Origin of the sequence: Amycolatopsis sp. NPDC051106 (assembly GCF_040682775.1) — a bacterium.
Classification (GTDB): Bacteria; Actinomycetota; Actinomycetes; order Mycobacteriales; family Pseudonocardiaceae; genus Amycolatopsis.
The window spans coordinates 1-54,651 of sequence record NZ_JBFBBQ010000036.1 but is presented as its reverse complement, the minus strand read 5'-3'; the positions used below and the strand labels follow the sequence as shown (position 1 = coordinate 54,651).

General features: G+C 72.2%; 55 protein-coding genes and 1 pseudogene (1 of these 56 only partly in view). 25 read left to right on the top strand and 31 right to left on the bottom strand.

Annotated features, from left to right (window positions below; genetic code table 11):
* The 3 genes from AB0M83_RS25590 to AB0M83_RS25580 form a co-directional block, all read left to right on the top strand.
* Nucleotides 1-1,038, top strand: the 3' portion of a protein-coding gene (locus AB0M83_RS25590; protein WP_364520925.1) for an aminotransferase class V-fold PLP-dependent enzyme. It extends 177 nt beyond the left edge of the window; 1,038 of the gene's 1,215 nt are visible here — the last part of the coding sequence; its start codon lies beyond the left edge, outside the window; its stop codon occupies nt 1,036-1,038.
* 63 nt (nt 1,039-1,101) lie between these two features.
* Entirely contained in the window at nt 1,102-1,539 is a 438-nt protein-coding gene (locus AB0M83_RS25585; RefSeq protein ID WP_364520859.1) for a MarR family transcriptional regulator, read from the top strand.
* 11 nt (nt 1,540-1,550) lie between these two features.
* The gene (locus tag AB0M83_RS25580; protein WP_364520858.1) at nt 1,551-2,375 is read left to right on the top strand and encodes a haloalkane dehalogenase; all 825 of its coding nucleotides are present in this window, start codon (nt 1,551-1,553) and stop codon (nt 2,373-2,375) included.
* Between the two features lies 1 nt (nt 2,376).
* Here AB0M83_RS25580 and AB0M83_RS25575 read toward each other — a convergent pair whose 3' ends face one another.
* From AB0M83_RS25575 to AB0M83_RS25560, 4 genes are read right to left on the bottom strand one after another with little or no spacing between them, the layout of a single operon-like run.
* Nucleotides 2,377-3,003 (bottom strand): TetR family transcriptional regulator, encoded by a 627-nt coding sequence (locus tag AB0M83_RS25575; RefSeq protein ID WP_364520857.1) that lies wholly within the window; start codon nt 3,001-3,003, stop codon nt 2,377-2,379.
* Nucleotides 3,000-4,214, bottom strand: coding sequence for an FAD-dependent oxidoreductase (locus AB0M83_RS25570; RefSeq protein ID WP_364520856.1), 1,215 nt, complete (start codon nt 4,212-4,214; stop codon nt 3,000-3,002). The genes AB0M83_RS25575 and AB0M83_RS25570 overlap by 4 nt, the downstream gene beginning before the upstream one ends.
* 1 nt (nt 4,215) lies before the next feature.
* Nucleotides 4,216-4,407, bottom strand: a complete 192-nt coding sequence (locus AB0M83_RS25565) for a ferredoxin (protein WP_364520855.1) — start codon at nt 4,405-4,407, stop codon at nt 4,216-4,218.
* A complete protein-coding gene (locus AB0M83_RS25560; protein WP_364520854.1) occupies nt 4,407-5,801 on the bottom strand; it encodes a fatty acid desaturase in 1,395 nt (464 codons plus the stop codon). Before AB0M83_RS25560 ends, AB0M83_RS25565 begins: the two co-directional genes overlap by 1 nt.
* Before the next feature lie 569 nt (nt 5,802-6,370).
* Here AB0M83_RS25560 and AB0M83_RS25555 point away from each other — a divergent pair.
* The 7 genes from AB0M83_RS25555 (at nt 6,371) to AB0M83_RS25525 (ending at nt 12,929) form a co-directional block, all read left to right on the top strand.
* Nucleotides 6,371-8,782: a nitrate- and nitrite sensing domain-containing protein gene (locus tag AB0M83_RS25555; protein ID WP_364520852.1), complete on the top strand. Its 2,412-nt coding sequence runs from the start codon at nt 6,371-6,373 to the stop codon at nt 8,780-8,782.
* 52 nt (nt 8,783-8,834) lie between these two features.
* Entirely contained in the window at nt 8,835-9,260 is a 426-nt protein-coding gene (locus AB0M83_RS25550) for a roadblock/LC7 domain-containing protein (RefSeq protein ID WP_155545909.1), read from the top strand.
* Nucleotides 9,257-9,628 carry a DUF742 domain-containing protein gene (locus AB0M83_RS25545; RefSeq protein WP_364520851.1) on the top strand — a complete coding sequence of 124 codons (372 nt, stop codon included), beginning with the start codon at nt 9,257-9,259 and terminating at the stop codon, nt 9,626-9,628. The genes AB0M83_RS25550 and AB0M83_RS25545 overlap by 4 nt, the downstream gene beginning before the upstream one ends.
* A gap of 16 nt (nt 9,629-9,644) precedes the next feature.
* The gene (locus AB0M83_RS25540; protein ID WP_364520850.1) at nt 9,645-10,199 is read left to right on the top strand and encodes an ATP/GTP-binding protein; all 555 of its coding nucleotides are present in this window, start codon (nt 9,645-9,647) and stop codon (nt 10,197-10,199) included.
* A gap of 286 nt (nt 10,200-10,485) precedes the next feature.
* Nucleotides 10,486-11,442 carry a hypothetical protein gene (locus tag AB0M83_RS25535; protein ID WP_364520849.1) on the top strand — a complete coding sequence of 319 codons (957 nt, stop codon included), beginning with the start codon at nt 10,486-10,488 and terminating at the stop codon, nt 11,440-11,442.
* Nucleotides 11,443-11,490: 48 nt separating this feature from the next.
* Nucleotides 11,491-12,120: a hypothetical protein gene (locus tag AB0M83_RS25530; protein WP_364520848.1), complete on the top strand. Its 630-nt coding sequence runs from the start codon at nt 11,491-11,493 to the stop codon at nt 12,118-12,120.
* Complete coding sequence (locus AB0M83_RS25525) at nt 12,117-12,929, top strand: hypothetical protein (protein WP_364520847.1); 813 nt, start codon at nt 12,117-12,119, stop codon at nt 12,927-12,929. The genes AB0M83_RS25530 and AB0M83_RS25525 overlap by 4 nt, the downstream gene beginning before the upstream one ends.
* A gap of 86 nt (nt 12,930-13,015) precedes the next feature.
* On the opposite strand, the gene AB0M83_RS25520 is transcribed toward AB0M83_RS25525, so the two are convergent.
* From AB0M83_RS25520 to AB0M83_RS25510, 3 genes are all read right to left on the bottom strand, one after another.
* A complete protein-coding gene (locus AB0M83_RS25520; RefSeq protein ID WP_364520846.1) occupies nt 13,016-14,470 on the bottom strand; it encodes an FAD-dependent oxidoreductase in 1,455 nt (484 codons plus the stop codon).
* A 1-nt stretch (nt 14,471) separates the two neighbouring features.
* Complete coding sequence (locus tag AB0M83_RS25515; RefSeq protein WP_364520845.1) at nt 14,472-15,389, bottom strand: diiron oxygenase; 918 nt, start codon at nt 15,387-15,389, stop codon at nt 14,472-14,474.
* 81 nt (nt 15,390-15,470) lie between these two features.
* A complete protein-coding gene (locus AB0M83_RS25510) occupies nt 15,471-16,235 on the bottom strand; it encodes a helix-turn-helix transcriptional regulator (protein ID WP_364520843.1) in 765 nt (254 codons plus the stop codon).
* An 86-nt stretch (nt 16,236-16,321) separates the two neighbouring features.
* Between AB0M83_RS25510 and AB0M83_RS25505 the strand changes: the two genes are divergently transcribed.
* Together AB0M83_RS25505 and AB0M83_RS25500 are read left to right on the top strand one after the other, a co-directional pair.
* Nucleotides 16,322-17,077 carry a sulfite exporter TauE/SafE family protein gene (locus AB0M83_RS25505; protein WP_364520842.1) on the top strand — a complete coding sequence of 252 codons (756 nt, stop codon included), beginning with the start codon at nt 16,322-16,324 and terminating at the stop codon, nt 17,075-17,077.
* An 86-nt stretch (nt 17,078-17,163) separates the two neighbouring features.
* Complete coding sequence (locus AB0M83_RS25500) at nt 17,164-18,723, top strand: adenylate/guanylate cyclase domain-containing protein (RefSeq protein ID WP_364520841.1); 1,560 nt, start codon at nt 17,164-17,166, stop codon at nt 18,721-18,723.
* Here the strand turns inward: AB0M83_RS25500 and AB0M83_RS25495 are convergent.
* Nucleotides 18,720-19,727 carry an alcohol dehydrogenase catalytic domain-containing protein gene (locus AB0M83_RS25495; RefSeq protein WP_364520840.1) on the bottom strand — a complete coding sequence of 336 codons (1,008 nt, stop codon included), beginning with the start codon at nt 19,725-19,727 and terminating at the stop codon, nt 18,720-18,722. The two genes, AB0M83_RS25500 and AB0M83_RS25495, sit on opposite strands and share 4 nt — an antisense overlap.
* Nucleotides 19,728-19,927: 200 nt before the next feature.
* Between AB0M83_RS25495 and AB0M83_RS25490 the strand changes: the two genes are divergently transcribed.
* On the top strand, nt 19,928-21,787 hold the full coding sequence (locus tag AB0M83_RS25490) for a DNA/RNA non-specific endonuclease (protein WP_364520839.1): 1,860 nt from the start codon (nt 19,928-19,930) through the stop codon (nt 21,785-21,787).
* Here AB0M83_RS25490 and AB0M83_RS25485 read toward each other — a convergent pair.
* The 3 genes from AB0M83_RS25485 to AB0M83_RS25475 all read right to left on the bottom strand — a co-directional run bounded on the left by AB0M83_RS25485 (nt 21,782) and on the right by AB0M83_RS25475 (nt 24,925).
* The gene (locus AB0M83_RS25485) at nt 21,782-22,600 is read right to left on the bottom strand and encodes a DUF427 domain-containing protein (protein WP_364520838.1); all 819 of its coding nucleotides are present in this window, start codon (nt 22,598-22,600) and stop codon (nt 21,782-21,784) included. The genes AB0M83_RS25490 and AB0M83_RS25485 overlap by 6 nt on opposite strands.
* A gap of 105 nt (nt 22,601-22,705) precedes the next feature.
* Nucleotides 22,706-24,220: an FAD-dependent monooxygenase gene (locus tag AB0M83_RS25480; RefSeq protein WP_364520837.1), complete on the bottom strand. Its 1,515-nt coding sequence runs from the start codon at nt 24,218-24,220 to the stop codon at nt 22,706-22,708.
* 57 nt (nt 24,221-24,277) lie between these two features.
* Nucleotides 24,278-24,925 (bottom strand): GntR family transcriptional regulator, encoded by a 648-nt coding sequence (locus AB0M83_RS25475; protein ID WP_364520836.1) that lies wholly within the window; start codon nt 24,923-24,925, stop codon nt 24,278-24,280.
* Between the two features lie 22 nt (nt 24,926-24,947).
* Between AB0M83_RS25475 and AB0M83_RS25470 the strand changes: the two genes are divergently transcribed.
* Nucleotides 24,948-25,364 carry a VOC family protein gene (locus tag AB0M83_RS25470; protein ID WP_364520835.1) on the top strand — a complete coding sequence of 139 codons (417 nt, stop codon included), beginning with the start codon at nt 24,948-24,950 and terminating at the stop codon, nt 25,362-25,364.
* On the opposite strand, the gene AB0M83_RS25465 is transcribed toward AB0M83_RS25470, so the two are convergent.
* Together AB0M83_RS25465 and AB0M83_RS25460 are read right to left on the bottom strand one after the other, a co-directional pair.
* A complete protein-coding gene (locus tag AB0M83_RS25465; RefSeq protein ID WP_364520834.1) occupies nt 25,344-26,342 on the bottom strand; it encodes a TerC/Alx family metal homeostasis membrane protein in 999 nt (332 codons plus the stop codon). The genes AB0M83_RS25470 and AB0M83_RS25465 overlap by 21 nt on opposite strands.
* A 78-nt stretch (nt 26,343-26,420) precedes the next feature.
* A complete protein-coding gene (locus AB0M83_RS25460; RefSeq protein ID WP_364520833.1) occupies nt 26,421-27,101 on the bottom strand; it encodes a TetR/AcrR family transcriptional regulator in 681 nt (226 codons plus the stop codon).
* Between the two features lie 85 nt (nt 27,102-27,186).
* Between AB0M83_RS25460 and AB0M83_RS25455 the strand changes: the two genes are divergently transcribed.
* The 3 genes from AB0M83_RS25455 (at nt 27,187) to AB0M83_RS25445 (ending at nt 31,229) form a co-directional block, all read left to right on the top strand.
* Nucleotides 27,187-27,930, top strand: coding sequence for a sigma-70 family RNA polymerase sigma factor (locus AB0M83_RS25455; RefSeq protein WP_364520832.1), 744 nt, complete (start codon nt 27,187-27,189; stop codon nt 27,928-27,930).
* Between the two features lie 220 nt (nt 27,931-28,150).
* Nucleotides 28,151-29,326 carry a GAF domain-containing protein gene (locus AB0M83_RS25450; protein ID WP_364520831.1) on the top strand — a complete coding sequence of 392 codons (1,176 nt, stop codon included), beginning with the start codon at nt 28,151-28,153 and terminating at the stop codon, nt 29,324-29,326.
* Between the two features lie 88 nt (nt 29,327-29,414).
* Nucleotides 29,415-31,229 carry an NAD(P)/FAD-dependent oxidoreductase gene (locus tag AB0M83_RS25445; RefSeq protein WP_364520830.1) on the top strand — a complete coding sequence of 605 codons (1,815 nt, stop codon included), beginning with the start codon at nt 29,415-29,417 and terminating at the stop codon, nt 31,227-31,229.
* Nucleotides 31,230-31,251: 22 nt separating this feature from the next.
* Here the strand turns inward: AB0M83_RS25445 and AB0M83_RS25440 are convergent, their stop codons facing one another.
* Entirely contained in the window at nt 31,252-31,977 is a 726-nt protein-coding gene (locus AB0M83_RS25440) for an SDR family oxidoreductase (RefSeq protein WP_364520829.1), read from the bottom strand.
* 78 nt (nt 31,978-32,055) lie between these two features.
* Here AB0M83_RS25440 and AB0M83_RS25435 point away from each other — a divergent pair, with 78 nt between their 5' ends.
* A complete protein-coding gene (locus tag AB0M83_RS25435; RefSeq protein WP_364520828.1) occupies nt 32,056-32,625 on the top strand; it encodes a helix-turn-helix domain-containing protein in 570 nt (189 codons plus the stop codon).
* A 20-nt stretch (nt 32,626-32,645) separates the two neighbouring features.
* Here the strand turns inward: AB0M83_RS25435 and AB0M83_RS25430 are convergent, their stop codons facing one another.
* Genes AB0M83_RS25430 through AB0M83_RS25410 form a run of 5 tightly spaced genes read right to left on the bottom strand, consistent with a single transcriptional unit; the run spans nt 32,646 to nt 38,113 of the window.
* Nucleotides 32,646-33,680: an acyl-CoA dehydrogenase family protein gene (locus tag AB0M83_RS25430; protein WP_364520827.1), complete on the bottom strand. Its 1,035-nt coding sequence runs from the start codon at nt 33,678-33,680 to the stop codon at nt 32,646-32,648.
* The gene (locus AB0M83_RS25425; RefSeq protein ID WP_364520826.1) at nt 33,677-34,612 is read right to left on the bottom strand and encodes an acyl-CoA dehydrogenase family protein; all 936 of its coding nucleotides are present in this window, start codon (nt 34,610-34,612) and stop codon (nt 33,677-33,679) included. Before AB0M83_RS25425 ends, AB0M83_RS25430 begins: the two co-directional genes overlap by 4 nt.
* The gene (locus AB0M83_RS25420; protein ID WP_364520825.1) at nt 34,609-35,739 is read right to left on the bottom strand and encodes an acyl-CoA dehydrogenase family protein; all 1,131 of its coding nucleotides are present in this window, start codon (nt 35,737-35,739) and stop codon (nt 34,609-34,611) included. The genes AB0M83_RS25425 and AB0M83_RS25420 overlap by 4 nt, the downstream gene beginning before the upstream one ends.
* Entirely contained in the window at nt 35,739-36,584 is an 846-nt protein-coding gene (locus tag AB0M83_RS25415) for an enoyl-CoA hydratase (protein ID WP_364520824.1), read from the bottom strand. Before AB0M83_RS25415 ends, AB0M83_RS25420 begins: the two co-directional genes overlap by 1 nt.
* The gene (locus AB0M83_RS25410; protein ID WP_364520823.1) at nt 36,581-38,113 is read right to left on the bottom strand and encodes a FadD3 family acyl-CoA ligase; all 1,533 of its coding nucleotides are present in this window, start codon (nt 38,111-38,113) and stop codon (nt 36,581-36,583) included. The genes AB0M83_RS25415 and AB0M83_RS25410 overlap by 4 nt, the downstream gene beginning before the upstream one ends.
* Nucleotides 38,114-38,195: 82 nt before the next feature.
* On the opposite strand from AB0M83_RS25410, the gene AB0M83_RS25405 reads away from it, so the two are divergent.
* From AB0M83_RS25405 to AB0M83_RS25395, 3 genes are read left to right on the top strand one after another with little or no spacing between them, the layout of a single operon-like run.
* Nucleotides 38,196-39,341, top strand: a complete 1,146-nt coding sequence (locus tag AB0M83_RS25405) for an acyl-CoA dehydrogenase family protein (protein WP_364520822.1) — start codon at nt 38,196-38,198, stop codon at nt 39,339-39,341.
* Nucleotides 39,338-40,108 carry an SDR family oxidoreductase gene (locus AB0M83_RS25400; protein WP_364520821.1) on the top strand — a complete coding sequence of 257 codons (771 nt, stop codon included), beginning with the start codon at nt 39,338-39,340 and terminating at the stop codon, nt 40,106-40,108. Before AB0M83_RS25405 ends, AB0M83_RS25400 begins: the two co-directional genes overlap by 4 nt.
* Nucleotides 40,109-40,116: 8 nt before the next feature.
* The gene (locus tag AB0M83_RS25395) at nt 40,117-41,268 is read left to right on the top strand and encodes an acetyl-CoA C-acetyltransferase (protein WP_364520820.1); all 1,152 of its coding nucleotides are present in this window, start codon (nt 40,117-40,119) and stop codon (nt 41,266-41,268) included.
* A gap of 1 nt (nt 41,269) precedes the next feature.
* Here AB0M83_RS25395 and fgd read toward each other — a convergent pair whose 3' ends face one another.
* From fgd to AB0M83_RS25355, 8 genes are all read right to left on the bottom strand, one after another.
* Nucleotides 41,270-42,274, bottom strand: a complete 1,005-nt coding sequence (gene fgd, locus AB0M83_RS25390) for a glucose-6-phosphate dehydrogenase (coenzyme-F420) (protein WP_364520923.1) — start codon at nt 42,272-42,274, stop codon at nt 41,270-41,272.
* Nucleotides 42,275-42,280: 6 nt separating this feature from the next.
* Nucleotides 42,281-43,336: a nitronate monooxygenase gene (locus AB0M83_RS25385; protein WP_364520819.1), complete on the bottom strand. Its 1,056-nt coding sequence runs from the start codon at nt 43,334-43,336 to the stop codon at nt 42,281-42,283.
* Nucleotides 43,333-44,064, bottom strand: a complete 732-nt coding sequence (locus AB0M83_RS25380; RefSeq protein WP_364520818.1) for a CoA-transferase — start codon at nt 44,062-44,064, stop codon at nt 43,333-43,335. The genes AB0M83_RS25385 and AB0M83_RS25380 overlap by 4 nt, the downstream gene beginning before the upstream one ends.
* Nucleotides 44,061-44,924, bottom strand: coding sequence for a CoA-transferase (locus tag AB0M83_RS25375; protein WP_364520817.1), 864 nt, complete (start codon nt 44,922-44,924; stop codon nt 44,061-44,063). Before AB0M83_RS25375 ends, AB0M83_RS25380 begins: the two co-directional genes overlap by 4 nt.
* Nucleotides 44,914-45,654: an enoyl-CoA hydratase family protein gene (locus AB0M83_RS25370; RefSeq protein WP_364520816.1), complete on the bottom strand. Its 741-nt coding sequence runs from the start codon at nt 45,652-45,654 to the stop codon at nt 44,914-44,916. Before AB0M83_RS25370 ends, AB0M83_RS25375 begins: the two co-directional genes overlap by 11 nt.
* The gene (locus tag AB0M83_RS25365) at nt 45,654-46,532 is read right to left on the bottom strand and encodes an SDR family oxidoreductase (protein WP_364520815.1); all 879 of its coding nucleotides are present in this window, start codon (nt 46,530-46,532) and stop codon (nt 45,654-45,656) included. Before AB0M83_RS25365 ends, AB0M83_RS25370 begins: the two co-directional genes overlap by 1 nt.
* Nucleotides 46,529-47,296: an SDR family oxidoreductase gene (locus tag AB0M83_RS25360; RefSeq protein WP_364520814.1), complete on the bottom strand. Its 768-nt coding sequence runs from the start codon at nt 47,294-47,296 to the stop codon at nt 46,529-46,531. The genes AB0M83_RS25365 and AB0M83_RS25360 overlap by 4 nt, the downstream gene beginning before the upstream one ends.
* 166 nt (nt 47,297-47,462) lie before the next feature.
* Nucleotides 47,463-47,867, bottom strand: a complete 405-nt coding sequence (locus tag AB0M83_RS25355; RefSeq protein WP_364520812.1) for a helix-turn-helix domain-containing protein — start codon at nt 47,865-47,867, stop codon at nt 47,463-47,465.
* A 122-nt stretch (nt 47,868-47,989) separates the two neighbouring features.
* Between AB0M83_RS25355 and AB0M83_RS25350 the strand changes: the two genes are divergently transcribed.
* Entirely contained in the window at nt 47,990-48,844 is an 855-nt protein-coding gene (locus tag AB0M83_RS25350) for an SDR family oxidoreductase (protein WP_364520921.1), read from the top strand.
* A gap of 48 nt (nt 48,845-48,892) precedes the next feature.
* On the opposite strand, the gene AB0M83_RS25345 is transcribed toward AB0M83_RS25350, so the two are convergent.
* Nucleotides 48,893-50,026: a helix-turn-helix domain-containing protein gene (locus AB0M83_RS25345; protein ID WP_364520811.1), complete on the bottom strand. Its 1,134-nt coding sequence runs from the start codon at nt 50,024-50,026 to the stop codon at nt 48,893-48,895.
* Nucleotides 50,027-50,128: 102 nt separating this feature from the next.
* On the opposite strand from AB0M83_RS25345, the gene AB0M83_RS25340 reads away from it, so the two are divergent.
* Nucleotides 50,129-50,794, top strand: coding sequence for a TetR/AcrR family transcriptional regulator (locus AB0M83_RS25340; protein ID WP_364520810.1), 666 nt, complete (start codon nt 50,129-50,131; stop codon nt 50,792-50,794).
* Between the two features lie 172 nt (nt 50,795-50,966).
* A complete protein-coding gene (locus AB0M83_RS25335) occupies nt 50,967-51,620 on the top strand; it encodes a cutinase family protein (protein WP_364520809.1) in 654 nt (217 codons plus the stop codon).
* A gap of 11 nt (nt 51,621-51,631) precedes the next feature.
* On the opposite strand, the gene AB0M83_RS25330 is transcribed toward AB0M83_RS25335, so the two are convergent.
* The 3 genes from AB0M83_RS25330 to AB0M83_RS25320 all read right to left on the bottom strand — a co-directional run bounded on the left by AB0M83_RS25330 (nt 51,632) and on the right by AB0M83_RS25320 (nt 54,556).
* Nucleotides 51,632-52,600, bottom strand: a complete 969-nt coding sequence (locus AB0M83_RS25330; RefSeq protein ID WP_364520808.1) for an alpha/beta hydrolase family protein — start codon at nt 52,598-52,600, stop codon at nt 51,632-51,634.
* Nucleotides 52,601-52,718: 118 nt separating this feature from the next.
* Complete coding sequence (locus AB0M83_RS25325; RefSeq protein ID WP_364520807.1) at nt 52,719-54,116, bottom strand: MFS transporter; 1,398 nt, start codon at nt 54,114-54,116, stop codon at nt 52,719-52,721.
* Nucleotides 54,113-54,556, bottom strand: a complete 444-nt coding sequence (locus AB0M83_RS25320; RefSeq protein ID WP_364520806.1) for an MMPL family transporter — start codon at nt 54,554-54,556, stop codon at nt 54,113-54,115. The genes AB0M83_RS25325 and AB0M83_RS25320 overlap by 4 nt, the downstream gene beginning before the upstream one ends.
* Before the next feature lie 2 nt (nt 54,557-54,558).
* Between AB0M83_RS25320 and AB0M83_RS25315 the strand changes: the two are divergent.
* A pseudogene (locus AB0M83_RS25315) lies at nt 54,559-54,651 on the top strand (LLM class F420-dependent oxidoreductase); the annotation flags it as partial.

The window sequence follows — 54,651 nt, the reverse complement described above, 5'->3', positions numbered from 1 at the left end:
GGCGCCCGGCTGATCCGGTCCTGGGACGAGCGCTGGCTCGCCCTGCCCGAGCGGATCGGCGACGAGCTGGGCCGCGTCGCGCTCGGCGCCGCGCCCGGCCAGACCATCGTCGCCGACTCGACGTCCGTGTGCCTGTACAAGACGCTCCGGGCGGCCGCGGCCCTCCGGCCCGGGCGCGACGAGATAGTCACCGACTCCGCCAACTTCCCCACCGACCGGTTCCTCGTCGAGAGCGTCGCCGCCGAACTCGGCCACACGGTGCGGTGGATCGAGTCCGGCGACGTCGGCCCCGTTGACGCCGCCGCCGTCGCGGCGGTCACCGGGCCGCGCACCGCGGCCGTCGTCCTGTCCCATGTGGACTACCGAACCGCCGCGATCGCCGACCTCGCGGGCATCACGCGGCTGGTGCACGAGCGGGGCGCGCTCACCGTCTGGGACCTCTGCCACAGCGTCGGCTCGATCCCGGTCGAGCTGGACGCCGGCGGCGCCGACTTCGCTGTCGGCTGCACGTACAAGTTCCTCAACGCCGGGCCCGGCGCGCCGGCCTTCCTCTACGTGAACTCGCGCCACCACGCGGAGTTCGGGCAGCCCATCACCGGCTGGATGGGCGCGGCCGACACGTTCGGCATGGCCGCGCGCTACGTGCCCGCGCCCGGCATCCGCCGCGCGTTGTCCGGCACCCCGCCGGTGCTCGGCATGGTGGGCGTCCAGGAAGGTGTCGCGCTGCTGGCCGAAGCCGGGATCGAGCGCGTGCGGGCCAAGGCCGTCGCGCTGGGGCGGTGGGTGCTCGCCCTCGCCGACGAGTGGCTCGTCCCGCTCGGCTTCACGGTGGCCTCGCCGCGCGAGGACGCCCGCCGCGGCGGGCACGTCACCCTGCGGCACCCGGACGCCGAGCGGCTTTCCCGGGTGCTGATCGAGAACGGCGTGCTGATCGACTTCCGCCGTCCCGACGGCATCCGGGTCGGCCTGAGCCCGCTCACCACCGGCTTCACCGAAGTCCGGGCGGCCATGGACCGCATCCGCGAACTCGCCGCCTGAGCACCCTGCCGCGCTCGGCCCAAACAGTAGCCAAGTACTTAGTAGCCATGTACCGTATTTGACATGAGCACTCCGGGGCACCTCGTCTGGCGACTCTCGATGAAGTGGCGCGTGGCCGTCGACCGCGCCCTAGCGCCGGTCGGGCTGACGCACGCCCAGTACGTCTTCCTCTCCTCGCTCTTCGACCTCGAGCGCGCCGGGACGACCCCGAGCCAGCGGGAACTCGCCGACCACACCGGACTCGAAGCGCTCTACGTCTCCAAGCTCGCCCGCGCCCTCGACACCGACGGGCTCGTCGAGCGCACCCGCGACTCCGCGGACACCCGGACGATCCGGCTGACCCTCACCGCCCGCGGCCGGGACGTCGTCGAGCCCGCGATCGCGACCGTGGCCGAGCTGCTCGACCGGCTCCTCGCGCCGCTCGGCGGCCGGGGCGGCGACCGCACCGCGGCCCTCGCCCACGAGCTCACCCTGCTCCTCGACACCCCACTGGATCCCTGAAGGGACACCCCATGCTGCACCACGAAGAGTCCGGCACCGGCAGCCCGATCGTCTTCCTGCACGGCAACCCCGGCTCGTCGCACGGCTGGCGCAACGTCCTCCCCCACGTCGGCGGCGGCCGGCTGCTCGCCCCCGACCTCATCGGCATGGGCCGGTCCCCGAAGCCCGGCATCGCGTATTCGTTCGACGACCACGCCCGCCACCTCGACGCCTGGTTCGACGCGCTCGGCCTGGACGACGTCGTCCTCGTCGGCCACGACTGGGGCGGCGCGCTCGCCTTCGACAACGCCGCCCGGCACCCGGACCGCGTCCGCGGGGTCGCGTTCTTCGAGACGATCGTCAAGCCGATGGCCTGGGACGACCTGTCGCCCCAGGCGGCCGAGCGGGCGCGCAAGATCCGCACGCCGGGTGTCGGCGAGGAAATGGTGCTGGAGCAGAACCTGTTCGTGCGGCAGGCGTTCACCGGCGGGGTGCGGACGCCGGTGGCGGACCTCGAGCCGTACCTCGCGCCGTTCCCCACGCCCGAGAGCCGCCGGCCGGTCCTCGCGTGGGCGCGGCAGCTGCCGCTCGGCGGCGAGCCGGCCGAGCTGATCCCCCGCATCGAGGCCTACGACGAGTGGCTGAAGACCAGCACCGGCACGCCGAAGCTGCTCATGACGTTCGAAGGCTCCCCCACGCTGCTCATCGGGGAGGAAATGACCCGGTGGTGCCGGGAGAACGTCGCCGCGCTCGACGTCGTCGCCTGCGGGGAAGCCGGGCACCACGCCCAGGAGGACCGGCCGAAGGAGATCGCCACGGAGATCGCCGCGTGGCTGGACCGGCACGGCCTCCGGTGAGTCAGCGGTGCCGCAGCGGCGGCGTCGCGTCCACGCCGAGGACGCGGGCCGCGACCCACGCCAGCGCGTCGGCGGTCCGGGCCGGGGTGTCCGACGGCTGCATGACGTGGCTGAGCACCGTGCGCACGACGATGTCGATCACGACGCCGACCTGCTCGCCGGTGAGCGGCGGGTGATAAGCGGCCACGCGCGCGGTGAGCATCGCCTTCGCCTGGGTCAGCAGCGTGCCCGCCTCGGTGGTCAGCAGCGGGAGCAGTTCGGGCGCGGTGCCGTGCGTGGCGGAGGCGATCGCGCGCAGCAGGGTGTTGTCGTCGGCCAGCTCGAGCACCGCGCGGACGGCGTCGTACATCGCCTCGACCAGGTCGCTTTCGTGCCGGTCGAAGGCGGCGGCGACGACCGAGAGGAACCGGTCGAGCTCGTGCGCGACCATCGCCTCGGCCAGCGCGGCCTTCGAGCCGATCTCGTTGTAGACGGTCTGACGGCTCACGCCGACGACCTCGGCCAGCCGGGCCATCGTGACCGCCGGCCAGCCGGACCGCGCGGTCAGTTCGATCGCCGCGGTGATGATCGGCCGCCGGTGCTGGCCCCCCTCGAGCGGGGCCGGGAGTGCGGCGCTCATGACCGTCATCCTAGGCCGCACCCGCGAAGGCCAGCGCCTCTTCCATCCATGCCCCCGCCGCCACCCTCAACGGAGGCACTTCGCGCCGCAGTGTCGTTCCAGGCCGCCCGCGCGGCGATGCGACGGCGGTACTTCATGATCTCGCGCGGCCGGTCGACGGTCAGCGCGCCGACGATCCGGTCGCCGCGCCGGTACAGCGTCACCCCGCCGGCGGACACCACCTCGTCGGCGCGCGGGGTGCCGACGAACTGGATCCGGTGGCCGTACCAGTCGGACCAGAAGTACGGCACGGCTTCGAGGGCGCGCGCCGACGCGGGGTCGAGCGCGTGGCGAGCGGCGGCCGCACCCTGCTCGGCCGCGTTCGTCCAGTGCTCCGGCCGCATCGGCTCGCCGTCGAAGAGCGGGTTCGCCGCGTGCGCGACGTCGCCCGCCGCGTAGACGCCCGGCGGTCCGGCGGACAGCGTCGCGTCGCACACCACGCCGCGGTCACGCTCGTGCAGCGTCAGCCCGCTGCCTTCGAGCCACCCGGTGGCCGGCGCCGCGCCGATGCCGGCGACCACGAGGTCCGCGGGCAGGACCTCGCCGGTGGAAAGCCGGACGCCGCCCTCTTCGACGGCGGTGACCTCGGTGGCGAGCCGCAGCCCGGTGCCGGCCGCGTGGTGCAGCCCGGCCAGCTCGGCCCCCGCCTCCTCACCGACCGCGCGGGCGAGCGGGACGGCCGAGGCTTCCACGATCGTCACCGGCAGGCCGCGCTTGCGCGCCGCCGACGCGACTTCCGAGCCGATGAACCCGGCACCGACCACGACGGTGCGGGCGCCGTCGTCCAGCGCGGCCCGCACCGCGAGGGCGTCCTCGGCCGTCCGCAGCGTGCGCGCCCCCGGCAGGCCGCGCGCGGTCGCGCCGGTGGCGATGACCACGGCGTCGTACCGCACGGCCGCGCCCGCGACGGTCACTTCGCGCGCGTCGGTGTCGAGGCTCTCGGCCGGCGCGCCCAGCATCAGTTCGACGCCGAGTTCGTCCCGCAGCACAGTTTCGGAGTGGAACGGCTGCACGCGACCCGGGCCGCCGGCGTCGAGGAACGCCTTCGACAGCGGCGGCCGGTCGTACGGCAGGTGCTCCTCGGCACCGATCAGCACGATCCGGCCGCGGTACCCGGTGCGGCGCGCGGACTCCACCGCGCGCAGCCCGGCCAGTGAGGCACCGACGACGACCAAGGTCATGTCAGTCCGTCAGCCGCAGGGCGAGCACGGGACAGGAGTCGACCGCCGCGGCGACGTCGGTCCGGTGTTCCTCGCCGGGGCGTTCGTCGAGCACCGCGACCGTGCCGTCGTCGCCCACCTCGAAGAAGTCCGGCGCCATCGCTTCGCACATGCCCAGGCCGTCGCACTTGCCGCGGTCCGCTTCGATCCGCATCACGCACCCACCCGGCCCGGCGCGACGAAGTCGACCTTCTCGCGCACGCCGCAGTCCGGGCAGCACCACGAGTCCGGGATCGCCGACCACGGCGTGCCGGCCGGGAAGCCTTCGCGCGGGTCGCCGAGCTTCTCGTCGTAGACGTACCCGCAGCCTGGGCACATGCCGCCCTCGCTGGCGTCGCCGCGCGTGTCGGCCGCCTCCCGGACGTCCATCGTGACGCGGGTCCCGTAGCGCGCGAGGAGCTTGTCCCGTTTGCCCGGCTGGAGGTTGGCCCGGGAGAGGTCGCCGTCGAAGTGGGCGAGCACGCGCGGATCCATCACCCGGCGCCACAGCGGCGGGATCAGCGCCAGCACGATCATCCCGGCGTACCCGGTGGGCAGCACCGGCGACTCGGCGAAGTCGCGCAGCGTCTGGTAGCGCCGCGTCGGGTTGGCGTGGTGGTCGCTGTGCCGCTGCAGGTGGTAGAGCAGGACGTTGGTGGCGATGTTGTTGGAGTTCCAGCTGTGGCTGGGATCCACGCGCTCGTAGCGGCGCTTCCCGGGCGCGCCGACCCGCTGCCGCAGCATGCCGTAGTGCTCCATGTAGTTGACGACCTCCAGCAGCGAGAACCCGACGACGGCCTGGATCACGAGGTAAGGCAGGACGCCCGCCCCGAGCCACGCGATCATCGCGACCCACAGCACGGCCGACATCAGCCAGGCGTTGAGGACGTCGTTGCCGAGGCGGAAGGGGTGCTTGTCCCGGCGGGCGTAGCGCTTGCGCTCCAGGCGCCACGCCGACTTCAGCGAGCCGAAGACCGTACGCGGCCAGAAGCGGTAGAAGCTTTCGCCGACGCGGCTGCTCGCCGGGTCCTCCGGCGTCGCCACGCGGACGTGGTGGCCGCGGTTGTGCTCGATGTAGAAGTGGCCGTAGAAACTCTGCGCCAGCGCGATCTTCGAGAGCCAGCGCTCGTGGCTCTCCTTCTTGTGGCCCAGTTCGTGCGCGGTGTTGATGCCGATCCCGCCGATGCAGCCGATCGACACGGCGAGCCCGATCTTGTCGGCGACGCCCAGGTCGCCGTGCGCGATCAGCCAGAAGGCGGCGGCGAAGCCGAGGTACTGCACGGGCAGGAACGCGAAGGTGATCCAGCGGTAGTAGCGGTCCCGCTCCAGCCGTTCGATGACGTCGTCCGGCGGGTTGCTGCGGTCCAGCCCGGCGACCAGGTCGATCAGCGGCACGATCACGAGGATCACGACGGGCCCGATCCAGAACCAGCCCGGCCAGCCGGTGGCCGCGTGCAGGCCGATGGCGAGGAACGCCAGGGACGGCACGACCAGGCCGATGAGCCACAGGTAGCGCTTGCGGTCGCGCCACCGCTCGGTGGACCCGGCGGGGATCGTCGCTCCGCTCATCACACCCTCCTCCGTTGGCTGGGTTTACAGAACGATAGAGGATGTCCATCGCGATTGACAACAGTTCGTTCGATGTAAAGCACGTAGCGCGTGACGCCGCGACTCGCGCCCGCCGTCCGTGACGAAGATCATCTTCCGCTCGGCCGGTACGCAGTGTCGTCACGCGGAGAACGCCGACGGGTCGCCGGGAGCACCGCCGCTGCCCGTTCTTTCCCGGCCCGCGAACCCGGGACGCGCCGAGTCGGCCGAATTCACTTTCACCCGTTCGGCCCAGCGTGCAAGCATCCGGAAATTCCGCCCGGGCCCGTTACCAGAGGAAATGGGAGTAGTCGGCCCACCGCACTCGGTAAACGCCGTTCGCCCCTCGCCGGACAACCGTCCGCGGACCGGGTCAGCCCGACCGCTCCTCAGTGGTTCGTGGTAAAAAACGGACCCTGATCGATTTCGCGGCAACACGGAGGGTGAGGCGAAGACGGGTGACGGCGGCAGCTGTGTCCACTCGTCGGGTCCGCCTCCTCGTCCGGGTCCCCGTTTATCGCCGACCGTCACTCAGGAGTTCGTGAACCGCCGTGCAGAACAAAGACGCTCAGGACGAGTCGGACAAGCCGTACGACAAGTCGATCCGCAAAAGGCTGACCAGGACCGTTCTCATTCCCAGCGTCACCCTGCTGGTGCTGTGGATCGCGGTCTCCTCCTACTTCCTCTTCAACGGCGTTTACGTCCGGCTGGTCGCGGCCTCCGTGCGCGAGGTGTCCATCCCCGCCGCCACCGCGCTGGCCGAGTTCCAGAAGGAACGCCAGACCGCGCTGCAGTACCTCGACGACCCGGCGCTCGGCCCGGGGCGCCTGCAGGTGCAGCAGAAGGCGACCGACGAAAAGCTCGGCGCCCTCCAGAACGCGTTCGCCGCGACGATCTCCAACGCGCCGGACGAGATCGCGGCCAAGGTCAACGCCCTGAAGTCCCAGTTCGACCAGCTGCCTGTGCTGCGCTCGCAGATCAGCTTCCGCAGCATCGACCGCGCGCAGGTCAACAGCTACTACAACGGCGTGATGGACGCGGCGTCGAACCTCTTCGACACCCAGGCACGCATCGTGCCCGACTCCGAAGCGGCGACCGGCGGCATCACGGCGACCTCGGTCTTCCGCGCCGGGGACGCCATGTCGCGTGAGACGTCGCTTGTGTCGACGGCCTTCTCGGCCGGCACCTTCGCCCCTGACGACTTCGCCCAGTTCGCCCAGCTGTCCGGGTCCTACCGGACGCAGCTGGCGCAGATCGAGCCGTTCCTCGACGCGAGCGTCCGCAGCAAGTACCAGGCGCTCACCAAGAGCACCGCGTGGCAGCAGCTGGGCACCGCCGAGGTGGCGATCGTCAAGCACGGCCCGTGGTCGCCCAGCGAACAGAACTCCGTGCCGGTGTCCGAAACGGACTGGCTGAACGCGACCAACCAGGTCGCGCAGTCCCTCAACGACCTCGCCATCACGCAGGCGGACAAGGTCTCCGCGGCCGCGATCGACTCCGGTGACGCCCAGCTGCGCAACGTGATCATCGGCAGCATCCTGGCGCTGCTCGCCTCGCTGGCGGCGATCATCGTCGCGGTGCGGGTGTCCCGCTCGCTCGTCGACCGCGCCCTGATGACCCGCCTCGCGCGGCTGCGCAACGACTCGCTCGACCTCGCCCGCAACCGGCTGCCGGACATCGTGGCGCGGCTGAAGAACGGCGAAGCCGTCGACCTGAAGGAAGAGCTCCCGCAGCTCGACCACGGCCGCGACGAGATCGGCCAGGTGGCCGAAGCGTTCAACACCGCCCAGCTGACCGCCGTCAACGCGGCGGCGAGCGAGGCGAAGGCCCGCAGCGGCGTGCACAACGTGTTCCTCGGCATCGCGCACCGCAACCAGGTCCTGGTCCACCAGCAGCTGCAGATCCTCGACGAGATGGAAGCCCGCGAGGACAACTCGACGCAGCTGGCCTCGCTGTTCCAGCTCGACCACCTCGCCGCCCGGGCCCGCCGCACCACCGAGAACCTGATCATCCTCGGCGGCAAGCAGCCGGGCCGCCGCTGGCGCAAGCCGGTGGCGCTGATGGAGGTCCTGCGCGCGGCCGTCTCGGAAACCGAGCAGTACGCGCGGGTCCAGGTCGAGCAGGTGCCCGACGTCGCGATCGTGGGCGCCGCGGTGGCCGACACGATCCACCTCGTCGCCGAGCTGGTCGACAACGCGACGTCGTTCTCGCCGCCCGGGTCGCCGGTCGAGGTCTCCTCCCGCGCGGTCGCGCGGGGGATCGTCGTCGACGTGTCGGACCAGGGGCTCGGCATGAAGGACGGCGTCCGCGAGTGGGCGAACGCGATGATGGCCGAGGCGCCCGAGTTCGACGCGATGGCGCTGCGGGCCGATTCCAGCCTCGGCCTGTTCGTGGTCGCGCGGCTGGCGGCGAAGCTCGGCATGACCGTCACCTTCGACCCGTCCCGCTACGGCGGCCTCCGGGCCACCGTGCTGATCCCGTCCCAGCACCTGGCCGGCCAGCAGGAGAACGTCCCGGCCGAGCCCGGTGCCTCCCCGGCGGAGACCACCGCGGTCCTCGCCCCGGTGGGCGCACCCGCGCCGCAGGCAGAAAGCTCACTCGGTTCCATGGACACGCCCAGCTCGTTCACCGGCCAGATCCCGATGAAGCGAGAGGCCAAGCCGAGGCCGTACCCGGCTCGCGCGCTCACCTCGCCCGACCCGCTGCCCTCCGTGCCGGCCGCGCCGCCGGCGGCCCCGGAGCCGGCGCCGGCCGCAGGCGGCGGACCGGCCGGGCCGACGTCGCCGACCGACGACCGGCCCCGGCTGCCCCGGCGCGAACCCCAGCAGAACCTCGTCGCCCAGCTCGAAACCGAACCCGACGAAAGCGACGAAGTCGTCGCGCCCGGAGAGGGGACCGCGCGCACGCTGGCGGCGTTCCACAAGGGCACGCGCCGGGGGCGGGGCGGGCCGGACGATGCGTAGTCCGCGACAGCACACACGAATGTCCACAGAGGAAAGTCAAGGTCTCTGACGCATGAACGAGTACGGGAACCCCAAACCCGATCTCAACTGGCTGCTCGACGACGTGGTCAGCCGCGTGGTCGGCGCGCAGAACGCCATCGTGCTGTCCGCCGACGGGCTGCTGATCGGCAAGTCGGCCGGCATGAGCAAGGACGACTCCGACCAGCTGTCGGCCATCGCCTCCAGCCTGCAGAGCCTGGCCAAGGGGGTGAGCAAGCAGTTCAACCGCGGCCCGGTGCTGCAGAACATGATCGAGATGGAGCGCGGCTACCTGTTCGTCTCGGCCGCCGGGCAGGGCGCTTGCCTCGCCGTGCTGGCGGCGGACAGCGTCGACGTCGAGATGATCGCCTACGAAATGAGCCGCCTGGTCAAACGGGTCGGGGACTACATGGCGTCCGCGCCGCGTGAAGCGGCGCACGTCCTACGGGAGGCCACATGAGCGGGGACGACGGCTGGTACGACGAGGCCGCCGGGCCGCTCGTGCGGCCCTACACGATCACCAGCGGGCGGACGCCGTCCGACGCGGCGCGGCTCGACCTATCGACGCAGGTGATGACCCTGCGCTCGGAGCAGGAGCCGGTCGGGCTGGGTCCGGAGCACGTGGCGATCGTGCAGCTGTGCCGTCACCCCGTTTCGGTCGCCGAGATCGCCGTCTACGTGAAGATCCCGCTGGGGGTCGTGCGCGTGCTCGTCGGCGACCTGATCGAACGCGGGCTCGTGATCACGCGCTCCCCCACCCACAACCCGGCGCAAGCGCCGGACCTCGAAACTCTCCAGGCGGTTCTCGATGGCCTCATCAAGTACTGACCGGACCGGGGCCGACATGGTTCCGACGCCGGTCAAGATCATCGTCGCGGGCGGCTTCGGCGCCGGCAAGACCACCATGGTCGGCTCGGTCAGCGAGATCCCGCCGCTGACCACCGAGGAGGTGCTCACCGAAGCGAGCGCCGGGGTGGACGACCTGTCCGGCGTGGAGCGGAAGACCACGACGACGGTCGCGCTCGACTTCGGGCGGATCACGATCTCGCCGCGGCACGTGCTGTACCTGTTCGGGACGCCGGGCCAGGCGCGGTTCTGGTTCATGTGGGACGACCTCGCGCGCGGGGCGATCGGGACGATCGTGCTCGTCGACACCCGGCGTCTCGAGACCAGCTTCGCCGCCATCGACTTCTTCGAACGCCGGAAGATCCCGTTCGTCGTCGCGGTGAACTGCTTCGACAACGCGCCGCGCTACACCGCCGACGAGATCCGCGAGGCGCTGGTCGTCCCGGATCGAGTGCCCATCGTCATGTGTGACGCGCGTGACAGGGACTCGAGCAAGCTCGCGCTGATCCGGTTGGTCAAGCACGCGATGACCGTGGTGCCGGTGCGGGTCTGAGACCTGCGCTTTGTCCGCTCCCTGTCCGGTCCGGACGACGCCGGTGTCCGATGTGTCCGAGCGTGTCCACCTCGGACACCGGCAAACCCACATGGCGCAATTGGTTGGACCACCCGGGTGCAGCTTTTTAGTTGAGCAAGCATCAAACTGATAGCATCCGCACGTGACGATTCACGTGCCAAGGTTTCCTGAATATACAAGGGAAAACTACCCGGCACAGGGTCGTCTCTTCGGCGACTTCCTGTGCGGGCTCTGGTCTACCGCGTGTGAAGCGCTCGAGGTCCCGGTGGAGCAGTCCGTCCGGACCACGCGGATGCTGCGCGCCCTGCTGCCGCCGTGGGCGCACGAGCGGATCGGGCCCGCGCCGGCCCACCCGTCCTATGTGGCGGACGACGGGTTCCCGGCCGAGATGTCGGTGAACTGGTCCGGGCGGGACCCGGAGCTGCGCGTGCTGTTCGACAGCCTCGGCCACGACGTGGCCGTCCCCACGGAAAGCGGTTCCCGCAGGCTGCGGGAGGTGCGGGAGGTGTTCACGCCGCGCGCCGGCCGCCCGTCTCCCGCGCCCCTGTGGTACTCCATCGCCTGGCGGCCGCCGTCGCGGATCGTCCACAAGACCTACTTCGGGCTCTACCCGTGGCCGCACGCCCAGCGCGAGGCGGCCGTGGCCGAAGCCATGGCCCGGCTCGGCATGGCGGCCGCCTGGGACACCACCCGGCGCCGGGCCGAGGCCGTCGAGGGCGCCCGGGAAATCGAATTCTTCGCGGTGGACCTGGCCGACGAGGCCGAGGCCCGGGTGAAGATCTACTACCGCAACCACGGCGCCGGCCTGGCCGAGGTGAACCGCGTCGCCTCGGTGGCGCTGCGTCACGACGCCGGCGACGCGAGCGCCGCCTACCGGATCCTGGCCGGTGACCGGGAAGACGCCGGTGAGGCGGCCCTGACCTGCCTCGCGTTCCGGTCCGGAGCGGACCGCGCGGCCGAGTCCACGACGTACCTGCGCCTGCCCGATCTCGCGTCGGGTGACGAAGAAGCCGTGGAGCGCACCGCCGCGTTGCTGCACCGCGAAGGCGTCGACCCGGGCCGGTTCCGCCTCCTCACCGCGGCACTGGCACCGGGACCACTGGCCACGACGAAGATCCTCGAGCTGGTGAGCTACCGCACAGCGGGCCGGCGCGGCGACGTCACCACGTACTTCCGGTTCCCGGTGTACGACCGCTCCCTCGCGCCTGTTGATCTTGCTTAGCCTTCCCGGAAAGATGATCTCCCGTCGCACCAAGGTAAGGAGCCGATCGTGACCCAGCAGGACGTCGAGCGCGTAGCCCGCCACAACGAGCAGCGGCAACGGGAGTACGCAACGTCGGAGCTGATCCGGCTGCTGACCGACGCGAGTACCACCGACGAGACCAAGAAAGCGGTGCTCACGTACCTGCAGCCGTGGTCGAACGCCTTCCAGCGGATGATCAGCGCCCGGGTCACCTTCGAGAGCGACCCGGAGCTGCGGGCGCTGGCCCTGGAGCACCAGGAGGAGGAGATCGGGCACGACAAGATCCTGGCCCGCAGCCGCGCGGACGACCGGCAGCTGGTCTGGGACCCGGTCATCGAAGCGGGCGCGTCGTGGTTCGTCGACCAGTTCGCGACCCTGCCCGGCGTGCAGCGCGCGGTGCTGGCGCACCTGGCCCTCGAGGCCGGCAGCCTGGTGTTCAGCCAGGCGGGGACGCGGGCGTTCCCCGAGGACGAATACTTCGACCTGCACGACGAAGCCGACGTCGAGCACCTCGAGATGGGCTACGAACTGTTGCGCCGCCGCGAAGACTGGGCGGTCGACGACGTCGTCGAGGTGCTCGACCGGGCGTGGCAGGTGATCGGCGTCGTCTCCGACCGCATCGCCGAGCGCGCCCGCCGCGATACGGTGGCGGCATGACCTCCACGGACCCGGCCTCGGCCGCTCGCGAAGTCGCCGCCGAAGCCGCCCGCGCGTACCAGGAAGCGTTGGGAGAGCGCCTGATCGGCGCGTACCTGCTGGGCAGCCTGTCCTACGGCGGGTACGCCCCGGCGGCGAGCGACATCGACCTGGCGCTCGTCCTGGCGGACGCGGACGGCTCCTCGATCGCGGACACGACGGCGTCGCTGCAGGAGCGGAGTCCGTTGCACCGCAAGCTGTCGGTGTTCTGGGCGTCGCTGCCGGCGTTGCGCGAAGGCCGCGACGACGGCCGTTTCCCGGCGCTGGACCGCCTGCAGCTGGCCGACCACGGCCGGGTCCTGCTCGGCTCGGACGTCCTCGCGGAGATCGCCCGCCCGGCGGCTTCGGAGCTGCTGCTGGAGAGCGCGCGGTTCGCGATCGCGGTCCTGGCGACGCCCGAGGTGACCGCGGAGTTCCGCGAGCCGCGCCGGCTGCTGGTGGACACGGTGTGGTTCACGAAGGCGGTGCTGTTCCCGGTCCGGTTCCTGTACTCGGGAACGCTGGCCTCCGGTCGCGCGGCGAACAACGACGAAGCGATCGAGTGGTACCTGTCCCGGCCGGACGCCCCCGCGGGTTCGCTGGTGCGGCTGGCTTTGCGGGTCCGGGAAGGACATCCGCTGGACGCCGATGAGCTGCGGCCGGAGCTGGCGGCGGGGCTGGTTCCGCTGTACCGGTACTACATCGCGGACCAGCTGCGGCAGCTGAAGGAGATCGACGCGCCCGCCGACCTGGTGGCGGCGTTCGCCGACTGGGACGAGCGGCTCGGCTGAGCCTTGGCCGGGCCGGCGATGCAGTGAATGACTCATTCCTGGCGTCCGGCGCCAGGAATGAGTCATTCACTGCGACACAGGAGAGCTCATGCCCGGCCGAAGACGCGTGCGCGCCGCCGGGTCCGCAGCCGGCCGGCGACCGCGTCCTCCAGCAGCGCTCCGACCGTCTCGCGGGCGCACGCCTTGTTGGCGCCGATCCCGCCCGAGGGCCCGCGCTTGATCCACCCCGCCACGTACGTTCCCGGCTCGACCCGCCCCGAGACGTTCGGCACGGTCCCGGTGGCGGGGTCGAACGGGAGCCCGGCCACGGGCGCACCGCGGAACCCGGCCGCCCGCACGACGCGGCCGGCGAGGATCTCGACGTCACCCGCGGGGCCCGACACGCGGACACCCCGGACTTCGCGGTCGCCCGTGAACGCGACCGGGGAAGAGTGGAACCGCAGCACGATCCGCCGTCCGTCCGACGGCGGGGACGACCAGTCCACCGTCTCGCGCGGCAACCCCCGCAACCAAGCGGCCTTCTCGTGGCCGCCGTCGATCGCCGCACCGACCCGCGGGTCGTGCGCGTCCACGACGAGGTCGCCGCGGGCCGCCAGCGCCAGCAGTTCCGATCGGGTGTACGCGGCGTCCTCGGGCCCGCGCCGGGCCAGCAGCACGACCTCGCGCACCTTGCTCGACCGCAGCCGGGCCAAGGCCGCGGGCGCGATCCCCGTCCCGGCCAGCGACTCCGGCGAAGCCGTCAGGATCCGGGCGATGTCGAGGGCGACGTTGCCCGTGCCCACCACGACCACCCGCTCGGCCGAGAGGTCCACGGCGGCCGGCGCGATGTCCGGGTGGCCGTTGTACCAGCCAACCACCGAGGCGGCCGGAAGGCTGCCGGGCAGGTCTTCTCCGGGGACATCCAGGCGGCGAGCCTCGGTGGCCCCGACCGCGTAGATGACCGCGTCGTGCCGTCCGGCCAGTTCGGGACCGGCCTCGACGCCGAGCCTCAGCCGCAGGCGGGGGTGGTCGTGGTACCGCGCGAACGTCTCGCCGATCTTCTTCGTCGACGGGTGGTCGGGCGCGACGCCGTAGCGGATCAGGCCGCCGGCCGTCGCGAGCCGGTCGATCAGCGTGACGCGGGAATTGGTGTGCAGCAACAGGTCCTCGACCGCGTACATGCCCGCCGGGCCGGTGCCGACGACCGCGACGTCCAGCGGCGCGAAGTCGCTGGGCAGGACGCGCCCGAAGACCGGCGGGGACCAGCGGTGGAAGTTCGGGGCGGTCGTGGCCTCGGCGAGGACGTCACGGCCCGCGTAGAACTCCGCGTTGAGCTCCTCGTAGACCTTCAGCGGCCCGGTCAGGTCGCCGGCCGGGAAAATCGCGTCGACCGGGCAGGCGTCGGCGCAGGCGCCGCAGTCGATGCAGGTCGCCGGGTCGACGTAGAGCATGTCGGTCGTCCCGAAGTCCGGTTCGTCCGGCGTCGGGTGGATGCAGTTGACCGGGCAGACCGACACGCAGGACGCGTCGGCGCAGCAGGTCTGGGTGATCGCGAACGCCATGTCAGATCAGGTTCGCCCGCTTGTAGAACCACAGCGACGGCTTCGTGAGCAGCCCGGCGGAGTGCAGGAACTCCATCAGCCCGGAGCAGCTCGAGCGCAGCATCGACTTGTGGTGCTCGTTGGCCTTCGCCTCGCGCCGCGCGCGCTTGCCGTCGAGCCCGGCGTTCTCGTACACCTTGGCGTTCCACATGCTGCCGACGATGACGTAGGACGCGATCGCGACGACCAGCGCGTTGACCTGCCGCCGCACCCAGCCGGCGCCCTCGAGCCGCTGCCGGGTCTCCTCGCGCGCGAACTTCATGTGGCGCGACTCTTCGACGACGTGGATGTTGTTGATGGTGCGCACGAACGGGACGACGCGCTCGTCGCGCATCCAGTCGCGCTGCATCACGTCGAGTACCTCTTCGGCGACCAGGATCGCCGCGTAGGCCGCTTCGCCGGTCGCGGTCGCCTTGAAGATCCGGCCGGCCTCGACGACGAACCGGCGTGGTCGGTAAGCGGGCGCGCGCAGCTTCGCCGCGCCGCGGGCGAACATGATCGAGTGCCGGCATTCGTCGGCGATCTCGGTCAGCGCCCACTGGAACGCGGGGTCGGTCGGGTCCTTCGCGTAGAAGTCCCGCAGGATCATCTGCTGCAGGATCATCTCGAACCAGATCCCGGTGCTGGCCACCGACGCCGCCTCCTGGCGGGTCAGCTCGCGCTGCTGCTCCGGCGTCATCTCCGCCCAGTAGGACGTGCCGTAGAGCGTGCTCCACTCCGGGCTCGCGCCGTGGTAATCCGTGTCCAGCGGCGTTTCCCAGTCGACCTCCTTGACGGGGTCGTACGAGAGCTGCTCCGACGAGTCCAGCAGCCGGCGCGCGGTCGTCTCGCGGTCCGAAGGCTCTACGGCCCCCGCTTCGCGTTCGCTGATGCTGGTCATCGCCGACCTCCTCGACAGGTGTTACCCGAGTTCACTGTTACCAACCGTAACACATACTCCATCGAGGGCACACCCGTCGGCTCAGTCGCCGCGGAACTCGCTGGGCGGGACGCCGAGCAGGCGGTGGAACATCGTCGTGAACGCGCCGGGGCCGGCGTACCCGAGAGCGGCCGCGACCTCGGCCACCGGAGTACCCGCCGCCAGCTGCGGCAACGCGTGCAGCACGCCGGCCCGGCGCCGCCACGGCGCGAGCGCGAGCCCGGTCTCGGCACGGAACCGCCGGTGCAGCGTCCGCTCGGCGACGTGCAGCCGCGCGGCCCACACGGACGGCCGGACGTCGATCCGCGGCCCGGCCAGGAACTCGGTGCACAGCCGGCGCAGCGCCGGATCGGCGGGCAGCGGCAGGTCGAGCGGCAGCGGCGCGGCCCGCCGGAGCTCGTGCAGGGCCAGGGTCAGCACGGCCGCGTCCCGGCCGCGCGGCGCGTACCGCGGTTCGACGTCGACCGCTTCGCGGAGCAGCTCGCGCAGCAGCGGCGGCACCTCGACCACCCGGCAGCGGGCCGGGAACCACGGTACCGCCCGGGGTTCGACGTAGAGGCTGCGCGTGCTCACGCCGTCCATCCGCACGGCGTGCGGCACCCCGGCCGGGATCAGCACGGCCCGGTGCGGCGGGACCGTCCACGCGCCGTCGGCCGTGTCGACCCGCATCGACCCGGTGACGCCGTAGAGCACCTGGGCCCGCCGGTGCCGGTGTTCGGCGAGGACGTGGCCGGGCGGGTAGTCGGTGCCGATGGCGACGACGTCGCGATCGAGGTCGTCGACGGTGTCGAGGGGGACGTTGCGCACGGCCTGAGCATAGGTGGCCGAAACTCGGAAGAAAGTGGCTGATCGGCGAATGCCCGCCACCGGTTCGCGCGGTAGCGTCGAGCCACGTGCCCACCCCCTTCACCGTCCTTTTCGGACTCGGGATCCTGTCCGGCGTGACGACCGCGTTGTTCGGCTTCGGCGGCGGATTCGTGACCGTGCCGGTGGTCTACGCCGTCGCCGCCCGCGGGCCGGACGCGATGCACGTCGCGGTCGGGACGTCCGCCGCGGTGATGCTGGTCAACTCGCTCGGCGCGACGGTCACCGTGGTGCGCGCCGGGCGGCTTCGCCGCGAGTACGTCTGGCCGCTGGGCGGGTTCATCGCGCTCGGTGCGGGCCTCGGCGCGCTGGCCGCGACCAGCGTCGCGGACGGGGTGCTGCACGCGCTGTTCGCGGGGTACCTCGCCCTGACCATCGTGGACAGCGTGCTGCGGCGGGGGTTTCTCACCGGCGGGGAGCCGCGGCCGCTGAGCCGCCGCACCGCGTCCGCCGGCGGCGTCGGGATCGGCGCGGTCGCGGCGTTCCTCGGCGTCGGGGGCAGCGTGCTGACCGTGCCGCTGCTGCGCCGCCGCGGCCTGCCGATGAGCGAAGCGACTGCGCTGGCCAACCTGCTGAGCCTGCCGGTCGCGGCGGTGGCGACGGCCGTCTACCTGGCCGCGCCGGGCCCCGCGGCCCTGGACCCGGCGGCGGCGGGCCTGCTGCTCGCGGGGTCGCTGCCCACCATCGCGGTCCTGCGGCGATGGCCGCCGGCCATCCCGGACCGGGCCCACGCGGTCGCTTACCTGGCCCTGCTCGGCGCGGCGCTCGTCACCGTCCTGGTCTGAGCCACTCGTCGGCGTGAACCGGCTCGCCGACCGCAGACGTTTCGGTGTACATTCGTTCACTCAATCGCGTCGATCGGCAGGAACCGGTGCACTCAAGCAGCGACACCCCCACCCGCTCCGGGCCGTTCGGCTCCGGGCTGCTCGGGCCCCTCGACCAGGACGTGACCGTACTGCGCCGCCGCGTCCAGCGCCTGTTGACCGCGACCCTGATCGCCACGAACGTCATCGGCGCGCTGGTGGTCGTCGGGCTCGCGGCGCTGCTCATCCCCGCGCCGGGCATGTCCGGCGACCTCGTGCGGGTCACCGCGGTCGCCGTACCGGTCTACGTCGTGTCCGCGGTCGTGGTCGGCACGCTCTGGGGCACCCGCGGTGCCCTGCGGACCCTGCGCTGGGCCGCCGAAGGACGATCGCCGACCGACGCCGAACGCGTCGCCAGCCTGCGCGTCCCCCTGCGGCTCACGCTCATGCAGGCCGTCCTGTGGGGCGTGGCGACGGTGGTGTTCGCCGCGCTGGCGGTGCTCCGGCAGCCCGCCGTTGCGCTGACCGTGTTCCTCGTCGTCGCGTTCGCGAGCGTCGTGGTGTGCGCGATCGCCTACCTCTTCGGCGAGTTCGCCCTGCGCCCGTACGCCGCGCGGGCCCTCGACGGGACCGCGCCGCCGCGCCCGCTCAGCGGCGGCGTCAACCTGCGGATGCTGCTGTTCTGGTGCCTGGGCACCGGGGTGCCGGTGGCCGGTCTGGTCGTCACGGCGGTGCTGGCCTGGGTGCGCGGCGACGTCTCGACGACGAAGCTCGCGGTGTCGGTGATCGCGCTCGGCCTGGTCGTGCTGTGCTTCGGCCTGCTGGTCACCGTGTTCACCGCCCGTGCGGTGGTCAACCCGATCACGTCGGTGCGGGACGCGCTGGGCCGCGTCCGGGCCGGCGAGTTCGACGTGGCCATCCCGGTCTACGACGGCACCGAGCTGGGCCTGCTGCAGGCCGGGTTCAACGACATGGCGGCCGGGCTGGCCGAGCGGGAGCGGATGCGCGACCTGTTCGGCAGGCACGTCGGGCACGAAGTCGCCGTCGAGGCCATGCGCACGTCCGAAAGCAGCACCGAGCTCGGTGGCTCGGTGCGCACGGTGTCGGTGCTGTTCGTCGACCTCGTCGGGTCGACGGCGCTCGCCGCGAGCCGCCCGCCCGAAGAGGTCGTCGGCCTGCTCAACCGGTTCTTCACGGTGGTGGTCGACGAGGTCGACCGCCACCACGGGCTGGTCAACAAGTTCGTCGGCGACGCGGCCCTCGCGGTCTTCGGGGCGCCGGCGCCGCTCGAGGACCACGCGACGTGCGCCCTGGCCGCCGGCCGCGCGATCGCCCGTCGGCTGGCGCTCGAGGTACCGGACGGCCCGGCAGGTATCGGCGTCGCGACCGGCGACGCGGTGGCGGGCAACGTCGGCGACCCGCGCCGGTTCGAGTACACCGTGATCGGCGACCCCGTCAACGAAGCCGCCCGGCTGACCGAGCTGGCGAAGAACGCGCCGGACCGCCTGCTGGCGTCGTGGACGGCGGTCGAGGCTGCGGCAGCGGAGGAAGCGGCGCGCTGGCGGGCCACCGAGGACGTCACCCTGCGCGGGCGCAGCCGCCCGACGACCCTGGCGTCGCCCCGCTAGCGCCGCGGGTCGACGTGGACCTTCGGGCCTGCGGGGTACTCCCCCGCGAGCACGGCACCGACCTCGCCGAGCCCGACGGTCGCGCCGACGAGCGGGCGGGGGTCGACGGCTCCGCCCGCGTAGGCCGCGATCGTGTCGGCCAGCCCCGGTGACGCGGACAGGACGCCGACGGCCGTGACGTCCTTCAGCACCAGCGCGCGGGTGTCGAGCGGGCTGGGCCGGCCGGACAGTCCGATGTAGACGACCCGGCCAGCCGGTTCGACGAGGTCCACGGCCAGCGCGGGCAGGTCCGCGGCGCCGGTGGCGTCCACGACCGCGTCGAAGGGCAGGTCCGGGAGCGTCGCGCGGGTCCAGACGTGCTCGAAGCCGAGGCCGCGCGCGAAGGCGCCGTCGTCCACGCCCAGGAGGTGCACCTCGGCACCCGCGGCGCGCAGGAACATCGCCGTCAGCAGCCCGATCGTCCCCGGGCCGAGCACGAGGACCCGGTCGCCGGCCCCGGCTCCCGTGGCCCGCGCCGCGCGCAACGCGTTGCCGCCCGGTTCGACGAGCGCGCCGAGCACCGCGTCGACCTCGCCGGGCAGCGCGTGCAGCGACCACGCGGGGACGGCGAGCCGTTCGGCCAGCGCGCCGGGCCGGGCGCCGCGGATCCCGACTTCCTGGCGGTTCTCGCAGGTGTGCTGGTGGCCCCGCCGGCAGCGGCGGCAGGTCCGGTCGCCGAGCATGGTGTCGCCCATGACGCGCCGCCCGAGCCACGCGGCGTCGACGCCCTCCCCCACGGCGGAGACCGTGCCGGCCCACTCGTGCCCCAGCCGCATCGGGTAGGCGGAGTGGCCTTGGTGGAGGTAGGCCATCTCACCGGTGAAGAACTCGACGTCGGTGCCGCAGACCCCGGCCCGTTCGACGTCGACGACGACCTCGCCGGGGCCGGCGAGCGGGACGGGAACCTCGTGGACGGCGCCTTGCCGCGGCCCGGTGAGCACGAAGGCCCGCATGGTCGAAGACATGGCAGCATGCTCGCATCCCCGGCCGCGCGACGATCACCGCGCCCCGCTCGCCGCGGCAGTTATTCGCCCACCCGCCGCGACAGCGGGAAATAACGCGAACCGGGGTGAAAAGAATTCCTTACGACACCACGCAATTCGTGTAACGAGCCCGGTTCCGGTCCGACTAACGGGTGTTTCGTCCGGAAAGCCGGGGAGGCGTCGTGGACGTGTTGACGGATCGCCAGTCCGAACAAGAACGAGCCGCGGCCGCGCGCGCCGCCGGGCGCACCGGGGAACGACGGGCGAAGATCGCCTTGCTGCGCACACCCGGCGGGATCGCCGAGGCCGACGAACCCGGCCGGGTCGCCACCCGGATCGACCGGCTCGGCCGGTACTACCCGGACGTGCGGCCGGTGGACCCGGCGGCGCTCGCGGCCGGCGATCCGAAGGCGATGGCGGACGCCGGCGTGATCCTCGAACGGATCGTGCTCACCGACGACCTGCTCGGCGTCGGCTACCTCGAGGGCGGCGTCACGGCGTCGGCCGCGATCGGCCGGGTCACCATCCGCGACGGCCGCGGCCGGCTCACCGGCTACGGCACCGGCTCGATGATCTCGCCGGAACTGCTGCTCACCAACCACCACGTGCTCCCGGACGCCGCCACGGCCGGGTCGAGCATCATCGAGTTCGACTACCAGGACGGCGTCGACGGCCTGCCCCGGCCAGTACGCGCGTTCAGGCTCGATCCCGAACGCTTCTTCGCCGCCGACGAGGCGCTGGACTTCGCGCTCGTGGCGGTCCACGGGACGGCCGACGAGCTGCGTCCCTTCGGGTTCAACCGGCTGATCGGCAGCGAGGGCAAGGCGATCGTCGGGGACTTCGTCACCATCATCCAGCACCCGCGCGGGGGCAAGAAGCAGGTGGCGCTGCGGGAAAACCGGATCGTCGACGTCCTGGACCGGTTCCTGCACTACGAAACCGACACCGAACCCGGGTCGTCGGGTTCGCCGGTGTTCAACGACCAGTGGGAGATCGTGGCGCTGCACCACGCCAGCGTCCCGGCCGAGGGACGCGCGGAGTACGGCGGTTTCCTGAACGAGGGAATCCGGGTCAGCCGGCTGCTGGAGTTCCTGCGCGGGCAGCGGTTCACCCCGGCGCACCAAGCGCTGCTCGACCGCCTTTCCGCCCGGCCCGGGCGGGGCACCGCGGCGCCGGAGAGCGTCCGGATCGACCCGGACTACTCGAACCGGCAGGGCTACGACCCGGACTTCCTCCCCGGGCACACGGTGCCGCTGCCGGCCCTGTCCGACGCGCTCGCCGAGCTGGCGGCGGTCAACCGGCAGGCGGCGGGCGAGCCGAGCTACGTCCTGCCGTACCACCACTTCAGCGTCGTCATGAACAAGGTGCGGCGCTTGGCGTTCTTCACGGCCGTCAACATCGACGGGCGCACCAGCCGGTCGCTGCGGCGGGACACCGACCGCTGGTCGCTCGACCCGCGCATCGACGCCGGCGAGCAGGCCGGCGAGGAGATCTACCGGGCCAACCCGCTCGACCGCGGGCACCTGGTCCGCCGCCTCGACCCGGCGTGGGGCGCGACGGCCGCGATCGCGCAGCTCGGCAACGACGACACGTTCCACTTCACGAACTGTTCGCCGCAGCACGAGGACTTCAACCAGAACAAGACCACGTGGGCCGGGCTCGAGGACTACGTGCTGAACAACGCGGACAACGCGGATCTGAAGGTAAGCGTGGTGACCGGGCCCGTGCTCGCGGAGGACGACGATCCCTACCGCGGTGTCCGGCTGCCGCGCCAGTTCTGGAAGGTCGTCGCGATGGTGAAGGCCGACGGCACGCTCTCGGCGACGGCGTACCTGCTCAGTCAGGAGGAGCTGATCCACGGCCTGGAGCTGGCGGGCGAGTTCAGCTACGGCGCCTACCGCACGTACCAGGTGCCGGTGCGCCGGATCGCCGGCTTGACCGGGTTGTCGTTCGGCGCCCTGCCCGACGCGGATCCGTTGGAGCGGCTGGAATCGACGGATCCGGTGCGGGAGATCGGGGTCCTGGCCGACCTGCTGCTATGACCACGGCGTGACCGGCCGCGGCAGCCGCTCGCCGTCCACGACGACGTCGGCGCGTTCGGTGAGGAAGGCGATGTACCCGGCGACGTCCCGCACGTCGGACAGCGGCTCGTCGTAGGTCCAGGCGAGATCGCGGTGGCCGCCCACCGACCAGTAGGTCGCGTGGCCCTTGTAGGCGCAGGTGGTGCGCGTGTCCGACGGCGTGAGCAGCTCCATCCGGACGTCCTCGCGCGGCAGGTAGTAGCGGGTGGTGATGCCGGTTTCGAACAGCAGGCGCGCCGCGGCCGACTCGGCCACGACGACGCCGTCCACCTCGATCCGCACCCGGCTGTCGCTGCGCCGGACGTCGATGCGCGAGAACGGGTCCCGCGGGTGGCCGACGATCGGCTCGGCCTCCTCGAGCCACTCGTCGAACGCGGCGAAGTCGAGGACGACGTGGTCCCCGAGATCGGCGTCGGCGGGCCGGAAGCCCGCACCCGGCAGGGTCACGCCGTCGCCGGCCAGGGTCAGCGGCTCGCCCGCGCAGGTGTGCACGGCGAACGCGGTCCGCGGGTCGAGGACCGGCGGACCGCCTTCGGCCAGCCGCACCGGGTGTTCGGGCGCCGGTGCGGCGTCCGCCGGGGCCAGGGTCGTGCGCAGGTCCGCCGCGGGGAACGCGTACGACGGCACCACCCGTTTCGGTTCCCAGACCAGCACGGCCCGCCGCGAGTCGGCGAAGGTCCGTCCACTCGCGACCGCGCGGACCCGCTTGGCCACCGGTTCGTACCGCAGCTCGGCCAGGTCGCCGGTGAACCGCGCGCCCATGCGTGTCGCCATGGGTCCACCATCCGCGCCGGGGGTGCCGCCGTCAACACCCGGACCGGCGGTTACCCCTTGGCACCATGGCAGAGCGGATGGCGGGTGTGTCACTGCTCCCTGTCCCTACCCGGCCGGGCCGAGCCAGGTCGTCATCGCTTCGCGCAGGCTCTTCTCGTCCAGCTCGCCGACCGAAGCCCACGCCAGATGACCGTCCGGGCGCACCAGCGCCGCCAGCTGCTGGTCCGGGAACGCCAACGGCCGTGCCGTCACCACGCGGACCCGGCTCCCCCACTCCGCTGCCACCGGCGCCGCTTCCGTTGCCGCCGCCAGCAGTACCGCGCCGCCGTCGCGGAACCGGGTGGCCAGCGTGGTCCCGTCGTCGAGGGCCAGGTCCGGGACCCGGTGGCCGATCAGCGGGAAGTCGCCCGGGATGGCGTAGTGCTGCCAGCCGCCGCCGATGCTCGAGACCACGTGGGTGGCGCCATCCGGGGTGTCGAGCAGATCGGCCACCACCCCGCGCAACGCCTCCGCCCGGGGCCCGCGCGGTGCGCTCAGCGCCGTCTGCGCCAGGCTCCACCGCTGCACCCACTCGCCGATCGGGTGCCGCTCCGGCGTGTAGGTGTCCACAAGGGACTCCGGTGCGAGCCCCCGCGCGGCGAGCGCGAGCTTCCACCCCAGGTTGACCGCGTCGCCGAGGCCCAGGTTGAGCCCCTGTCCACCCGCGGGCGAATGCACGTGCGCGGCGTCGCCGCACAGCAGCACCCGGCCGCGCCGGTAGGTGGTGGCCTGCCGGGTCGTGTCCGTGTACCGCGTGCCGACGTGCACGCGGGTGACCGCGACGTCGGTGCCGCTGACCCGCCGCAGGCTGGCCTGCATCTCCGCCGCCGTCACGGGTGCGTCCCGGTCCGCGGTCACCTCGTACTCCACGGTGTGCACGCGCGGTGGCCCGTCGCCGTCGGCCCAGCCGCCGAGCACGTACGAGCCGCTCTCCCCGTGCTGCCAGCCTCCCGCGACGAGCTTCTCCGGCGCGTCGAGGTCGACCACCGCCTGCCGGCCGGTGAAGACGGGGTCCACGCCCGGGAACTCGAACCCGGCCAGGCGGCGCACGGTGCTGCGCCCGCCGTCCGCGCCCACCAGCCACCCGGCGAGGACTTCGCTTTGTCCGGTGTGGACGGTCACGCCGCCGTCGTCCGCGTCGAACCCGGTCAGCGCGACGCCACGCCGTACCTCGACGTCCGCCCACGCCCGGAGGATGTCCTCCAGGTCGGCCTGGCTGACCACGCCCGCGCCGAGGAACTCGTCACCCGGGCCGGGTGGCCGCAGCCGGTCGGCCCGGATCCCGATCCCCGCGAAGTGCCCGACGAAGAAGTCTCCGGTCCGCGCGGCGCCGGGCGGCGGCAGCACGTTCGGCCCGGCCCACATCGCGGCGGCTCGTTCGACGGCGGGCAGCAGGCCCCGCAGGTGCAGCGCGTGCACCGAAGGCGTGTTGAGCGCCCGCGCCCCCATCGACCCGTGCCGCGCCCGCGGCGTCTCCGTCTCGCGTTCCAGGACCAGCACCCGGGCGCCGCCCAGCCGGAGCTCGCCCGCCAGCAGCAGGCCCACCGGGCCGCCGCCGGCCACCACCACGTCGAAGTCCATCTCCCCCACCCCCGGTAAGACGCGCAACGGTGAGGTCCACGGTAACCGCCGACGGGCTCACGGCCGCCCGGTGAGGATGTCGAACGCGTGCCGCCGGTGGGTCGCGAACAGCTCGAGGGCCGCCTTCTGATCGCCGGCTCGCAGCGCGTCGGCGAGCCGGCGGTGTTCGGCCGGGATGGCCGCCAGGTAGCCGTCCGTTTCGAGGCCGATGCGGGTCAGCAGGAACAGGTGGACCTGCGAACGGATCGCCTGCCAGGCCTCGCCCAGGCGCCGGTGCCCCGCAGCCGCGTAGACCGCGTCGTGGAAGCCGAGGTCGCACCGGACCATCTCGTGCGCGTCGGCCGCGCGTTCCATGCGGGCCACGGCGGCGTCGACCTCCTCCAGGCCGGGGGCGCGGTCGATCACCAGCTCGACGGCCAGCTGCTCGAGCGCGGCCCGCAGGCTGTCCAGCTCCGCGACGTCCACTTCGGACAGTGACGTCACCGTCGTGCCCCGGTGCCACTCGCCGCGGACGAGGCCCTCGCGCTCGAGCTTGAGCAGCGCCTCGCGGACCGGCCCGCGGCTGACCCCCAGCGCCTCCGCCAGCTCCACCTCGCGCAGCTGGCTTCCCGGCGCGTACGTCCCGTCGAAGATCGCGTCGCGGATGCGGTCGGCGACCTCGTCGGCGAGCCCGCGCCGGCGCGCGGGAGCCACTTGAGCCTTCATGTCCTGATGTTAACATTCAGACATGACGATTCCCCGCTTCCACCTCGCCATGCCGGTCGACGACCTGGCCGCCGCCCGCCGCTTCTACGGCGAAGTCCTCGGCCTCGCCCAGGGCCGCAGCGCCGACACGTGGGTCGACTGGAACCTGCACGGCCACCAGTTCGTGACGCACCTGGCGCCGGAGCGGCCGCAGCGCGTCCACAACCCCGTCGACGGCCACGACGTGCCGGTACCGCACTTCGGCCTGATCCTCGAGGTCGAGCAGTTCAAGGCGCTCGCCGAGCGGCTGCGCGCCGCCGGGACGCAGTTCGTGATCGAACCCTACGTCCGCTTCGAAGGCCAGGCCGGCGAGCAGTGGACGATGTTCCTGCTCGACCCCGCCGGGAACGCGCTGGAGTTCAAAGCCTTCGCGGACGACTCACAGGTCTTCGCGGTCTGATGCTTCTGGCGACGCCCGCAGGGAACCCGGGTGCGCCTTGGCGGCCGGGTCACGGCGCGTCTTGATCAAGCTGGCGACCGTCACGACGGCCAGGACGCCGATGATCACCGCCAGGCTCACCGGCGTCGCGATCTCCGGGACGCGCGGGTCCAGGTCGACGTGCGCCCAGTGCAGGATCAGCTTCGCCCCGATGAACGCGAGGATCACCGCGAGCCCGGCCGAGAGGTACACGAGCCGGTCGAGCAGGCCCTTCACCAGGAAGTACAGGGCTCGCAGGCCGAGCAGCGCGAACGCGTTCGCGGCGAACACGATGTACGGCTCCTCGGTGACACCGAAGACCGCGGGGATCGAGTCGAGGGCGAACAGGAGGTCGACGCCGCCGATCGCGACCAGCACCACCACGAGCGGCGTCACCATCCGGCGTCCACCGGCGCGGGTGAGCAGCCGGCCGCCGTCGTAGGCGTCGGAGACGGGCAGGAGCCGCCGGGCCGTCCGGACCACGACGTTGTGCTCGATGTCGGGGTCGGCGTCGCGGTGCCGGAACAGCTGCACGCCGGTGTAGATCAGCAGCAGCCCGAAGAGCAGGAACATGAAGGAGAACAGCGCGAGGAGCGTCGCGCCGAGGACGATGAAGATCCCGCGCATCACGAGCGCGAGGATGATCCCGAACGTGAGCACCTTGTGCTGGTGCTCCTCCGGGACGGCGAACGTCGTCATGATGATCACGAACACGAAGAGGTTGTCGACCGAGAGGCTCTTCTCGACGATGTAGCCGGCGAAGTACTCGGTGCCGAGCTCACCGCCGTGGGCCAGCGTCAGCCAGACGCCGAACACGACCGCGACCAGGATGTAGCCCACCGACCACGCGACGGCTTCGGCGAACCGGACCCGGTGCGGCCGGACCGCGGCGAGCACGAGGTCGACCGCGAGCAGCGCCAGCACGACGCCGATGGTGACCAGCCAGGTGCCGATGCCCATCCGCTCCCCCGCTCCCGTGTGTCCGGCGATCGTAAGGGCTTTGGCGCGAACACGCACCAGGAGTCCACAGTGGACACTTCAGGTGAGGTCGGCCGCCGCCAGCTCGGTGTGCGGGTCGAGCTCGAGGCCGCCGGCGCGCAGGGTGTCGTCGACGATCCGCCACACCCAGCGCGCCAGCAGCGCGGCCAGCTCGGCGCGCTCGACGCCGCGCGGGTTCTCCAGCCAGCGCGAAGTGCTCGATTCCACCAGCCCGACCAGCCCGAAGGCGACCGCTTCGCAGACGCGGGTGTCCACTCCGAACAGTCCGAGGTAGTGCTCGAACACCACGGTCAGCTGCCGCGCGATGGCGGTCTTGCCGTCGGCGAAGACGTCGGGCGCGCCGTCCATCGCGTGCCGGGTCAGGTAGCGGTAGAGCGAGCCGTGCTCGGCCAGCCAGCGGGTGTGCGCGCCGATCGCCGTGCGGATCAGCTCCATCGGCGTGCCGCTCGGGTTCCACAAGGGCGCGAACTCCGCGGTGATCAGCTCCGCGACCCGGACGGCGATCGCGTGCTGCAGGTCGGCGGCGCCGTCGAAGTGGCGGTAGAGGCGGGTGCGGGCGACGCCGGCTTCGTCGGCGATCTGCTCGGTGGACACCTCGGGCCCGTGCCGGGCGATCGCGCGCAGGCCCGCCTCGACGAACTCGCGCCGGCGGCGGTCGCGCTGGCCGGCCCACCGCGCGGCCCGGCCGTCGGGCGGGCGCGGCGTGTCCGTCGATGTCATCGGCCGGAGTGTACCGGCGGGTGGCACTATGGCGTACGATGCCGTACCTCTTACTTTGGGTGCCAGCGGGTCGCGGAGAGTGACGATGAGCAACGCCGACGAGGAGCCGCCGGACGCCGTGCTGCTCGCCGCCCTCCGCGCGGGCGACTTCGACGCCGCCGGCGCCCTGTTCCGCCGGCACGCCGAGCCGCTGCGCCGGACCGCGGCGGCGTGGGCGGTGCAGCCCGCGGAACGCGACGACCTGGTGGCCGAGACGTTCGTCCGCGTGCTGGCCGTCGTGCACGCGGGCGGCGGCCCCGAAGGTGACCTGCGGCCGTACTTGGTCGTGACGCTGCGGAACCTCGTGGCGCGGTGGGGCCGGCAGCGCAGCCGGGTCGAGCTGTGCGAGACGGTCCCCGAGACGCCGTCGAGCGGCGCCGACGAGCTGGCCCTGCACCGGTCGAACGAGAAGCTCGTGTGGTCGGCGTACTGCACGCTGCCGGGCCGGTGGCGGACGGTGCTCTGGCGAACCGAGGCCGAAGGCGACACGCCGACGGAGGCCGCGCCGCTGCTGGGCCTGACGCCGAACAGCGTGTCGGCGCTGGCGAAGCGGGCGCGCGAGGGGTTGCGCCAGGCGTACCTCCAGGTCCAGGTCCCCGACGCGGAGGAGCCGGTCTGCCGCGAACCGCGCCGGCGCATGGGCGCGTGGGTCCGGGGCGCGCTGTCCCCGCGTCGAGCGAGCGTCGTCACCGACCACATCGCGGGCTGCGATCCGTGCCGCACGGTGGCCACCGGCCTGGACGAGGCGAACCGCGAGCTCCCGGGCTCCCCCGCCCGCCTCACCGGCTGACACCCGGCCAACTCGCGTACCTGGAGGGTCGGCTCGCGTACCTGGACAGTCGGCTCACGTACCTGGAGGGTCGGCCAGCGCGAGTCGTGAGCCGACCCTCTGGGTACGCGAGCCGACTGCCTGGGTACGCGAGCCGACTGGCTGGGTACGGGAGCGTTGCGTGAAGGTTGCCTCTACCCCGCTCTGCCGGGTTACCGTGAAGCCGGCCCAGGAGGTGGCGGTGGACGACGAAGTCTGCGCGGTCCGGCCCGGCACCGACGTCGCCGGGCACGCCCGGCTGCTCGCCGGCATCCACGACGCCGTCCTCGCCGGGCGGGCGCCCCGGACCGCGCCGAGGCGGCTGGTCGAACGCTCGTGGCGTCGCGTCGCCGCACAGGGTGTCGATCCGGACCGGCCGCCCGCGCCCGATCCCGTCGGCGCCGCCGAGGTCGAACGGCGGCGGACCGGCAGCCGGCTCGGCGAAGTCCTCCCCGAGCTCCGCGGCGCGCTGACGTCGGTCGCCGAAGACGCGCACCACCTGATGGTCGTCACCGACGCCGACGGCGTCGTCCTCTGGCGCGAAGGCGCCCGCGGCGTGCGGCACCGGGCCGATTCGCTCGGCTTCACCGAAGGCGCCACCTGGTCCGAGCCCGCGATCGGCAGCAACGCGATCGGGACGGCGCTGGCCGAGGCCGCCCCGGTGCAGATGTTCGCCGCCGAGCACTTCGTGCGCTCCCACCACTCGTGGGCCTGCACGGCCTACCCCGTGCACGACCCGCGGACCGGCGAGCTGCTCGGGATCGTCGACGTCAGCGGGCCGGCCGAGACCGTCCACCCGATGACCGTCGCCCTGGTCGGGACGTCGGTGCGGCTGGCCGAAGCCGTCCTGCGGCAGCGGCACGAGGCCCGGCTCGAAGGCCTCCGGCAGCTGTCCGGGCACGTCCTCGCGGGCGGGACCGGGCTGGTCGTCGACGACCACGGCTGGGTCGCCGCCCGGAGCGGCGTCTTCGGGATCGACCGCGTCGCCGCGCCCCGCCACGGCGTCCCCGTCGCGGTCCGCGGCATCGGGGCGTGCGAGCCCGAGCCGGTACCCGGCGGCTGGCTGCTGCGGCCGAGCCGGCGCGAAACCCTGAAGCTCACCCTGGAATTCGACCCGCCGCGCGCGATCGTCGAAGGCTCGGCGCGGTGGACGCACCCGCTGGGCAAGCGGCAGGCGGACCTGCTGCGGCTGATCGCGACCGCGGGCCCGGCCGGGGTGTCGGCCGCGCAGCTGTCGGAGACGCTCTACGGCGACCGCACGCACCTGGTGACCGTCCGCGCGGAACTGTCGCGGCTGCGCAAGCTCATCGGCGGTCTGCTGCTCGCCCGCCCGTACCGCGTCGCGCCCGGTGTCGAAGTCGTGCTGATGCAACCCTAGGGCAACCCTTACGCGGACCCGGCCCGCCGAGGTTGGCTGCTCGGACGCGCCGTCGACGAGGACGGTGCCCGACAGGGGAGGTCCGCTCATGACCCAGACCCTCGAACCGGCCGCGGCCGTCGATGCCCGCCGGCGCGTCGAAAACTGGCTCGCCGACTTCGAGGCCGCGCTCGCGGCCCGGGACGCCGACCGGGCCGCCGCCCTCTTCGCCACGACGTCGTTCTGGCGCGACCTGATCGCGTTCACCTGGAACCTCAAGACGGTCGAAAACCGGGACGGCGTCAAGGATCTCCTCCTGGCGACCATGGACACCGCCGACGCCCGCGGCTTCCACGCCACCGAAGAGCCGACCGAGGCCGACGGTGTCGTCGACGCGTGGATCGGGTTCGAAACCGCCGTCGGCCGCGGCCGCGGGCACCTGCGGCTCACCGACGAAGGCGCGTTCACCTTCCTCACGACGCTCTACGAGCTCAAGGGCCACGAGGAGCCGCTCGGCACGGCCCGGCCCAAGGGCGCCGAGCACGGCGTCAACCGCGAGCGCGTGACGTGGTCCGAGGCACGGGAGGCGGAAGCGGCCGAACTGGGCACGACGCGGCAGCCGTACGTCGTCGTCATCGGCGGCGGGCAGGGCGGGATCGCACTGGGCGCCCGGCTGCGTCAGCTCGGCGTCCCGCACGTCGTCGTGGACCGCCACGCCCGCCCCGGCGACCAGTGGCGCGGCCGCTACAAGTCGCTGTGCCTGCACGACCCCGTCTGGTACGACCACCTGCCCTACCTCGACTTCCCGCGCACCTGGCCGGTCTTCGCGCCGAAGGACAAGATCGCCGACTGGCTCGAGATGTACACGAAGGTCATGGAGGTGAACTACTGGTCGTCGACGACCTGCAAGAGCGCCTCCTACGACGAAGAAACGAAAGAATGGACGGTCGTCCTCGACCGCGACGGCGACGAAGTCGTCCTCAAGCCGAAGCAGCTCGTGCTCGCGACCGGCATGTCGGGCAAGCCGAACGTCCCGGTGCTGCCCGGCCAGGACCGCTTCCGCGGCGAGCAGCACCACAGCTCCCAGCACCCGGGGCCGGACGCCTACCGCGGCAAGAAGGCCGTGATCATCGGGTCCAACAACTCCGCGTTCGACATCTGCGGCGCGCTGTGGGAAGCCGGCGCCGACGTGACGATGGTCCAGCGCAGCTCGACGCACATCGTGAAGTCCGACTCGCTGATGGACCTCGGGCTGGGCGACCTCTACTCGGAACGCGCGCTCGCCGCCGGGATGACGACGCAGAAGGCGGACCTGACCTTCGCCTCGCTCCCCTACCGGATCATGCACACGTTCCAGCAGCCGGTGTACGCGGCGATCAAGGAACGCGACCAGGAGTTCTACGACCGCCTCGAAGCCGCGGGCTTCCGGCACGACTGGGGCGACGACGACTCCGGCCTGTTCATGAAGTACCTGCGGCGCGGATCCGGCTACTACATCGACGTCGGCGCCGCGGACCTCGTGGCCGACGGCGACGTCAAGCTCGCGCACGGCCAGGTCGTCGAGCTGACGGAGAACTCGGTGAAGCTCGAAGACGGCACCGAACTGGAGGCCGACCTCGTCGTCTACGCGACCGGCTACGGCTCGATGAACGGCTGGGCGGCGGACCTGATCAGCCAGGAGGTCGCGGACAAGGTCGGCAAGGTGTGGGGCCTCGGGTCCGACACGACGAAGGACCCGGGCCCGTGGGAGGGCGAGCAGCGGAACATGTGGAAGCCCACCCGGCAGGACGGCCTGTGGTTCCACGGCGGGAACCTGCACCAGTCCCGCCACTACTCGCTCTACCTGGCCCTGCAGCTCAAAGCCCGGGCCGAAGTCATCCCGACACCGGTCTACGGACTGCAGGAGGTGCACCACCTGTCTTGACGGCGACGGGGCCGGCCGCGGATCAGGGCACGAAGGCGGCGAGCTGTTCGTCCAGCCAGGGGTACAGCTCCTCGGCCTTGGTGCCCAGCCGGGACTTCAGGAGCCGCGTGGGCTCGTCGGCCAGCACCTCGATCGAACCGTCGGCGACGGCGTCGTAGGCCTGGGCCACGACGCTGTCGGCGCTGACCTTGGGCACGTCCCAACGCACCGACATCGGAGTGTCGACCATGCCGACGAGCAGGCCGACGACCTGCGTGCCGCGCGGGCCGAGTTCGGTTCGCAGCGCGTTGGTGGCCGACCACATCGCCGCCTTCGACGCCGCGTAGCCGGTCGGGATGTTGATCCAGGCCGCCGCGGACAGGATGTTCAGCAGTGTGCCGCCGCCGTTGGCCGCCAGCACCGGGGTGAAGGCGTTGGCGACGCGGAGGGTGCCGAAGAAGTTGGTCTCGAAGATCCGGCGGAGCTCGTCCTCCGGCCCGGAGATGGAGTCGCCGGCGGGCGCGACGGCCGCGTTGTTGACCAGCAGGTCGACGTCCGTCGCGGCCGCTGCGGCCCGCGCGACGCTTTCCGGATCGGTGAGGTCGAGGGCGAGCGACTGCACGCGGGCGTCGTCCCGGTGCTTCGGGGCGCGGGCGGTGGCGTAGACCTTCGCCGCGCCCCGCTCCAGCGCCTGCCGCACGAACTGTTCGCCGAGACCGCCGTTGGCGCCGGTCACGAGCACCGTGCGGCCGTCGAGTGAGTGACTCATCTAGACTCCTTGTCAAGTGGGGAGCATCCCCGGATTCAGTATGCGGGGATACTCCCCACTTAGCCAGGAGGAGTGTCGATGGCCACTGTCCGGAAGCTGCGCGCCGACGCTCAGCGCAACCGCGACGCGATCGTCGACGCGGCCCGCGAGATCTTCGAGGCCGAGGGCGCGCTGACCTCGCTCGACGGCATCGCCCTGCGCGCGGGGGTCGGCAACGCCACCCTCTACCGCCACTTCCCGACCCGCGACGACCTGCTCGCCGCCGTCGTCGCGACCAGCATCACCGAGGCGCTCGCCGAGGCCGACGAGCTGTCCCGCACCCTCTCCCCACGCGAGGCGCTCGCCGCGTGGCTGGTGCTGCTGACCTGGCGGTTGCGTATCTGGCACGACCTGCCCTACTGCTTGGCCACCGCGTTGCAGGACGCCGAGTCGCCGATGAAACCGGCCTACGATCCGCTGCTCGAGCGGACCGAACGGCTCCTCGACTCGGCGAAAGCCGCCGGCGAGCTGGCCGGCCCGGTCACCGCGACCGAGGTGTACGAGCTGGTGCTCGCGCTGTCGTGGGCCGTCGACCGGTTCGGCGACGACGAGGCGGCCGCGCGCAAACGAGTCACGCTGGCCACCGCGGGAATCCTCGCCCGGCCCTGAAAGCAGCCTGGCGAAACGGCTCAGGTCAGTGCACGCCCGGGATCGCCGAACAACGAGGCAGTCCCGTGGGCACGCTTGAAGTACAGGTGGGCGTCGTGCTCCCAGGTGATCGCGATGCCGCCGTGCAGCTGGATCATCTCCGCCGCCGCGTGCGAAAATGCTTCGCCGCACACGACTTTCGCGGTCGTCACGGCTTCGGCGTCGCCGTCCACCACGGCCGCGTACAGCGCCGAGCGGGCCGCTTCGACGTGGACGTGCACGTCGGCCATCCGGTGCTTCAGCGCCTGGAACGACCCGATCGGCCGGCCGAACTGACGGCGTTGCTTCGTGTACTCCACCGTCAGTTCCAGCGCGCGGGCGGCCGCGCCGACCTGTTCCGCGGCAACGGCGACGACCGCCGTGTCCAGCAGCCTCCGCAGGTCGAAGCCGTCGGTGTCGAGGCGCCGGGCCGGGGTCGACGCGAACTCGGCCACCGCCAGCCGACGGGTCGGGTCGAGCGTGGTGACGCGCTCCCGGCGCACGCCGTCGAGCGGGACTTCGAACATTCCCATGCCCTCGGGCGTCCGGGCCACGGCCAAGAGGACGTCGGCGAGGTCGCCGTCGAGGACGTAGTGGGCGCGGCCGTCGAGACCGGCTTCCGACGCGGTCAAGCCCGGCGACCAGTCTTCGCCGGACCAGGCCAGCGCGGCGAGGGTCGTGCCCGCGGCGATCCCCGGCAGCAGCCGTTCGCAGGCTTCGTCGTTTCCGGTGCGCAGCAACGCTTCGCCGCACACCACGGCGGAGCCGAGTATCGGCGCCGGCGTCAGCGTGCGGCCGAGCTCTTCCAGGACCACGCACGCCTCGGCCAGGCCGGCGCCCACGCCGCCGTAGTGCTCGGGGATCGCGAGGGCGGCGACGCCGATCTGCTCGCACAGCGTCGACCAGAGCTTGTCGTCGTACCCGAGCGGCGACTCCATCGCGGCCCGCACCGCCGCCGGTCCCGACCGGCGGGCCAGCAGCGACCGCACCGCGTCCCGCAGGGCGACGCACTCTTCCGACTTGAAAGGATCCGTCATCGCAGCGCCGCCAGCACGCGTGCGCGGTGGAACGAGCCGGTGCCCCAGGCCCCGGCCAGGGCCCGCACCTTGGTCAGCCGGAGGCCGAGGTCGTGTTCGGCGGTGTAGCCGATGGCGCCGTGCACCTGGAGGGCCGTGCGCGCGGCGAGGTACGCGGCGTCGGCCGCCATGACCTTCGCCGCCGAGACGTCCCGGGCGAACGTGTCCCCGGCGACGGCCGCGCCGTACAGCAGCGGCCGGGCGAGTTCGAGCTGCGTCACGACGTCGGCGAGCAGGTGCTTGACCGCCTGGTACTCGCCGATGGCCCGGCCGTACTGGCTGCGCTGTTTCGCGTAGGCGACGGAGGCGTCGAGGAGCCACTGGCCCGCGCCGAGCAGCTGGGCGGACACGGCCAGGACGCCCCGGTCGAAGGCGACCGGATCGGCGGCGGTGGTCCGGGTGGTCCCGGTGATCCGGAACAGCCGCCGGGCCGGGTCGATCGACGGGACGAGCTCGATCCCGACGCCCGCGACCTCGCCTTCGTTGAGGTCCAGGACTGCCCCGGCGACGTCGGCGTCCAGGGCGAGCGGCACCTCCGGTGGCGCGACGACCGTAGCCAGGAGGTCACCCCCGGCGAGCGCGGTGAGCCGGTCGCCGGTCAGCACCGCGGGGGCGACGGCGGCCGTTTCGACCAGCGGGCCGGGCACGGCGTGGTAGCCGAGCGCTTCGAAGGCGACCACCAGGTCGACCGCGGACCCGCCGAGCCCGCCGTGCTCCTCGTCGACCAGCAACGCGGGGACACCGAGATCGGCGAGCGCGCGCAGCAGTTTCAACCCGCGCTCGGGCGACCCGGCGGCCCAGGCCCGCGCCACCGCGGCGGTGTCCGCGCCGCCCAGCAGGTCGTGCAGAGACGCGGAGAACTGACGCTGCTCCGGCGACAGCTGGAACTTCATCGGCGCGCCTCCCTCGGCAGTTTCAGCAGCCGCTCGGCGATCGTATTGCGCTGGATCTGGTCCGTGCCGCCGTAAATGGGCCCGGCGAGGGAGAAGAGGTAGCCGTCCACCCAGTCCGGCTCGGTCTCGGCGGCCGGGCCGAGCACGTCCAGAGCCGTCTCGTGCAGTTCGACGTCCAGGTGCGACCAGAACAGCTTGTTCACGCTGGACTCCGGGCCCAGCTCGCCGCCGTCGGCGAGGCGGCTCACCGTGCCGAACGTGTAGAGCTGGTAGGCGCGGGCCCCGATCCAGGCGTCGGCGACGCGGTCCTGAGTGGACGGTGGGGAGCTCCGCGAACGCCACAGCTCCACGAGCCGGTCCGCGGCGGCGAGGAACCGGCCGGGGCTGCGCAGCGACAGCCCGCGTTCGTTGTTGGCGGTCGTCATCGCGACCCGCCAGCCCTGCCCCACCTCCCCGATCACGTCCTCGTCGGGCACGAACACGTCGTCGAAGAAGATCTCGGCGAACCCGGGCTCGCCGTCGAGCTGCGGGATCGGCCGGACCGTGACGCCCTCGGCGCGCAGGTCGGCCATGAAGTAGGTCAGGCCGTGATGGCGCCGCGCGTCGGGATCCGTGCGGAACAAGCCGAACGCGCGATCGGCGAAGGCCGCCCGCGAGCTCCAGGTCTTCTGCCCGGAGAGCCGCCAGCCGCCGTCTGTCCGCACCGCCGTGCTGCGCAACGCCGCGATGTCGCTGCCCGCTTCCGGTTCCGACCACGCCTGCGCCCAGACCTGCTCGCCCCGCGCCATCGGCGGCAGGATCCGGTCGCGCTGCTCCTGCGTGCCGTGGGCGAACAACGTCGGGCCCAGCATGAAGATGCCGTTCTGGCTGACCCTTCCCGGCGCGCCCGACGCGTAGTACTCCTCCTCGAACAGCAGCCACTGCAGCATCGACGCGTCCCGGCCGTGGTACTCGCGCGGCCACGAGACGACCGACCACCGCGCCTCGGCGAGTTGGGCCTCCCACTCGCGGTGCGCCGCGAAGCCTTCGGCGGTGTCCATCGACGGCAATGCCCGGACGTGCGTCTCGAGCCATTCCCTTGCCTCGGCGCGGAAGGCCGCGGACGCCTCGTCGATGTCGAGGTCCATCAAGCCCCCTTGTTCGCGTCGCGCATGGACCGCGCGGACTGCCCGCCGAGCGCGTCTTCCGACGTCTCCGCGTTGTGGGCGTGCGCCAGGTGATGGAGCCCGAACACCGAGTCCATTCCGGACCGCAGTCCCATCAGGTCTTCGGCCTGGTTGACGGCCTTCTTCGCCAGCGCGAGACCGAACGGTGGCATCGCGCCGATCTTCTCCGCGAGTTCGAGGGTGTGCTGTTCGAGCTCCGCGCGCGGGACGATCCGGGCGACCATCCCCCACTCCTTGGCCTGCTGGACCGTGAAGCGCTCGCCGGTGAACAGGACCTCCTTCGCCGCCCGCGGCCCGAGCACCCACGGGTGCGCGAAGTACTCGACACCGGGAATCCCCATGCGCACCACCGGGTCGGCGAAGAACGCGTCGTCGGCCGCCACGATCAGGTCGCAGACCCAGGCGAGCATCAGCCCGCCCGCGATGCAGGCACCCTGGACGCTCGCGATCATCGGCTTCGGGATCTCCCGCCAGCGCCGGCACATGCCCAGGTAGACCTCCGACTCGCGGGCGAACCGCTGGTCGCCGCCCACGCGGTCGGTGTGGTCCCACCACAGGACCGCGCGCCGGTCGAACGACTGGTCGGCGTCCCGGCCCGGGCTGCCGATGTCGTGGCCGGCGGAGAAGTGCTTTCCTTCGCCCGCCAGCACGATCACCTTCACCTCGGCGTCGTTCACCGCGCGGGCGAAGGCGTCGTCGAGGGCGTAGGTCATCGCCGAGTTCTGGGCGTTGCGGTAGTCGGGCCGGTTCATGGTGACCACGGCGACCGGCCCGCGGCGCTCGTAGCGGACGACGTCTTCACTCATTTCGTCTCCTCACTGAGCAGCCGCTTCAGCACCTTGCCGGAAGCGTTGCGGGGCAGCGCGTCCAGGAACGCGACGGACCGCGGGGTCTTGTAGTTGGCGAGCCGTTCGCGGCAGAACGCGAGCACGTCGGTCTCGGTGAGGCCGGTGCCGACGACGAAGGCCTTGCCGACCTCGCCGAGCCGCTCGTCCGGGACGCCGATCACGGCGACGTCGCGGACGCCGGCCAGCTCGGTGAGCGCGTGCTCGACCTCGGCCGGGTAGACGTTGAAGCCGCCGCAGATGTACATGTCCTTGAGCCGGCCGGTGAGCGTGAGGTTGCCATCGGCGTCGAGTTCGCCGACGTCGCCGGTGTGCAGCCAGCCGTCTTCGTCGATGGCCTTCGCGGTGGCCTCCGGGTCGTCGAGGTAGCCGAGCATCACGTTCGGCCCCCGCAGGACGACCTCGCCGGGTGAACCCTGGATCGCGACCTCGAACCCGGCCGTCGCGCGGCCGGACGTCTTCGCGACCAGTTCCGCGTCGTCGCCCGGGCGGCACATCGTCACCACCACGGCTTCGGTGAGGCCGTAGGCGGTGAGGACGATGTCGAAGCCCAGCTCGGAACGCATGCGCCGGACGAGCGACGCCGGCACGTCGGCGGCGCCGGTGACCGCGAGCCGCAGCGAGGACAGGTTCCCGCGGTCCGGCTCGTGCAGCAGGGACTGGAAGATCGTCGGCGCGCCCGGCAGCACCGAGATCCGTTCCCGGTCGATCACCGCCAGCGCGGCTTTCGCGTCGAACACCGCCTGCGGCACGATCGTCGCGCCGGTCAGCAGCCCGACGACGATCCCGGCCTTGTAGCCGAAGCTGTGGAAGAACGGGTTGATCACCAGGTACCGGTCGTCGGCGGTGACCCGGCCGCACTCCGCCCAGGCCGCGGCGACGCCGACGACCTGGCGGTGGGCCGACAGGACTCCTTTGGATCGGCCGGTCGTGCCCGAGGTGAACAGGATGTCGCTCACGTCGTCCGGCTGGACCGCGTCCGCGCGTGCCTCGGCTTCGGCCACCGGTACGCCGTCCGCCAGCGCGAGGAACTCGTCCCAGCCGAGCGCGTCCCCGAGCGGCCGGTGCGGCTGGTCCAGGGCGACCCGGACGACGGTGCCGAGGCCGGGCAGGTCCGCGCCGGTCGCCACGATCGCGGCGTGGCGGTCGGTGCCGAGGAAGTCGGCCGCCACGACCAGGGCCTTCGCCCGGCTGCGGACCAGCAGGTCCACGGTCTCGGCGGCCGTGAACCGGGTGTTGACCGGCACCAGCGACGCGCCCGCGTAGAGCGCGCCGAGCGCCGTCAGCACCCAGTGGTGGGTGTTGGGCAGGGTGATCGCGACGCGGTCGCCGGGCCGGACACCGCGGGCGAGGAAGGCCCGCGCGACCGATTGAACACGTTCCAGAAGGTCGTCGAAACCGAGGCGCAGGGTGCCGTCGACCAGCGCCTCCGCCGAGCCGAACTTCGCGGCGGCAGCGCGGACGACGGCCGGGATCGTGGTCTGCTCCACCACACCCTCCTCTGGACCGGTAAACTAGAACGTGTTCTCATTACCCTAGGTCCCGGACCGGCCCGGCAGCAAGGAGGCGAGCGTGGAACCGACGCGATTCCGCCGCGAAGTCGCGGGCTGGCTCGCGGACAACCTCACCGGCGAGTTCGCTCAGCTGCGCGGCCTCGGCGGGCCGGGACGCGAGCACGAGGCGTTCGACCTGCGCCTGGCCTGGGAACGCCACCTCGCCGCGGCGGGCTGGACGTGCGTCGGCTGGCCTCGCGAATTCGGCGGCCGTGGGCTGTCCCTCGACGAGCAGGTCGCCTTCCACGAGGAGTACGCGGCTTCGGGCGCGCCCGCGCGTGTCAACCACATCGGCGAGCAGCTGCTCGGCCCGACGCTCATCGCCTTCGGCACGCCCGAGCAGCAGAACCGGTTCCTGCCGAAGATCGTCGCCGTCGAAGAGCTGTGGTGCCAGGGCTATTCCGAGCCCGGCGCCGGTTCCGACCTGGCCGCCGTCTCGACGTCGGCAGTCCGGCGCGACGGCGAGTGGGTCGTCAACGGCCAGAAGATCTGGACGTCGCTGGCGCACGTGGCCGACTGGTGCTTCGTCGTGGCCCGCACCGAACCGGGGTCGCAGCGCCACCACGGCCTGTCGTACCTCCTGGTGCCCCTGAACCAGGACGGCGTCACCGTGCGGCCGATCCGGCAGCTGACCGGGACGTCGGAGTTCAACGAAGTCTTCTTCGACGACGCCCGCACCGCGGCCGAGCTGGTCGTCGGCGAGCCCGGCGACGGCTGGAAGATCGCCATGGCCACCCTCGGCTTCGAACGCGGCGTCTCCACGCTCGGCCAGCAGATCGGCTTCCGCCGCGAGCTCGACGACATCGTCGCCGAGGCGAAGCGGACCGGCACCTACGACGACCCGCTGCTGCGCACCGACCTCGCGCGCGCCCGGATCGGCCTGCGAGTCCTGCGCGCGCACGCGCTGCGGACCCTCGGGCGGGCGGCCGGGCCGGAGGTCGCCGTCGGGAAGCTGCTGTGGGCGCAGTGGCACCGCGGGCTCGGCGAGCTGGCGGTGCGCGCTCGCGGCGCGCGGTCGCTGGTGTCGGACGGCGACGAGCTGGACGACGCGCAGCTGCTCTACCTGTTCACCCGCGCGGACACGATCTACGGCGGCTCGGACGAGATCGAACGCAACATCATCGCCGAGCGGGTGCTCGGCCTGCCCAGGGAGGCGCGACCGTGATCCCTCGATACCCGCCCGGCCACGAGCTGCTGGCCGGCAAGGTCGTGGTGGTGACCGCCGCGGCCGGCACCGGGATCGGATCGGCGGTGGCTCGCCGGTGTCTCGAAGAAGGCGCGAGCGTCGTCATCAGCGACTGGCACGAACGGCGGCTCGGGGAGAAGGCGGCCGAGCTGGCTTCGCTCGGCAAGGTGCACGCCATTCCGTGCGACGTCACCGCCGAGGACCAGGTCCAGGCGCTCATCGACGGCGCGGCCGGCCACTTCGGCCGGCTCGACGTCCTGATCAACAACGCCGGGCTCGGCGGGACGAAGTCCGTGCTGGACATGGCCGACGACGAGTGGTCCCGCGTTCTCGACATCACGCTCACCGGGACGTTCCGGTGCACGCGCGCGGCGTTGCGGCGGTTCGTCGCCCAGGGTGGCGGCGGGGCGATCGTCAACAACGCGTCCGTGATCGGCTGGCGCGCCCAGGCCGGACAGGCGCACTACGCCGCCGCGAAAGCCGGCGTGATGGCCCTGACCCGCTGCTCGGCCCTCGACGCCGCCGAGCACGGCGTCCGCATCAACGCCGTCGCGCCGAGCCTGGCCATGCATCCGTTCCTCGCCAAGGTGACCAGCGACGAGCTGCTGGAGGACCTCACCAAGCGTGAGGCCTTCGGTCGTGCGGCCGAGCCGTGGGAGGTCGCCAACGTCATGGTCTTCCTCGCCAGCGACTACGCGAGCTACCTCACCGGCGAAGTCGTCTCCGTCAGCAGCCAGCACCCCTAGGAGCTCCCGTGCCCGAAGCCTTCCTCCTCGACGCGGTCCGCACGCCCGTGGGCCGGCGCGGCGGCGCGCTGTCCGGGTGGCACTCCGCCGACCTCGGCGCGCACATCATCAAGGCGGTCGTCGAGCGCGCGGGCGTCGACCCGGACCTCGTCGACGACGTCATCCTCGGCTGTACCGACACCCTGGGCCCGCAATCGGGCAACATCGCGCGCACGGCGTGGCTGGCGGCCGGGTTCCCGGACCACGTGCCCGGCGTGACGATCGACCGGCAGTGCGGGTCGAGCCAGCAGGCCGTGCACTTCGCCGCGCAGGCCGTCTTGTCGGGGACGCAGGACCTCGTGCTGGCCGGCGGTGTGCAGAACATGAGCCGCATCCCGATCAGCGCGGCGATGCTGGCCGGGCGCGAGTACGGCTTCGACGACCCGTTCTCCGGCTCGAAGGGCTGGCAGGAGCGCTACGGCAGTGCCGAGGTGTCGCAGTTCCGCAGCGCGGACATGATCGCTTCGCACTGGGACATCAGCCGGTCCGCCATGGAGGAGTACGCCTTCCGCAGCCACCAGCGGGCCCTCGACGCCATCGATTCCGGTCGCTTCGAAGCCGAAATCGCACCGGTCGACGACTTCCGGCAGGACGAAGGCCCGCGCCGGGACACGTCGCTGGAGCGGATGCGCGGGTTGAAGCCGTTGTCCCCGGACTCACGGCTGACGGCGGCGGTGGCCAGCCAGATCTCCGACGGCGCGAGCGCGGCGCTGGTCGCTTCCGAAGCGTTCGTGAAGGAGCACGGCCTGACGCCCCGGGCCCGCATCCACCACCTGTCGGTGCGCGCGGCCGACCCGGTGTGGATGCTGACCGGCCCGATCCCCGCGACGTCCTACGCGCTCCGGAAAACCGGGCTCGCGATCGACGACATCGACCTGTTCGAGGTCAACGAGGCGTTCGCCAGCGTGGTGCTGGCGTGGCTGGACGAAACGGGCGCGGACCCGGCGCGGGTCAACGTCAACGGCGGCGGCATCGCCCTCGGTCACCCGATCGGGGCGACCGGGACGAAGCTCCTCGCGACGCTCCTGCACGAACTGGAGCGCCGCGGCGGCCGCTACGGGCTGCAGACGATGTGCGAAGGCGGCGGCACCGCCAACGTCACCATCATCGAACGGCTGTAGCTCAGCCGAGGGCGCGCAGCTTCGGGAGCACGTCCTCGGAGAACTGCGTCAGGAACCGCTCCTGGTCGTGGCCGGGGCCGTGGAACACCAGGTGGTTGAGTCCCGCGTCGAGGTACGGCTTGATCTGCGCCACGGCCTCGTCCGGGTCCGACGCCACGATCCAGCGCTTGGCGACCTGCTCGATCGGCAGCTCGTCGGCCAGCCGCTCCATCTCGTCGGCCGAGGTGACGCTGTGCTTCTGCTCCGCCGACAGCGACAGCGGCGCCCAGAAGCGGGTGTTCTCCAGCGCCTTCTCGTGGTCGCGGTCGTAGGACATCTTGATCTCGATGGTCCGGTCGACGTCCTCGACGGTCTTCTCGGCCGCCTCGGCGCCTTCCTTGACCGCCGGCATCAGCTTCTCGGTGTAGAGGTCCATGCCCTTGCCCGAGGTGCAGATGAACCCGTCCCCGGCGCGGCCCGCGTACTTGGCCACCACCGGGCCGCCCGCGGCGATGTAGACCGGCACCGGCTGCTCCGGCCGGTCGTAGATGCGTGCGTCGACCAGCTTGTAGTATTCGCCGTCGAAGTTCACGTTGTCGCTGGTCCACAGCTCGCGGATCAGCTTGATCGACTCGCGCAGCCGCGCGAAGCGCTCCTTGAACTCCGGCCACTCGCGCCCGGAGACGGCGATCTCGTTCAGCGCCTCGCCGGACCCCACGCCGAGGATCACGCGGCCACCCGAGAGCAGCGACATCGTCGCGAACGCCTGCGCGATCACGGCCGGGTTGTACCGGAACGTCGGGGTCAGCACGCTCGTCCCGATCTGCACCCGCTTCGTGCGCTCGGCGACCGCCGGCATCCACGCCAGCGCCCACGGCGCGTGGCCGCCCTCGTGCCGCCACGGCAAGAAGTGATCCGACACCCAGACCGAGTCGAGGCCGACCTCTTCGGCACGCACCGCGTACTCGACCAGGTCCCGCGGTCCGAACTGCTCCGCCGACGCCTTGTAACCGACCTTGAGCGCCACGCTCACTCATCCTCCCGTTTGCCGGCCAAGACGGTGGAGTATCTCACCTGCCTCGGCCACTGTGCCCTCGACGATCCCGGCCACCGTGGGCAGGTCGTGGATCATGCCCACCACCTGTCCCGACGCTAGCACTCCGGCGTCCGTCCGGCCCTCGACCAGCCCCGCCCGCAACAGCATCGGGGTGTTGGCCGCCATGACCAGCTGACTCCAGGTCAGATCGTTGCCGTGCTTCATCGCAAGGCCTTCTTTGACCATGGCAACCGGGGACAGCCCGGTGATATTCCGGAACCGGAGAGCGTTGCGCGCGGCCTGCGCCAGGCCGCGCAGGCGCCCGGTGCGTTCGAGCCTCTCGACGAGGTCGGTGCGCAGCACGCGGTGCGGCAGGCCGTCGACGCGCCGGGTGACGACCGTCCCGGTGAGACTCTGCTCGAGGTAGACGCGCTTGACGTCGTCGGGGACCGTGCTCTCCTCGCTCAGCAGGAACCGGGTGCCCATCGCGACACCCGCCGCGCCGTACGCGAGGGCCGCGGCGAGACCGCGTCCGTCGAAGAAGCCGCCGGCGGCGACGACCGGGATGTCGACGGCGTCCAGCACCGAGGGCAGCAGCAGCGTGGTCGCCACTCCCCCGGTGTGCCCGCCGCCTTCGCCGCCCTGGACGATGACGGCGTCCGCACCCCAGGCCGCGACCTTCTCGGCGTGCCGGGCGGCGCCGATCGACGGGATCACGACGATCCCGTGGTCGCGCAGCTTGGCGATCATCTCCTTCCGGGGCGCGAGCGCGAACGACGCCACCTTGACGCCCTCGCGGATCAGCAGGTCGACGCGCTCGCCGGCGTCCGCCGCGTCGGCGCGCAGGTTCACCCCGAACGGTTTCTCCGTGCGCTTCTTCACTTCGGCGATCGCGGCTTCCAGCTCGCCGAAGGTCATCGTGGCCGAGGCCAGGATCCCGAGCGCGCCCGCCTCGGCGGTCGCCGAGACGAGCCGCGGGCCGGCGACCCAGCCCATGCCGGTCTGCACGACCGGGTGCTCGACCCCGACGAGCTCGGTCAGCGCGGTCTTCACGCCGGGACTTCCTTGTCGCGCAGGCTTTTCGGGTCGACGACCTCGCGGATGAGCTTCAGTTCTTCGCCGGTCGGCTCCCGGCTGGTCTCGACGCCGGAGAAGTCGATCTCGAACGTCGTGGCCGCCGTGACCTCGTCGCGGGTGACGCCGGGGTGCAGCGACACCGCGCGCATCGCGTGGTCGGCACCCCCGAAGTCGAACACCCCGAGGTTGGTGACGACCCGGTGGACGTCGTGGAACTTCTCCGCCGACGGCCCGGCTTTGGCCGCGTTGTCGTACCCCACGCCGGAAACGACGTCCACTGTGTCCACGAAGACCCGCGCAGAGTGGCGGGGAACCCAGTAGCTGGTGCGGTGGTTGACGGTGTTGCCCGGTGCGCCTCGCACGCCCAGCAGCTGCTTCTTCGGCCGGGCGTGGTCGCCGATGGCGGAGATGTTCTGGTTGCCGTACCGGTCGATCTGGTTGGCGCCCATGACGACGTGGCGCCGCCCGTGCGGGACGATCGTGTCGAGCATCTTGCGGAACGGCTGCCAGCCCTCGACGACGCCGTCGGTGGTGACCAGGTACGCCTCGCCGTCGGACATCAGCAGGTCGGGTTCGAACGTCAGCCGCGCGAGCTTCGCGCCGAGCTGCGGGACCAGACCCATCGGGCTGACGACGATCTCACCGTCGCCGCGGAACACCTCGGCCATCGCCACGACGGCGATTTCGGCCCGGGTCACGCTCATGCCGCCTCCGCCTCGAACTTGTCCACTTCGGACAGATAGGTGCGCTCGTCGCCGGACAGGAACCGGTCCACGAAACCCGGCCACGCCTCGGGATCCTTGGCGCAGGCGGCGTAGTGGCGCTGGAACCGTTCGTCCCGGCCGTAGTCCGGCACCGCCGTGGTGAAGTGCGCGCCGCGCGGCGCCTCGACGACGCCGTCGACCGCACTGCGGTTGAGCAGCAGCGACTGCACCGGCCCGCCCGCCAGCAAGTCCGGTGTCCCGACGACTTTTTCGACCGATACGAACCTCTTCGAAGCGGCCAGGCAGAACAGGTCGTCGAAGTACGGGTCGGGGCCGAGGTACTGGGCGTTGCCGCGGGCGTCGGCGCGGTTGAGGTGCACCAGCGCGACGTCGAGGTGCTGCGCCGGGACCGCGACGAGCTCCTCGCCGTCGGCGTAGGGCGAGCGCACCGTCCGCAGGTCCGGGTTGGCGCGCATCACCTCGGAGCCGAGCCCGGCACGCATCGGGAGGAACGGAAGGCGTTGCGCAGCAGCGGAAAGCGCGGCGCCGAACATGCCCTCGTCGTACTCGGTGACGGTGATCGCGCCGGTCTCGCGGGCGCGGCCGAACCACGGGTCGAACGGGATCGAGTCGAGCGTGACGAACCCGAACACCACGCGCTTCACCTTGCCGGCCGCGCACAGCAGGCCGACGTCCGGACCGCCGTAGGAGACCACAGTCAGGTCCTTCACGGGCGTGCGGAGGATCGCGCGGACCAGCGCCATCGGCTTGCGCCGGGAGCCCCAGCCGCCGATGCCGAGGGTCATGCCGTCGCGGATTTCCGCCGCGACGTCGTCGGCGGTCGTGCGCTTATCGGCCATTCAAGAACTCCTCGCGGGCTTCGTCGGACGCACCGAGCAGGTTGAGCTCGAAGGTGAAGCCCTGCTCGAACCGGTAGCTGCGGTGCACCTGCTGGGTGTCGATGCCGTTCAGGGCTTCCTTCGCCGCCCGGATGACCCGCGGGTCCTTCTTCGCGATGTCGCGGGCCACGGCCAGCGCGGCGTCGTCCAGCTCCGGGCGCGGCACGACCTGGTAGACCGAACCGTGGGTGTGCAGCTCGGCGGCGGTGATGGTGCGCGCGGTGAAGTAGAGGGTGCGCATGAGGTGCTGCGGGACCAGCCGGGCCAGGTGGGTCGCCGCGCCGAGGGCGCCGCGTTCGACCTCGGGGACGCCGAAGGTCGCGTCGTCGGAGGCGATGACGACGTCGGCGTTGCCGGCCAGGCCGATGCCGCCGCCGAGACAGAAGCCGTGCACCGCGGCGATGACCGGCACCGCGCAGTCGTAGACCGCGCCGAAAGCGGCGTAGCAGCCCCGGTTCGCGCCGACGAGCGCGTCGTAGCCGGCGCTGCGCTGGATCTCCTTGATGTCGACGCCGGCGTTGAAGCCGCGGCCTTCCGCGCGGAGCACGACGACGTGGACGTCCGGGTCCTCGCCGGCCTTCTTGAGCGCGTCCGCCAGGTCGAACCAGCCCTGCACGGGCAGCGCGTTCACCGGCGGGAAGTCGACAGTGACGACTTCGACGTGCGCGTCGCGTTTGGTGAGGATGCCCATCAGCTCGCTCCGTAGACGGGTTCGGGCTCGGGCGCGCGCTCGAGCAGGTCCTTCACCACCGGGCCGAGTTCGGCCGGGTCCCAGCGGCCGCCCTTGTCCACGACCGGGCCGTGGCGCCAAGCCTGCGCCACGGAGACCTTGCCGCCCTCGACCTCGAACACCCGGCCGGTGACGTGCTCGGATTCCTCGCTGCCCAGCCAGACGACGAGCGGTGAGACGTTCTCCGGCGCCATCGCGTCGAAGCCGTCGTCCGGACGCGCCATCGACGCGAAGACCGCCTCGGTCATCCGGGTCCGCGCGGCCGGCGCGATCGCGTTCACCGTCACCCCGTAGCGCGCCAGCTCGGCCGCCGCCACGACGGTCAGCCCGGCGATCCCCGCCTTCGCGGCCGAATAGTTGCCCTGGCCGACACTGCCCAGCAACCCGGCGCCGGAACTGGTGTTGATGACGCGCGCGCTCGGCGTGCGCCCGGCTTTCGCCTCGGCCCGCCAGTGCTCGGCGGCGTGCCTCAGTGGGGCGAAGTGGCCTTTGAGGTGCACGCGGACTACGGCGTCCCACTCGTCCTCGGCGAGGTTGACGAGCATCCGGTCCCGGACGAATCCCGCGTTGTTCACCAGGACGTCCAGCCGGCCGAAGCTGTCCAGCGCCGTCCCGATCAGTTCCTTCGCGCCGGCCCAGTCGGCGACGTCGGACGTGTTCGCCACCGCCTGCCCGCCCAGCGCTTCGATCTCGGCGACGACTCCGGCGGTCGCGTCGCCGTCCACGTCGTTGACGACGACCGGCGCACCCTCGGCGGCGAAGGCCAGCGCGTGGGCCCGCCCGATGCCGCGGCCGGCGCCGGTCACCACGACCACCCGGTCCTGGCACAACCTGCTCACGAATCCTCCCGTTGGTTGACGTCGGCCGCGGCGAGGAACGCCGGGACCTCACCCCCGCCGTGGACGCGCAGGGTCGCACCGGAGACGTAGGAAGCCAGGCCGGAGGCGAGGAACGCGGCGCACGCGCCCACCTCTTCGGGCTCGGCGAGCCGGCCGAGCGGCACGGTCTTGCCGACCGCCTCGACCGCGGCTTCGCTGCCGTAGTGCAGGTGTGACTGCTCGGTCCGCACCATGCCGACGTCCAGCGCGTTGACCCGCACCTGGGGCGCCCACTCGACGGCGAGGCTGGCGGTGAGGTTGTCGAGGCCGGCCTTCGCGGCACCGTAAGCGGCGGTCCCGGGCGACGCGCGGGTGCCGCTGACGCTGGAGATCATCACGATGGCGCCGCCGCCGTCCTGACGCTGCATGACGGCGTTGGCCCGTTGCGAAACCAGCAGCGGCGCCAGGAGGTTCAGCTGCACGATCTTGTCGTGCAGCCGCGGCGAGGCGTCGGCGGCCGGAGCGTAGGGGGCGCCGCCGGCGTTGTTGACGACGACGTCGAGACGGCCGTGCTTGTTTACGATGCCGTCGATCAGGGCCGCGACCTGGTCTTCGTTCCGGACATCGCACTGGACGAACTCCGCGGTGGTGGCGGTCTCGCGGCGCGCGCAGGTGACGACGTGGGCGCCGTGGGCGAGGAAAACGTCACTGATGCCCCGGCCCACACCGCGGACACCGCCGGTGACGAGCACGACGGCGCCACTGAGGCCCAGTTCGGTCTGCACGTCACAAAACTAGAACACGTTCCAACTTTGGGCAAGGTGCGCACGCGACCCCCAGCGCCGATGGCGGGCGCGCGAGAGGTCTCGAATGAGTCATTCAGGTCTTCTGAGGTCCTGAATGACTCATTCAAGACCTTGGCGGCGGGCCGGGGACGGCGGGTAGAACCCGTTACGAGTCACGCTTCGCGGCGTCGTACTTCGCGTTGGCTTCCATGACCTCGGGCATCTGGCCCTCGACGTCCTGGATGAGGGCCAGCAGGAGCGCCGCGGTGCGGCGGCCGCGCGGGGTGAGGCTGTACTCGACCTTCGGCGGGATGGTCGGCTGGGCCTCGCGGTGGACGAAGCCGTCGCGTTCGAGGGCCTGCAGCGTCTGGGCGAGCATCTTCTCGCTCACGCCCGTCACGCGGCGGCGCAGGGCGTTGAACCGGAGCGTGCCCTCGTGGAGCGCGACCATCGCGAGGATCCCCCACCGGCCGGTGATGTGCTCGAGCGTGGCACGCGAAGTGCACGCCTGCGCGAACACGTCGAACACCAGCTCACCGTGCTCGTCCACCCACTCCGGCGCCTCACTCATGCCCTCAACGGTACCTCCCCGGCGACGAAAACCCAGGTGAGGATGCTCACCAAGAGTTTGCACTTTCTCAAAGTTAGTACACTCTGCAGGTAAGTAAAGTGCACAGCAGCGAGGAGAAGCAGATGATCGTGGTCACCGGTGCCACCGGCCAGCTCGGCCGCCTGGTCGTGGAAGGCCTGCTGAAGAAGGTGGCGCCCGCCGAGGTCGTCGCGGCCGTGCGCGATCCGGGGAAGGCCGCCGAGTTCGCCGCGCGCGGGGTGCAGGTGCGCCGCGCCGACTACGACGACCCCGCGAGCCTCGCCGCGGCGTTCGCCGGCGCGGACAAGGTGCTGCTGATCTCGAGCAGCACGCCGGGTGGCCGGCTGGCCCAGCACGAAGCCGTCGTCACGGCCGCCCGCGAAGCCGGCGTCGGCCACCTCGCGTACACGAGCGTCCTGTACGCCGACACGACGAAGCTGTCGCTCGCGCCGGACCACAAGGCCACCGAAGAGGCCATCCGCGCGTCGGGCCTGCCGTTCACGTTCCTGCGCAACGGCTGGTACACCGAGAACTACGCGCAGACGATCGGCCAGGCACTCGCTGTCGGGTCCTTCGCCGGCGCGGCCGGTGACGGCCGGCTGGGCGCCGTCCCGCGGCTCGACTTCGCGGAGGCGGCCGTCGAGGTCCTGACCGGTGAAGGTCACGAAGGCCAGGTGTACGAGCTGGCCGGGGACGAGCCGTTCAGCTACGCCGACCTCGCCGCCGCCGTGACGGCCGCGTCGGGCAAGGAGGTCACCTACCAGAACCTGACGGTCGAGCAGTACCGGAAGGTGCTGGTCGGCGCGGGCCTGCCCGAGCCGGTGGCGGCCATGCTGGCCGACGCCGACCGCGGCATCGCCGACGGCGAGCTGGCCTCGACGTCCGGCGACCTGAGCCGCCTCCTCGGCCGCCCGACCACGCCGCTGGCCGACGCCGTCACCGCGCTGGTCAAGAACTGAAGTCCGTGAATGTCGCATTGAGGGACTTCAAGTCCCTCAATGCGACATTCACGCGCCGGGGGAACGCAACGCCGAGGCGCGCAACGCCGCTTGCATCGCGAAGCGCGCTTCGGGATCGTCGAGCCGGTCGCCGAAGGCCTGCTTCAGCTGACGCACGCGGTACCGCACCGTCTGCGGATGCACGGACAGCTCGACCGCGATCTTCTCCGAGTTGCCGCCGTTCTGCAGCCACGACAGCAAAGTCTCGCCGAGCCGCCGCCGCGTGCGGTCCGGGAACTGCGTCAGCGGGGCGAGCTCCTGCCGCGCCACCTGCTCCGTCAAGGGCGAGTCGCACAGCAGCCACAGCGTCGTCAGGTGCTCCGCGCACCACGTCACCGGGACGTCCGGCAGGACACCGTCGCCCACCAGCCGCAACGTCGTCCGGGCCCAGCGCAGGGAATGCGCCGTGGCCGTCGGGGACACCGGCGGGCCCACCGCGGCCCGGACACCGAGAGCGGCGACGAATCGCGCGTCCACCGGGGCCGGCACCACCAGGCAGGGCTGCGGCGGCTCGAGATCGGCCAGTACCCCGGGTCCCCACGACGGCGGCACCGGCGACTCGATCGCGACCGCCGCCACCTCCTCGGGCACCGGCCAGCCGGCCGCCGCCGCGAGCTCGGCGAGCACCGCGTCCGTCACCGCCACCGGGCCGGTCACCAGCCGCAGCAGGCGACGGCGCAGGCCCGCCCGCGTGCCGTCGAGCTCCGCCTGCGCCTCGCGGTGCCCGCGGATCGACATCCGCGCCAGCTCGTCCGCGTAGCCGAACAGCATCTCCGCCAGGCGCGCCATCACCGCCGACGACAGCCGGTGCCGGCGGCCCAGGCGCATGATCCAGCGCCAGCCCGCGCGCGTACCGGCCCGGTAGGCGACCTGAAGGTCGTCGAGCGTCCGGCCCTCGTGCGCCTCGCCCGCGCCGAGCCGGCGGCACGTCTCGTACAGCCGGTCCCGCGGTGCGAGCGGATCCTCGACCAGGTCGACGAAGAGCGTCACCGCGCATTCGACGCCGTGGCGGGTCACGCGGCCGTGCCGGGCGTACACCGGGACCTCGCGCCACACCTCCCGGACGATCCAGTCCACCAGCGCGGGCACCGCCGGACGCATGAGGGCGGCCAGCTCCGTGCGCCCGAACACTTCTCGCGTCACCGGGACTTGCTGCCGAGCACCGTCGCCGGACACCAGGTTCCCTCCCGAGGGCGGGCGAGCTTTACCGGACAGTAAAGCAGCGGGACCGTACAGTACACCTCCATGAGCCGGCCGCGTTCCCCTGATCGATCCAGCACCCGCCGGAGCCCGGCCGCCCGGCCCACCGACGACGAGCTGCTCGACGCCGCCCGCGCGGTGTTCGCCGAACGCGGGTACGCCCAGGCCACCATGGGCCTGATCGCCGAGCGCGCCGACTCCACCAAACCCACCCTCTACGCGCATTTCGGCGACAAAGCGGCCCTGTTCCGCGCCACCGTGACGCGGGAGGTCGCCGCGGTGCGGAAGTGGGTCCTCACCGCCTACGAAACGGCGAGCACGAGCCCGCTCGAAGAACGCGTCCGGCTCGGCGTGATGGCCATGTTCAGCTACGCGGGCGCCCATCCGGACAGCTTCCGGATGTTGTTCGACTCCGCCGTCGACGAGATGTCGGACGAGCGCCGCGCCCTGGCCGACACCGTCACCACGCACGTCGTCGACCGGATCCGGGAGCACCTGCTCGCCCACGGCCGCACGCCGGGCCCGGGCGCGGACCTCCTCGCCGCGATGATGGTCGGCCTGGTCGGCCGGGCCGCGATGCACGTCTCCCACTCCCCCGGCGTCGACCCGATCGCGGCCGGCGAGCTGGCCACCGGGTTCGTCATGGCCGCGCTGCGCGGCCTCGACCCCGCCCTGCTGGACCACGTCGGCGCCGCACAGCACGCCAGCTGAGCGTCCACAAAGGATTTTTTAGCACCGCCCGAACAATTATCCACATCAACGAAAACCACTCTTGCCTCGGCTCGGCATTGACTGCGACGCTGCCCTGACCCCGCACGCGATCGCATTTCGGGAAAGCGCTTGCGGGCATTCCCGTTCCCCGCCAGCAAAGGTGAGATCAGCCATGCGCCGTCTTTCCGGTCTGCTTTCCTCCGCCATCACCGTCGGCCTCGCCGCGGCCGGGCTCGCCGTCGCCACCGCGCCGGTCGCATCGGCCGCGCCCTGCACCGACATCGACGTGCCGGTCGCCCGCGGCACGTTCGAGCCCGGCACGCTGGGGTTCGTCGTCGGCGATCCCGTCTACCAGGCCGTGCGGAACTCCCTGCGGCCCCGCTCGCTGAGCAGCTACCCCGTGGACTACCCCGCCGACCTCGGCGAACCCGCGTCGGTCCAGAAGGGCAACACCGACCTGGTGAACCACGTCAAGGCGCAGGCCGCGGCCTGTCCGCAGCAGCGGTTCGTGCTGGTCGGCTACTCCCAGGGCGCCAACGTCGTCGACAACTCGATCGGCGTCAGCAGCGACGGCGCGGTCGTCGGCGGCCCGATCGTCGCGACCATCCCGGCGGAGCTGGCCCCGCGGATCGCGGCGGTGCTGCTGTTCGGCAACCCGATCCGCGCGATCGGCCGGCAGGTGACCGGCCCGTACCAGAGCCGCACCAAGGATTACTGCGCCGCCGGCGATCCGGTCTGCCAGCCCGGCGGCGCGAACTTCCTGGCCCACTTGAGCTACGGCGGCGACGCGGCCGATGCGGCCGCGTTCGCCGCGAGCAAGGTCTGACCGGACAGCGCTCAGGCGGGCAGGCCGAGCGCGCCGGCGAGCACCGGCCACGAGTTGTGCAGGGCCCGCTGCCAGTACGGCCAGCTGTGCGTGCCCGGCCCGTAGTAGTCGACGGTCGCCGGGATGCCGGCTTGGCGCAGCTTGTCGGTGAAACTCCGTGAGGACAACAGCGCCGACGGCTCCAGCACGTCGGATTGCCCTGGTGGGTCGAGCGGCCCGGTCTGCCCGTTGCCGCAGGAGATGTAGAGCGCCGTGCCGCGCAGGTCCTGGACGTGGTCGTAGGGGTTGCGCGCGGACCAGATCGGCTGCATCCCGAAGGAGTCGCCCCAGAGGTTGAGGTAGTTGAAGATCCCGGCGCGGGCGAGGATGCCGGCGATCCAGACCGGGATCCCGGGGTAGAGCGTGTTCGGCACACCGCTGTAGGACGCCGCCGCGGCGAACATCCCCTTGTGCTGGAACGCGTAGGCGAACGCGCCGTACCCGCCGATCGACAGCCCGGCGATCGCCCGGCGCGTGCCGCCGTGGTACCCGCGTTCGACGATCTGGCGCACCTCCGCGGTGTGGAACGTGTCCCAGTCGGGCTTGTTCGACAGCCCGAAGTTCCACCACTTCGTGTACATCCCGGCCGGTCCGTCCGTCGGCATCACGACGAGCGCGTCCCGGGTGGCGGTGAACGCCTTCACGTCGGTGAACTGGTCCCACGAGCGGTAGTCGACGGGCTCGCAGCAGCCGTGCAGCAGGAACAGCACCGGCCACGTCCGGGTGGGCTGCGCGGCCCACCCGGACGGCACGATCAGCCGGACCATGCCGGTGGTGCCGAGTGCCGGGGAGTCGATCTTCAGGTCCACGGTCCGGGCGTCGAGCCAGGTCTCTTCGACGACCTTCGCGCCGTCATCGGCGACGACCGGGCTCGCCTGGGCGGCCGTGACGCCGCTCGCGACCAGGAGCATCACGGCCAGTGCCAGCAGGGTTGCTCTCATCGCCGCTCCTTCACAGGGGATTTCCGTGGTTGTCGACCGGCAGAGTCAGGCGGGCAGTGAATAGCCGCTCCCGGGCCGTTGTCAATCGAGCGGATTCCGGCACTCACCGGCACGCGGATTACGGCACCACACGATTGTCACGCGGCGACGAAATCACGGCGGAACTGCTGCGCAACACGCGCACGGCCAGCAGCGCGCCGGTGAGCGTCAGCCCGGCCGCGGCGAGGAGACCCGCCGTGTACCCCGCGGCCAGTGCCGCCCCCGGCGCCGCACCCGCGTCGAGCCGCATCGTCCGCACCACCGTCAGCACGGCGCCGATCAGCGCGACACCCAGCGCGCTCGAGAGCTCGCGAGACGCCGTGAGCAGGCCGGACGCCGTGCCGGACCGCCGCTGCGCCACGACGTCCAGCGCGTGCGACGTCAACGGGGTCGTGAACGCCGAGCCGGCCCCGATGAGCACCAGCCCGGGCAGCCGCGGAAGAACGGCCGCGACGTGGTTCACGGCGGCGAGGCCGAGCAGTCCGCAGGCGACCACGGCGAGGCCGGCCGCGACCGTCCGACGTGGACCGAACCGGGCCACCGCCCCCGGGACCGCCGGCGTCGCCGCGACCACCGCGACCGCGACCAGCGCCAGCGGCAACCCCGCCCGGACCGGGTCGAGACCGAGGAACTCCTGGTGCAGCAAGGGCGTGAAGAAGACGATCCCCGAAATGCCGAGGCCCCACAGCACCTGCACGGCGAGCGAGCCGGCGAACACCCGGTTGCCGGTCAGATCCGCCGGTACCAGCCGTTCCCGCGCCCGCCGCTCCCGGAGCACGAACCCCAGGCCGAGCGCGGTGCCCGCGGCGAGCAGGGCAATCCCGGTCCGCGCGTCCTCGGCCAGTTCGACGAGCGCCGCGGTGAGCAGGACCAGGCTCGCCGTCGCGACCGTCATCGCCCCGGCGGCCGGGCGCGGTCCCGACGGGTTCCGGCCGGGCGGCACCGTTCCCGGCAGCAGCACGAGCATCGCCGCCACGAACGGGAGGTTGACGTAGAAGATCCAGGCCCAGCCGAGATATTCGCTCAGCAGCCCGCCGAGCGCCGGGCCCAGCGCGAGCGCGGCGGCCAGGCTCGCGGTCCACACGGCGGCGCCGAGCGTCCGGCCCCGCGCGTCGAGGTTCGACCGGAGCAGGCTCAGCAGGCCGGGCACCAGGAACGCGGCGGCCGCGCCCTGGAGCACCCGGGCGGCGACGAGCAGGCCCACCGAGCCGGCCAGCCCGCCGGCGGCCGCGCCGATCCCGAACGCGAGCAGCCCGGCCAGGAGCGTCGCCCGGTGCCCCCAGCGGTCGATCAGGGTGCCCGCCACCAGGAGCAGACCGGCGAACGGGAGCATGTACCCGAGGGCGACCCACTGCAGCGTCCCGAGGTCCAACCCGAGATCGCGAGCGATCGACGGCGCGCCGGCCGCGACGATCGTGTTGTCCAGGGTCGTGACGAACGCGCCGAGCGCGATCAGCGCCAGCGTCCGCCGCGTCACCGCGCACTCCCCACCGGCTCGCGGGCGGCCGGAGCGCGCGAGCGCCGCGGGAACCACCAGTTGGCTTCGCCGAGCCACGCCATCACCGCCGGGACCAGCACGCACCGGACGACGACCGCGTCGAGGAGTACGGCGACGGTCAGCCCCACCCCGGCTTCCCGCACCACACGGGCGTCCACGAAGGCGAACGCCACGAACACGAGCGCCATGATCAGCGCGGCCGCGGTGATGGTCCGGCCGGTCGCCGCGACGCCGTCGACGACCGCGGCCCGGGTGTCACCGCGGCGGCGCCACGCCTCCTGGATGCGCGCGATGAGGAAGACCTCGTAGTCCATCGACAGGCCGAACAGCCCGGCGAACAGGAACACCGGCAGGTACGGCTCGATCGGGCCGCCGAAGGCGAACACGACCGCGCCCGCCGTCGCGGCCGCGGTCAGCATCGGGTGAGCGCAAGACGCTGCGGCTGGTCGCGCGCTACGCCGACGCGTGCAACGTGTTCGACGTCCCCGACGGCGGGAAGACGGTGCGGCACAAG

What these genes read in the sequence shown, in the direction of transcription:
- AB0M83_RS25525 (WP_364520847.1), top strand. Translation starts at nt 12,117, where the DNA reads ATGACCTCCACGGACCCGGCCTCGGCCGCTCGCGAAGTCGCCGCCGAA.
- AB0M83_RS25455 (WP_364520832.1), top strand. Translation starts at nt 27,187, where the DNA reads ATGAGCAACGCCGACGAGGAGCCGCCGGACGCCGTGCTGCTCGCCGCC.
- AB0M83_RS25495 (WP_364520840.1), bottom strand. Translation starts at nt 19,727, where the DNA reads ATGTCTTCGACCATGCGGGCCTTCGTGCTCACCGGGCCGCGGCAAGGC.
- AB0M83_RS25350 (WP_364520921.1), top strand. Translation starts at nt 47,990, where the DNA reads ATGATCGTGGTCACCGGTGCCACCGGCCAGCTCGGCCGCCTGGTCGTG.
- AB0M83_RS25580 (WP_364520858.1), top strand. Translation starts at nt 1,551, where the DNA reads ATGCTGCACCACGAAGAGTCCGGCACCGGCAGCCCGATCGTCTTCCTG.
- AB0M83_RS25475 (WP_364520836.1), bottom strand. Translation starts at nt 24,925, where the DNA reads ATGAAGGCTCAAGTGGCTCCCGCGCGCCGGCGCGGGCTCGCCGACGAG.
- AB0M83_RS25465 (WP_364520834.1), bottom strand. Translation starts at nt 26,342, where the DNA reads ATGGGCATCGGCACCTGGCTGGTCACCATCGGCGTCGTGCTGGCGCTG.
- AB0M83_RS25435 (WP_364520828.1), top strand. Translation starts at nt 32,056, where the DNA reads ATGGCCACTGTCCGGAAGCTGCGCGCCGACGCTCAGCGCAACCGCGAC.
- AB0M83_RS25565 (WP_364520855.1), bottom strand. Translation starts at nt 4,407, where the DNA reads ATGCGGATCGAAGCGGACCGCGGCAAGTGCGACGGCCTGGGCATGTGC.
- AB0M83_RS25575 (WP_364520857.1), bottom strand. Translation starts at nt 3,003, where the DNA reads ATGACGGTCATGAGCGCCGCACTCCCGGCCCCGCTCGAGGGGGGCCAG.
- AB0M83_RS25330 (WP_364520808.1), bottom strand. Translation starts at nt 52,600, where the DNA reads ATGAGAGCAACCCTGCTGGCACTGGCCGTGATGCTCCTGGTCGCGAGC.
- AB0M83_RS25545 (WP_364520851.1), top strand. Translation starts at nt 9,257, where the DNA reads ATGAGCGGGGACGACGGCTGGTACGACGAGGCCGCCGGGCCGCTCGTG.
- AB0M83_RS25375 (WP_364520817.1), bottom strand. Translation starts at nt 44,924, where the DNA reads ATGGCCGATAAGCGCACGACCGCCGACGACGTCGCGGCGGAAATCCGC.
- AB0M83_RS25520 (WP_364520846.1), bottom strand. Translation starts at nt 14,470, where the DNA reads ATGGCGTTCGCGATCACCCAGACCTGCTGCGCCGACGCGTCCTGCGTG.
- AB0M83_RS25320 (WP_364520806.1), bottom strand. Translation starts at nt 54,556, where the DNA reads ATGCTGACCGCGGCCGCGACGGCGGGCGCGGTCGTGTTCGCCTTCGGC.
- AB0M83_RS25485 (WP_364520838.1), bottom strand. Translation starts at nt 22,600, where the DNA reads ATGGCGACACGCATGGGCGCGCGGTTCACCGGCGACCTGGCCGAGCTG.
- AB0M83_RS25560 (WP_364520854.1), bottom strand. Translation starts at nt 5,801, where the DNA reads ATGAGCGGAGCGACGATCCCCGCCGGGTCCACCGAGCGGTGGCGCGAC.
- AB0M83_RS25515 (WP_364520845.1), bottom strand. Translation starts at nt 15,389, where the DNA reads ATGACCAGCATCAGCGAACGCGAAGCGGGGGCCGTAGAGCCTTCGGAC.
- AB0M83_RS25585 (WP_364520859.1), top strand. Translation starts at nt 1,102, where the DNA reads ATGAGCACTCCGGGGCACCTCGTCTGGCGACTCTCGATGAAGTGGCGC.
- AB0M83_RS25440 (WP_364520829.1), bottom strand. Translation starts at nt 31,977, where the DNA reads ATGAGTCACTCACTCGACGGCCGCACGGTGCTCGTGACCGGCGCCAAC.
- AB0M83_RS25425 (WP_364520826.1), bottom strand. Translation starts at nt 34,612, where the DNA reads ATGAAGTTCCAGCTGTCGCCGGAGCAGCGTCAGTTCTCCGCGTCTCTG.
- AB0M83_RS25370 (WP_364520816.1), bottom strand. Translation starts at nt 45,654, where the DNA reads ATGGGCATCCTCACCAAACGCGACGCGCACGTCGAAGTCGTCACTGTC.
- AB0M83_RS25355 (WP_364520812.1), bottom strand. Translation starts at nt 47,867, where the DNA reads ATGAGTGAGGCGCCGGAGTGGGTGGACGAGCACGGTGAGCTGGTGTTC.
- AB0M83_RS25480 (WP_364520837.1), bottom strand. Translation starts at nt 24,220, where the DNA reads ATGGACTTCGACGTGGTGGTGGCCGGCGGCGGCCCGGTGGGCCTGCTG.
- AB0M83_RS25460 (WP_364520833.1), bottom strand. Translation starts at nt 27,101, where the DNA reads ATGACATCGACGGACACGCCGCGCCCGCCCGACGGCCGGGCCGCGCGG.
- AB0M83_RS25340 (WP_364520810.1), top strand. Translation starts at nt 50,129, where the DNA reads ATGAGCCGGCCGCGTTCCCCTGATCGATCCAGCACCCGCCGGAGCCCG.
- AB0M83_RS25335 (WP_364520809.1), top strand. Translation starts at nt 50,967, where the DNA reads ATGCGCCGTCTTTCCGGTCTGCTTTCCTCCGCCATCACCGTCGGCCTC.
- AB0M83_RS25540 (WP_364520850.1), top strand. Translation starts at nt 9,645, where the DNA reads ATGGTTCCGACGCCGGTCAAGATCATCGTCGCGGGCGGCTTCGGCGCC.
- AB0M83_RS25445 (WP_364520830.1), top strand. Translation starts at nt 29,415, where the DNA reads ATGACCCAGACCCTCGAACCGGCCGCGGCCGTCGATGCCCGCCGGCGC.
- AB0M83_RS25470 (WP_364520835.1), top strand. Translation starts at nt 24,948, where the DNA reads ATGACGATTCCCCGCTTCCACCTCGCCATGCCGGTCGACGACCTGGCC.
- AB0M83_RS25570 (WP_364520856.1), bottom strand. Translation starts at nt 4,214, where the DNA reads ATGACCTTGGTCGTCGTCGGTGCCTCACTGGCCGGGCTGCGCGCGGTG.
- AB0M83_RS25430 (WP_364520827.1), bottom strand. Translation starts at nt 33,680, where the DNA reads ATGACGGATCCTTTCAAGTCGGAAGAGTGCGTCGCCCTGCGGGACGCG.
- AB0M83_RS25420 (WP_364520825.1), bottom strand. Translation starts at nt 35,739, where the DNA reads ATGGACCTCGACATCGACGAGGCGTCCGCGGCCTTCCGCGCCGAGGCA.
- AB0M83_RS25380 (WP_364520818.1), bottom strand. Translation starts at nt 44,064, where the DNA reads ATGAGCGTGACCCGGGCCGAAATCGCCGTCGTGGCGATGGCCGAGGTG.
- AB0M83_RS25550 (WP_155545909.1), top strand. Translation starts at nt 8,835, where the DNA reads ATGAACGAGTACGGGAACCCCAAACCCGATCTCAACTGGCTGCTCGAC.
- AB0M83_RS25415 (WP_364520824.1), bottom strand. Translation starts at nt 36,584, where the DNA reads ATGAGTGAAGACGTCGTCCGCTACGAGCGCCGCGGGCCGGTCGCCGTG.